This window comes from Actinomyces sp. HMSC075B09 (genome assembly GCF_001812395.1).
Taxonomy (GTDB): domain Bacteria; phylum Actinomycetota; class Actinomycetes; order Actinomycetales; family Actinomycetaceae; genus Gleimia; species Gleimia europaea.
In genome coordinates this window covers 53,807-111,477 of the sequence record NZ_KV808743.1, presented here as the reverse complement: position 1 = coordinate 111,477, position 57,671 = coordinate 53,807, and the positions used below count along the sequence as shown (strand labels likewise).

At 56.8% G+C, this 57,671-nt stretch carries 50 protein-coding genes and 3 tRNA genes (1 of these 53 cut by a window edge); 40 read left to right on the top strand and 13 right to left on the bottom strand.

Translation table 11 applies throughout. The features are described 5' to 3' along the window. From moaA to HMPREF2854_RS08015, 3 genes are all read right to left on the bottom strand, one after another. Window positions 1–79: the 5' portion of a GTP 3',8-cyclase MoaA gene (gene moaA / locus HMPREF2854_RS08025; protein WP_070621241.1), read on the bottom strand. Its footprint begins 956 nt before the window's first position; 79 of the gene's 1,035 nt are visible here — the first part of the coding sequence; its start codon is at window positions 77–79; the stop codon falls past the left edge of the window. Window positions 80–121: 42 nt separating this feature from the next. After that, on the bottom strand, window positions 122–703 hold the full coding sequence (locus HMPREF2854_RS08020) for a GDSL-type esterase/lipase family protein (protein WP_070621240.1): 582 nt from the start codon (window positions 701–703) through the stop codon (window positions 122–124). 81 nt (window positions 704–784) lie between these two features. Next, window positions 785–4,429, bottom strand: a complete 3,645-nt coding sequence (locus tag HMPREF2854_RS08015) for a multifunctional oxoglutarate decarboxylase/oxoglutarate dehydrogenase thiamine pyrophosphate-binding subunit/dihydrolipoyllysine-residue succinyltransferase subunit (protein ID WP_070621163.1) — start codon at window positions 4,427–4,429, stop codon at window positions 785–787. Between the two features lie 340 nt (window positions 4,430–4,769). Between HMPREF2854_RS08015 and HMPREF2854_RS08010 the strand changes: the two genes are divergently transcribed. The 28 genes from HMPREF2854_RS08010 (at window position 4,770) to HMPREF2854_RS07875 (ending at window position 31,140) form a co-directional block, all read left to right on the top strand. After that, entirely contained in the window at window positions 4,770–6,110 is a 1,341-nt protein-coding gene (locus HMPREF2854_RS08010; RefSeq protein WP_261666692.1) for a hemolysin family protein, read from the top strand. Then, window positions 6,107–7,171, top strand: coding sequence for a hemolysin family protein (locus HMPREF2854_RS08005; RefSeq protein ID WP_070621161.1), 1,065 nt, complete (start codon window positions 6,107–6,109; stop codon window positions 7,169–7,171). The genes HMPREF2854_RS08010 and HMPREF2854_RS08005 overlap by 4 nt, the downstream gene beginning before the upstream one ends. A gap of 186 nt (window positions 7,172–7,357) precedes the next feature. Then, the gene (locus tag HMPREF2854_RS08000; RefSeq protein WP_052038714.1) at window positions 7,358–8,197 is read left to right on the top strand and encodes a M23 family metallopeptidase; all 840 of its coding nucleotides are present in this window, start codon (window positions 7,358–7,360) and stop codon (window positions 8,195–8,197) included. Window positions 8,198–8,200: 3 nt separating this feature from the next. Then, on the top strand, window positions 8,201–8,971 hold the full coding sequence (locus HMPREF2854_RS07995) for a glycerophosphodiester phosphodiesterase family protein (protein WP_034506299.1): 771 nt from the start codon (window positions 8,201–8,203) through the stop codon (window positions 8,969–8,971). Between the two features lie 67 nt (window positions 8,972–9,038). Then, window positions 9,039–9,111: transfer RNA gene (locus tag HMPREF2854_RS07990), tRNA-Arg, on the top strand. 119 nt (window positions 9,112–9,230) lie between these two features. Continuing rightward, entirely contained in the window at window positions 9,231–9,680 is a 450-nt protein-coding gene (locus HMPREF2854_RS07985) for a ribose-5-phosphate isomerase (RefSeq protein WP_034506292.1), read from the top strand. 128 nt (window positions 9,681–9,808) lie between these two features. After that, window positions 9,809–11,488: an arginine--tRNA ligase gene (argS, locus tag HMPREF2854_RS07980; RefSeq protein ID WP_070621239.1), complete on the top strand. Its 1,680-nt coding sequence runs from the start codon at window positions 9,809–9,811 to the stop codon at window positions 11,486–11,488. A gap of 11 nt (window positions 11,489–11,499) precedes the next feature. Next, entirely contained in the window at window positions 11,500–12,915 is a 1,416-nt protein-coding gene (lysA, locus tag HMPREF2854_RS07975) for a diaminopimelate decarboxylase (protein WP_070621160.1), read from the top strand. Beyond that, entirely contained in the window at window positions 12,912–14,210 is a 1,299-nt protein-coding gene (locus HMPREF2854_RS07970) for a homoserine dehydrogenase (RefSeq protein WP_070621159.1), read from the top strand. Before lysA ends, HMPREF2854_RS07970 begins: the two co-directional genes overlap by 4 nt. Then, window positions 14,210–15,139: a homoserine kinase gene (gene thrB / locus HMPREF2854_RS07965; RefSeq protein ID WP_070621158.1), complete on the top strand. Its 930-nt coding sequence runs from the start codon at window positions 14,210–14,212 to the stop codon at window positions 15,137–15,139. The genes HMPREF2854_RS07970 and thrB overlap by 1 nt, the downstream gene beginning before the upstream one ends. A gap of 235 nt (window positions 15,140–15,374) precedes the next feature. Beyond that, window positions 15,375–17,108 (top strand): transcription termination factor Rho, encoded by a 1,734-nt coding sequence (gene rho, locus HMPREF2854_RS07960; protein ID WP_261666691.1) that lies wholly within the window; start codon window positions 15,375–15,377, stop codon window positions 17,106–17,108. A 146-nt stretch (window positions 17,109–17,254) separates the two neighbouring features. Further along, window positions 17,255–17,467 carry a 50S ribosomal protein L31 gene (rpmE, locus tag HMPREF2854_RS07955; protein WP_070621157.1) on the top strand — a complete coding sequence of 71 codons (213 nt, stop codon included), beginning with the start codon at window positions 17,255–17,257 and terminating at the stop codon, window positions 17,465–17,467. Between the two features lie 106 nt (window positions 17,468–17,573). Beyond that, window positions 17,574–18,683 carry a peptide chain release factor 1 gene (prfA, locus tag HMPREF2854_RS07950; protein ID WP_261666690.1) on the top strand — a complete coding sequence of 370 codons (1,110 nt, stop codon included), beginning with the start codon at window positions 17,574–17,576 and terminating at the stop codon, window positions 18,681–18,683. A gap of 2 nt (window positions 18,684–18,685) precedes the next feature. After that, the gene (gene prmC, locus HMPREF2854_RS07945; RefSeq protein ID WP_083309466.1) at window positions 18,686–19,522 is read left to right on the top strand and encodes a peptide chain release factor N(5)-glutamine methyltransferase; all 837 of its coding nucleotides are present in this window, start codon (window positions 18,686–18,688) and stop codon (window positions 19,520–19,522) included. Then, window positions 19,522–20,172, top strand: a complete 651-nt coding sequence (locus HMPREF2854_RS07940; protein ID WP_070621155.1) for an L-threonylcarbamoyladenylate synthase — start codon at window positions 19,522–19,524, stop codon at window positions 20,170–20,172. Before prmC ends, HMPREF2854_RS07940 begins: the two co-directional genes overlap by 1 nt. Further along, complete coding sequence (locus HMPREF2854_RS07935; RefSeq protein ID WP_070621154.1) at window positions 20,169–21,272, top strand: MraY family glycosyltransferase; 1,104 nt, start codon at window positions 20,169–20,171, stop codon at window positions 21,270–21,272. The genes HMPREF2854_RS07940 and HMPREF2854_RS07935 overlap by 4 nt, the downstream gene beginning before the upstream one ends. A 5-nt stretch (window positions 21,273–21,277) precedes the next feature. Beyond that, window positions 21,278–21,715 (top strand): Cg1360 family ATP-synthase-associated protein, encoded by a 438-nt coding sequence (locus HMPREF2854_RS07930; protein ID WP_034506269.1) that lies wholly within the window; start codon window positions 21,278–21,280, stop codon window positions 21,713–21,715. Window positions 21,716–21,914: 199 nt separating this feature from the next. Continuing rightward, window positions 21,915–22,667: a F0F1 ATP synthase subunit A gene (atpB, locus tag HMPREF2854_RS07925; protein WP_083309465.1), complete on the top strand. Its 753-nt coding sequence runs from the start codon at window positions 21,915–21,917 to the stop codon at window positions 22,665–22,667. A 66-nt stretch (window positions 22,668–22,733) separates the two neighbouring features. Further along, window positions 22,734–22,937, top strand: a complete 204-nt coding sequence (atpE, locus tag HMPREF2854_RS07920) for an ATP synthase F0 subunit C (RefSeq protein WP_016443864.1) — start codon at window positions 22,734–22,736, stop codon at window positions 22,935–22,937. Window position 22,938: 1 nt separating this feature from the next. Next, window positions 22,939–23,490, top strand: coding sequence for a F0F1 ATP synthase subunit B (locus HMPREF2854_RS07915; RefSeq protein ID WP_034506265.1), 552 nt, complete (start codon window positions 22,939–22,941; stop codon window positions 23,488–23,490). Beyond that, the gene (locus HMPREF2854_RS07910) at window positions 23,491–24,306 is read left to right on the top strand and encodes a F0F1 ATP synthase subunit delta (protein WP_070621153.1); all 816 of its coding nucleotides are present in this window, start codon (window positions 23,491–23,493) and stop codon (window positions 24,304–24,306) included. It abuts the gene before it with no gap. 42 nt (window positions 24,307–24,348) lie between these two features. Next, complete coding sequence (atpA, locus tag HMPREF2854_RS07905; RefSeq protein WP_070621152.1) at window positions 24,349–25,977, top strand: F0F1 ATP synthase subunit alpha; 1,629 nt, start codon at window positions 24,349–24,351, stop codon at window positions 25,975–25,977. Window positions 25,978–25,980: 3 nt separating this feature from the next. Then, entirely contained in the window at window positions 25,981–26,907 is a 927-nt protein-coding gene (locus tag HMPREF2854_RS07900; protein ID WP_070621151.1) for a F0F1 ATP synthase subunit gamma, read from the top strand. Between the two features lie 20 nt (window positions 26,908–26,927). Next, window positions 26,928–28,376, top strand: coding sequence for a F0F1 ATP synthase subunit beta (gene atpD / locus HMPREF2854_RS07895; protein WP_070621150.1), 1,449 nt, complete (start codon window positions 26,928–26,930; stop codon window positions 28,374–28,376). A gap of 4 nt (window positions 28,377–28,380) precedes the next feature. Further along, window positions 28,381–28,653 (top strand): F0F1 ATP synthase subunit epsilon, encoded by a 273-nt coding sequence (locus tag HMPREF2854_RS07890; protein ID WP_070621149.1) that lies wholly within the window; start codon window positions 28,381–28,383, stop codon window positions 28,651–28,653. A gap of 26 nt (window positions 28,654–28,679) precedes the next feature. After that, the gene (locus HMPREF2854_RS07885; RefSeq protein WP_070621148.1) at window positions 28,680–29,090 is read left to right on the top strand and encodes a DUF2550 family protein; all 411 of its coding nucleotides are present in this window, start codon (window positions 28,680–28,682) and stop codon (window positions 29,088–29,090) included. 71 nt (window positions 29,091–29,161) lie between these two features. After that, window positions 29,162–29,857, top strand: a complete 696-nt coding sequence (gene nucS, locus HMPREF2854_RS07880) for an endonuclease NucS (protein ID WP_034506233.1) — start codon at window positions 29,162–29,164, stop codon at window positions 29,855–29,857. 86 nt (window positions 29,858–29,943) lie between these two features. Continuing rightward, the gene (locus HMPREF2854_RS07875; protein WP_070621147.1) at window positions 29,944–31,140 is read left to right on the top strand and encodes an N-acetylglucosamine-6-phosphate deacetylase; all 1,197 of its coding nucleotides are present in this window, start codon (window positions 29,944–29,946) and stop codon (window positions 31,138–31,140) included. A 444-nt stretch (window positions 31,141–31,584) separates the two neighbouring features. Here the strand turns inward: HMPREF2854_RS07875 and HMPREF2854_RS07870 are convergent, their stop codons facing one another. After that, complete coding sequence (locus tag HMPREF2854_RS07870) at window positions 31,585–32,889, bottom strand: coiled-coil domain-containing protein (protein WP_070621146.1); 1,305 nt, start codon at window positions 32,887–32,889, stop codon at window positions 31,585–31,587. Between the two features lie 202 nt (window positions 32,890–33,091). On the opposite strand from HMPREF2854_RS07870, the gene HMPREF2854_RS07865 reads away from it, so the two are divergent. From HMPREF2854_RS07865 to HMPREF2854_RS07855, 3 genes are read left to right on the top strand one after another with little or no spacing between them, the layout of a single operon-like run. Then, complete coding sequence (locus HMPREF2854_RS07865; RefSeq protein WP_148130932.1) at window positions 33,092–34,147, top strand: hypothetical protein; 1,056 nt, start codon at window positions 33,092–33,094, stop codon at window positions 34,145–34,147. Beyond that, window positions 34,144–35,130: a hypothetical protein gene (locus HMPREF2854_RS07860; RefSeq protein ID WP_070621144.1), complete on the top strand. Its 987-nt coding sequence runs from the start codon at window positions 34,144–34,146 to the stop codon at window positions 35,128–35,130. The genes HMPREF2854_RS07865 and HMPREF2854_RS07860 overlap by 4 nt, the downstream gene beginning before the upstream one ends. A gap of 39 nt (window positions 35,131–35,169) precedes the next feature. Next, a complete protein-coding gene (locus tag HMPREF2854_RS07855; RefSeq protein WP_083309474.1) occupies window positions 35,170–36,030 on the top strand; it encodes a tetratricopeptide repeat protein in 861 nt (286 codons plus the stop codon). Between the two features lie 76 nt (window positions 36,031–36,106). Here the strand turns inward: HMPREF2854_RS07855 and glgB are convergent, their stop codons facing one another. The 6 genes from glgB to glgX form a co-directional block, all read right to left on the bottom strand. Continuing rightward, window positions 36,107–38,290 carry a 1,4-alpha-glucan branching protein GlgB gene (glgB, locus tag HMPREF2854_RS07850; RefSeq protein ID WP_070621142.1) on the bottom strand — a complete coding sequence of 728 codons (2,184 nt, stop codon included), beginning with the start codon at window positions 38,288–38,290 and terminating at the stop codon, window positions 36,107–36,109. Window positions 38,291–38,341: 51 nt separating this feature from the next. Then, complete coding sequence (locus HMPREF2854_RS07845) at window positions 38,342–39,670, bottom strand: phosphotransferase (RefSeq protein WP_070621141.1); 1,329 nt, start codon at window positions 39,668–39,670, stop codon at window positions 38,342–38,344. A gap of 2 nt (window positions 39,671–39,672) precedes the next feature. Further along, on the bottom strand, window positions 39,673–41,457 hold the full coding sequence (gene treS / locus HMPREF2854_RS07840; protein ID WP_070621140.1) for a maltose alpha-D-glucosyltransferase: 1,785 nt from the start codon (window positions 41,455–41,457) through the stop codon (window positions 39,673–39,675). Between the two features lie 59 nt (window positions 41,458–41,516). Next, window positions 41,517–43,574 (bottom strand): alpha-1,4-glucan--maltose-1-phosphate maltosyltransferase, encoded by a 2,058-nt coding sequence (locus tag HMPREF2854_RS07835; protein ID WP_070621236.1) that lies wholly within the window; start codon window positions 43,572–43,574, stop codon window positions 41,517–41,519. A gap of 78 nt (window positions 43,575–43,652) precedes the next feature. Beyond that, entirely contained in the window at window positions 43,653–44,768 is a 1,116-nt protein-coding gene (gene trpS, locus HMPREF2854_RS07830; protein ID WP_034506208.1) for a tryptophan--tRNA ligase, read from the bottom strand. 9 nt (window positions 44,769–44,777) lie between these two features. Beyond that, window positions 44,778–47,057, bottom strand: a complete 2,280-nt coding sequence (gene glgX, locus HMPREF2854_RS07825) for a glycogen debranching protein GlgX (protein ID WP_083309463.1) — start codon at window positions 47,055–47,057, stop codon at window positions 44,778–44,780. Between the two features lie 182 nt (window positions 47,058–47,239). On the opposite strand from glgX, the gene HMPREF2854_RS07820 reads away from it, so the two are divergent. The 6 genes from HMPREF2854_RS07820 (at window position 47,240) to HMPREF2854_RS07795 (ending at window position 51,600) form a co-directional block, all read left to right on the top strand. Continuing rightward, entirely contained in the window at window positions 47,240–48,028 is a 789-nt protein-coding gene (locus tag HMPREF2854_RS07820) for an electron transfer flavoprotein subunit beta/FixA family protein (protein WP_070621139.1), read from the top strand. Further along, window positions 48,028–49,020, top strand: coding sequence for an electron transfer flavoprotein subunit alpha/FixB family protein (locus tag HMPREF2854_RS07815; protein WP_070621138.1), 993 nt, complete (start codon window positions 48,028–48,030; stop codon window positions 49,018–49,020). Before HMPREF2854_RS07820 ends, HMPREF2854_RS07815 begins: the two co-directional genes overlap by 1 nt. Window positions 49,021–49,026: 6 nt before the next feature. Further along, the gene (gene mnmA, locus HMPREF2854_RS07810; protein WP_070621137.1) at window positions 49,027–50,172 is read left to right on the top strand and encodes a tRNA 2-thiouridine(34) synthase MnmA; all 1,146 of its coding nucleotides are present in this window, start codon (window positions 49,027–49,029) and stop codon (window positions 50,170–50,172) included. A 127-nt stretch (window positions 50,173–50,299) separates the two neighbouring features. Beyond that, window positions 50,300–50,382 (top strand) — tRNA-Leu (locus HMPREF2854_RS07805). Between the two features lie 115 nt (window positions 50,383–50,497). Then, window positions 50,498–51,070 carry a flavin reductase family protein gene (locus tag HMPREF2854_RS07800; protein WP_083309462.1) on the top strand — a complete coding sequence of 191 codons (573 nt, stop codon included), beginning with the start codon at window positions 50,498–50,500 and terminating at the stop codon, window positions 51,068–51,070. Window positions 51,071–51,126: 56 nt separating this feature from the next. Beyond that, the gene (locus HMPREF2854_RS07795) at window positions 51,127–51,600 is read left to right on the top strand and encodes a peroxiredoxin (protein WP_070621136.1); all 474 of its coding nucleotides are present in this window, start codon (window positions 51,127–51,129) and stop codon (window positions 51,598–51,600) included. Window positions 51,601–51,625: 25 nt separating this feature from the next. Here HMPREF2854_RS07795 and HMPREF2854_RS07790 read toward each other — a convergent pair whose 3' ends face one another. Both HMPREF2854_RS07790 and HMPREF2854_RS07785 read right to left on the bottom strand, forming a co-directional pair. Further along, complete coding sequence (locus HMPREF2854_RS07790) at window positions 51,626–52,129, bottom strand: hypothetical protein (RefSeq protein ID WP_052038866.1); 504 nt, start codon at window positions 52,127–52,129, stop codon at window positions 51,626–51,628. Window positions 52,130–52,175: 46 nt separating this feature from the next. Continuing rightward, window positions 52,176–52,248 (bottom strand) — tRNA-Lys (locus tag HMPREF2854_RS07785). A 260-nt stretch (window positions 52,249–52,508) separates the two neighbouring features. Between HMPREF2854_RS07785 and HMPREF2854_RS07780 the strand changes: the two genes are divergently transcribed. Then, window positions 52,509–53,498, top strand: coding sequence for a DMT family transporter (locus HMPREF2854_RS07780; RefSeq protein ID WP_083309461.1), 990 nt, complete (start codon window positions 52,509–52,511; stop codon window positions 53,496–53,498). A gap of 66 nt (window positions 53,499–53,564) precedes the next feature. Here HMPREF2854_RS07780 and HMPREF2854_RS07775 read toward each other — a convergent pair whose 3' ends face one another. Then, window positions 53,565–54,266, bottom strand: a complete 702-nt coding sequence (locus tag HMPREF2854_RS07775; RefSeq protein ID WP_070621135.1) for a GntR family transcriptional regulator — start codon at window positions 54,264–54,266, stop codon at window positions 53,565–53,567. Between the two features lie 109 nt (window positions 54,267–54,375). Between HMPREF2854_RS07775 and HMPREF2854_RS07770 the strand changes: the two genes are divergently transcribed. Both HMPREF2854_RS07770 and HMPREF2854_RS07765 read left to right on the top strand, forming a co-directional pair. Further along, complete coding sequence (locus HMPREF2854_RS07770) at window positions 54,376–56,106, top strand: alpha/beta fold hydrolase (protein ID WP_070621134.1); 1,731 nt, start codon at window positions 54,376–54,378, stop codon at window positions 56,104–56,106. Between the two features lie 11 nt (window positions 56,107–56,117). Beyond that, complete coding sequence (locus HMPREF2854_RS07765; RefSeq protein WP_070621133.1) at window positions 56,118–57,518, top strand: sugar porter family MFS transporter; 1,401 nt, start codon at window positions 56,118–56,120, stop codon at window positions 57,516–57,518. Window positions 57,519–57,671: the final 153 nt, after the last annotated feature.

Genomic DNA, 57,671 nt, shown 5'->3' with positions numbered 1-57,671 from the left:
CTGTCAAAGAGACGCGCAGATCGCGAGCAACACGACCAAACCTGTCAGTTAGAACCCCTAACTGCGTATTTGACTGCATATCACTCACAAATCTTCATAAGGAAAACTGGACTAACCGATTCTATGCACGAGGAGGCAAGCCTATCCACTCGAACCAGTTGTTGTGTAGCACGATCCATGCCAGCAGCCCATAGCCCGCTTGGTTTGGTAGGCCGGTCTGTGACATCGCGATATCGTCATGCCACTGGTCGTGTGTTAAGAGGGGCGAGAACGTGTCCACAAATGGGATAGACCTGCGCTCGGCAACCTCGCGGCAAGCACGTACCACCTCGGATAGTTGGCGTGAATCGGAAGTTTGAAGTGGGGGAGGTCCAACAATCATTACTTTGATACCAAGTTGGGCTGAAACATCCACCATGTTTGCCAGATTGAGGCGGGTTCGCGGTGTTGAAAGCCCGGTCTCCACATCTTGTTTACCGACGGCGATGATAAGTCGGTTGTCTGCCCCATCCTTGAATCGCGGCATGCACTCGTTTTCCCAGCGCTGTGACATTTCGGTGGTGGATTCTCCCGGCATGGCAAGGGGAAACACGTTCATGGTCTCTGGGACGTTGGTGCGTGCAAGCACTCTTCCAATCCAACCGAGGGCACGAGGATCACCCGTTCCCGCTACGAGTTCGTCCCCAATCACGCAAAGCCTGATTTCGTTCACAATCGTCTCCTTCAGCCCTTCACAATACACGCAAAGCGGGGCCGGCTAACGCCAGCCCCGCCTCGTGGTGTTTTAGCGTTCGAACGCGCCGTCCATCAAAATCTCGTGCTGGTACTTATGTAGGGCCATGGTGCCAGCTGCCGGAGATGCGGCCGCCGGGCGAGACACTACCTTAACCTTGCGGTCGATCTGCGGGAACAGGTTCAGTGCCAGGAACGGCCAAGCGCCCTGGTTTTGCGGTTCATCCTGCACCCATACCAGTTCGGCGTCGCCAAACGGCGCAATCGCTGCTTTCAGCTCATCTAGCGGAAGCGGGTAGTACTGCTCTACTCGCACGATCGCTGTCCTGTTGTCACCGCGACGCTGGCGTTCCTTCACGAGGTCGTAGTAGACGCGGCCCGAACACATGATCACTCGATTAACTGCCTGCGCGCCCGCGGTGATCGCCTGGTCGGCTTCACCGACTACGGGCTGGAAGTGGCCGGAGGTGAAATCCTCAACTGCGGAAGAAGCGGCAGAGAGGCGGAGCAACTGCTTGGGCGTAAACACGATGAGCGGCTTACGCGGACGCTTGTACGCCTGCGTGCGTAGCAGATGGAAGTAGTTTGCCGGAGTGGACGGCTGGACAATCCACATGTTTTCTTCCGCAGCCAGCTGCAGGTAACGCTCGATGCGTGCCGAGGAATGATCCGGCCCCTGGCCTTCGTAACCGTGGGGCAGTAGTAGCGTCACAGAGGAGCGCTGATCCCACTTTTGTTCCGCGGATGAAATGAACTCGTCAACGACGGTCTGCGCGCCGTTGGCAAAGTCACCGAACTGGGCTTCCCAAAGAACTAGAGCTTCGGGGCGCTCCAGCGAGTAGCCGTATTCGAACGCCATTGGTGCGTATTCAGAAAGTGTTGAGTCGTGAATGTCGAGCTTAGGCTGCTTATCCACCAGGAAGTTCAGTGGCGTCCACTCGCGGCCGTCGTTGTGATCGTGGAGGACGGCGTGGCGCTGTACGAAGGTAGCGCGGCGCGCGTCCTGGCCGGACATGCGAACCGGGGTGCCTTCCATCAGTAGCGAACCAAAAGCGATCAGTTCACCGAAGCCCCAGTCGATCTTGCCCTCGCGCGACATCTTGTGACGCTTTTCGAGTAGTTTTGCAAGCTTCGGATGTGGCGTAAACCCTTCTGGGATGGCCAGGTGCGCGTCGCCAATGCGTTCAATAACCTCGCGGGTTACTGGCGATTCCCAACCAATCATCATGCCTTCGCCCGCGCGTTGTGCTTCGGGACGCTCCAGGCCGGCAACGGCTTCGCCCGATACCTCGGCCTTGTCCGCGCTCCTCGTTTCTTCGAGGATCTCGTCCAGTAGCGCGTTGTATTCGGCTAGTGCCTTGTCGGCCTCGTCCTCGGTAATATCGCCGCGGCCGATGAGGTCCTTTGTGTAGCGATCACGTGTGGTGAGCGTACGGTCAATCAGGGAGTACATGACTGGCTGGGTCATCGACGGGTCGTCACCCTCGTTGTGTCCGCGGCGGCGGTAGGTGACCAGGTCAATGATGACGTCCTTGTTGAACTTCTGGCGGAACGCGAAGGCAAGTTTTGCAACGCGCACAACCATTTCCGGATCATCGCCATTCACGTGGAAGATTGGAATCTGCAGGCTCTTAGCCATGTCGGTTGCGTACTTCGTGGAGCGCGCTACCGTGTTCGGCGTGGTAAAGCCAATCTGGTTGTTGATGATCACATGCAGTGTGCCACCGTTGCGGTAGGCGGGCACCTGGCTCATATTCAGGGTCTCGTAAACAACGCCCTGGCCGGCAAAAGCGGCGTCACCATGGATGAGGATTGGCAGAATCGGCCAGCCGGGCTCGTTCAGTTTGTCGTGCTTTGCACGCGCAACGCCCTGCAAGACGCCGTCGGCAGCCTCAAGGTGGGACGGGTTAGCGGCAAGGTATACCTTCGTTGCCGCGCCGTCATCTGCAGTGAAAATACCTTCGGTACCAAGGTGGTACTTGACGTCACCTGATCCAAGGACAGAGCGAGGATCTTGATTGCCTTCAAATTCAGAGAAGATCTGGCCGTAAGATTTGCCGGCAATGTTGGCCAGCACGTTCAGGCGGCCACGGTGTGCCATTGCGATGGCAACCTCAGCGATCCCATCGTGGGCGGCCACCCAAAGTACGCGGTCCAGAAGTGGAATCAGTGACTCAGAGCCCTCCAGGGAGAATCGCTTTTGGCCGATGTACTTGGTTTGCAAGAAATGCTCAAAAGCCTCTGCCTTATTCAGCATCGTCATGATGTGACGCTGGGTTTCAAGTGTGGGCTTCTCCCAAGGCTTTTCAACGCGCTCTTGGATCCACTCGCGCTGGGCCGGGTCAACCATGTGCATGTATTCGATGCCGGTGGAGCGGGTGTAGGTGTCGCGAAGCTGCTCGAGGATTTCGCGTAGCGTCATGTGGTCGCGGCCGCCAAAGCCGCCGGTTGGGAACGAGCGGTCCAAGTCCCAAACGTTTAGCCCGTACGTCGACAGGTTCAAGTCGGGGTGGCGGCGAACCTTGTAGTCGAGCGGGTCGGTGTTAGCAGCGAGGTGACCGGCAACGCGGTAGGCGTGGATTAGCTCCACAATGCGTGCGGGCTTACCCTTCTCGCGTTCCTCGTTGTATTCCTTGTCGCGTTCCCAGCGGTAAGGAACGTACGGAACCTGCATGGAGTCAAACACGCGGTCGTAGAATCCGTCTTGACCGGCAAGCTTGCGTGACACCATTCGCAGAAGTTCTCCAGAAGCTGCGCCCTGGATGATGCGGTGATCGTAGGTGGACGTCATCGTCATGATTTTGCCAACGCCCATTTTTGCCAGGCGCTGCGGTGAGGCTCCCGCCCACTCGGCAGGGTAGTCCGTTGCACCTACGCCAATGATCGATCCCTGCCCCTTCATTAGGCGGGGAACGGAGTGCGTAGTTCCGATCGTTCCCGGGTTCGTAAGGGTAACGGTACCGCCTTGGAAGTCGCCCGCACCCAGCTTGCCTTCGCGCGCCCGCTTGACGATGTCCTCGTAGGCAGCAACGAACTCGGCGAACGTCAGCGTGTCGGCTTCTTTGATGACGGGCACCATGAGCATGCGGTTCCCATCTTTCAAAGGAATGTCGATTGCGAGGCCGAAGCCAACGTGCGCGAGGTGTTCAACGGCGGGCTTGCCCTTATCGTCGAACGTGTATCGCACGTTCATTGAAGGCATCTCTACCAGGGCTTCAACAAGCGCGTAGCCGATGAGGTGGGTGAAAGAAACTTTGCCGCCGCGAGTGCGGGCGAGGTGGCCGTTAATAACGGCACGGTTTTCAATCAAGAGTTTGGCGGGAATCTGACGGGCCGAGGTTGCAGTGGGCACCTCGAGGGAGCTTTCCATGTTCTTCGCAACGGCACGGAACGCTCCCTTTAGGGTTTCGGTCTCATCCTCTGAGCGTGCCTCGCTGTTGAGTATTGACGCGGCACGAGCTTTTGCAAGGCGGGTGTATGGCGACGTTGCCTCAGCGACCTTGGATTTAGGAATGGGAGGGAGGTCTGCGCGGGTTTCGTCGATAGCGTTCGGGTTAAAACGTGACGCGGACGCGGCGATTGGAGCAGAGGCTTCTACGGGAGCGGAGTCTGCGGAAATCCTCGACGGATCATGAGGGGCAGGCGGGGCCGGAGGGCGGGGTGCTGCTTGAATCGGGCCGGGTGTGTATTCTGTCATCGCTCCTGTTTCCTTGGGCTCGCGATATTGTCAACGATTCCAGTTGATCGCTTCGATGGTGATCGGGCGTTGCAACTTCAATCAGTTTAGGACGAATAATCCCCGTTTTCTCTTGATATAGAGAGATTTTACAGTTATTTGCTCAACTGATAATCACCTATGGCTTGGACCTTAAAAGTTGAAGGGGATTAGAGGCTTTGGAAAAGACTTAATCGGGCGCAGAAAAGCCAGCGTAAATGAGGTAATCAACACCTATTGCACGCGTGTATCGAAATACGGTTAAGCTGGGATAGATGCATAAAGATGAACCTCCTCGAAGTCTCAGGCCGGTGATGAGCCGGTGATATATGACGTCCTAATGCTCCTATTCGGAGTTGTTCTCACGCTGGGCACCGCTGTTTTTGTTGCCGCAGAGTTTTCATATGTGGCCCTCGATGTTGCGTCGGTGGAACGGCGGGCAAATGAAGGCGACAAAAAAGCGAAGCAGGTTGTTAAAGCACTGCGTATCCTGTCCACCCAGCTTTCGGGTGCGCAGGTGGGTATTACGCTAACAACCATTCTGTTGGGTTACACCACGCAAGTGTCTTTGATGAACCTGTTCACGAAGATGTTTACAAGCTTCGGCCTCGCTCTCACCCTTTCAACCACAATCGCCGTGGCGCTGTCCGTCATCTTTATCAACGCGTTCTCGATGCTGTTTGGCGAGCTGGTTCCAAAGAACATGGCTCTAGCTGATCCTTTCCACAGTGCGAGCCTTGTTACGCCGGTACAGGCGGCATTCACAAAGTTGCTGCACCCGCTTATTAAGGTGTTGAACGATACTGCCAACGGGGTGCTGCACGCTATGGGGATCACGCCGATGGAAGAGATTTCGTCGGCGAGGTCCGCGTCAGAGCTTGCCGCGCTTGTGCGCCACTCCGCGCAGGAGGGCACGTTGGATACCTCGACTGCGACGCTACTTACCAAGTCGATTGGTATTGGAGAGCTAACGGCGATCGACGTTATGACGGATCGCGGTCGCATGGTCTATTTGGGTGAGTCTGCCTCAGCGGCTGACGTGGTTGAGCTTGCGCGCACTACGGGCCACTCGCGCTTCCCGATTGTGGGTGATGACTCGGACGACATCGTGGCTTTCGTGTCGCTTCGCCGCGCAATCGCGGTTCCTTGGGATAAGCGAAGCGAAGTGTCCGTGCTTTCCTCCTCGCTCACTTCTGAAGTGCTCCGCGTGCCGGAAACCCTTGCGCTTGCTCCGTTGCTCCTCATGCTTCGCGCGGAAGGTCTTCAAATCGCGGTGGTAGTGGATGAATACGGGGGCACCTCCGGAATCGTCACGTTGGAAGATGTGGTGGAAGAAATTGTTGGTGAAGTTGCTGATGAGCACGACCGTCGCCGCCACGGCATTCGACGCCAAAATGATGGCTCGTGGAAGGTGCCCGGCACTCTTCGTCCCGATGAGCTACTAGAACGTACCGGCATTTTCGTTCCCGAGGATGGTCCGTACGAGACTCTGGGTGGGTTCATGATGCTCAAGCTCGGTCGTATCGGGGAGCCTCATGACAAGGTGCAGGTTGAAAACACGACTTTAGAGATCTTGCGCATGGATGGGCGCCGCATAGATCAGATCCTGGTGCGCGCAGCTGAGCCAGAACCAACGGATGAGGGCAGGGAGGCTACCAAATGAGTATCACCGCTGGCCTTCTAATCACGCTGTTGCTACTACTTTTGAATGCATTTTTTGTGGCCGCTGAGTTCGCCGTTACCTCTTCACGTCGGGCGCAAATAGAGCCGCTCGCAGACGAGGGGAAACGAGGCGCCAAGACGGCCCTGTACGCCATTGAGAACGTTTCGTTGATGCTGTCGATCTCCCAGCTTGGCATCACGATCGCTTCGACTTCGTTGGGTGCGGTTGCAGAGCCCGCCATTGCAAGGCTTGTGGAGCGTCCTTTGCATTCCGTGGGGCTTCCAGCCGCGTCCGCACATGCTGTTGCGTTTATTTTGGCTTTGCTACTGGTGCTGTACCTGCACGTGGTTTTCGGGGAGATGGTACCGAAGAACATGTCGGTGTCGGCCCCAGATAAGGCGCTGTTGATTCTGGCGCCGCCCCTGGTTGCGATTGGGCACGTATTCCGTCCCATCGTTGTGGGTCTTGATCATATTGCGAACTGGTTCGTGCGCTTGTTCGGTTTGGAACCACGCCATGAGGTTGCCGCGTCGTTTACCGCCGAGGAGGTTGCTTCGATCGTCGAGCTATCCCAGCAGGAAGGGACCATTCATGACGAGATCGGTCTGCTGAGCGGAACGCTCGAGTTTTCGGAGGAGCGCGCTGGTGACGTTATGGTGCCGGTAGATGAGCTGGTGAGCGTGCCACGTGACGTGACGCCTGCCCAGCTGGAGCGCGAGGTCGCAAAAACTGGTTTTTCACGCTACCCGGTGGTGGATGAAGAAGGCATGCCGGTCTTTTATATCCACTTGAAGGACATCTTGTTCGCGGGCCCTGATCAGCGGGACTTGCCATTGGATGAGTGGCGTTTTAGGGAGATGCCGGTTGTGCAAGCAGGTGACGAGGTCGAGGATGCGTTGCGCATCATGCAACGCTCGGGTACGCATCTGGCAGAGGTTGTAAAGGATGGTCAGACGGTTGGCGTGCTTTTCTTAGAGGACGTTATTGAAGAGTTGGTTGGCGAGGTTAGAGACTCGCTACAGCGTGAGGATGTTTTCATCGAGCGCAACTTGGATGCGTGAGTCGAACTTGGGTCTGTAGCTCATTGGTGCCGGTTTGAAGTGATGGGCGTGAGTCTGTACACAGCTTTTTCAAACGGGTTGATCCGCGCGGCCCAGCGTTATAAGTTCGTTATGTATTCACCGCGTGAGTTCGTGTGAGTCACCCTGTTATTACATGCTTTCGGGAAGGGAAGAGTTATTTTGCCTGTGAATGATTCTCCAAATGGCTCGCCTTTCCCTACGCGTCGTCAGCTTCGTGAGCAGGCAGAAGCGTCTTCGAAGCGCAAGATCCAAAAACCTAGTTGGTTGAGTCTTTTGAAGGGTGGTCTTGTAGCCGTGGTTGCGGCAGCCACCGTGGCGGTTCCACTAACTGGTTTCGTTGGGCCAGATACTTCAATTGCGCTACCTTCAAAGGTGGTAGCTTCACCGGTCGCACAATCCTCGTGGGCTAAAAGCGCTGATGTCGTTGTTGCAGAGGCAGAGGGATTGCGTGAGGTTGCAGGCGCGGCCTCCAGGGCAAAGCTTCGCACCCCCCTTGAGATTTCGCAGTGCCTACAGGTGATGCCCGCTAACGGTAACCGTTCGGTGTCAGAATCTGCGCCTATTGTTTGGCCGCTACTTGAGGGAACGTTCAACATTGCGTCCCCGTTCGGATATAGGTTCCACCCGGTTCTGGGGTATTCCAAGTTGCATGAGGGGCTGGATATGGCCAGCCCGAATGGAACTCCTATTTTTGCTGCATCAGATGGCGTGGTGCAGGCATCGGAGCCCATGGAGGGCTACGGTTATTGGATTTTGATCAAGCACACTAAGTCCGATGGAGAGGTGTTTTACACCGGTTACGCGCACATGTACGCCGAGGATGTCCTGGTGAAGGCTGGGGATCAGGTAAGCGCGGGACAGCGGATCGCTTCGGTGGGTAATACGGGAACTTCTACCGGCCCGCACCTGCACTTTGAGGTGCATGATAAAGACGATCAGCTGGTGGATCCAATGGTGTGGTTGCAACAAAATAATGCTCGCCAGCCAGGCCAAGGTTGTGACTAGTTTATGTATGACGTTCCTCGTAGAGGAGCCCCGCTGGTTGTAGCGCACCGTGGCGGCGCTAATTTGGCTCCGGAAAACTCGTGGGAAGCATTCGAGAATTGCGATAGGCTCGGTTTTCACTTCGTGGAAACGGACGCTCATTTGACGGCTGATGGCCACGTGGTGTTGATACACGACCCGATTCTGGATCGAGTTTCGGACGGTTTTGGTCTTGTCTCGGCTCACACGTTGGAAGAGTTGCAAAATGTGACGATCAACGGTTCTGCGCGCGGCCCGGTTCTGCTTGCTGAGGTTTTGCAGGCTTTCCCTCATCTAGAGCTAAATATCGATGCGAAAGAAGAGGACGTTTGGCGTCCAATGATTGAGGTTATCCGCGCTCACGGTGCGATGGATAGAGTGTGTTTAGCCTCATTTGATTCGGGCCGCCTGCAGCGTATCCGCGAGGTTGCGCCGGAGATTAGCACTTCCTTGGGACAAGTGGAGGTTGCGCGCCTGTTTCTTGCCGCGCAGACGAACACGAGGCGTCTGGTTACACGACAGAATTGGCCGCGCTTCGGAGTGGTGGCCGCACAAATTCCGTTAAAGATCGGTCCTATCCGGCTGGTGTCTAAACGTTTTGTTAGTTTTGCGCATTCCTTTGGGATTGGGGTGCATGTGTGGACGCTGAATGAGCCAGAAGAGATTGTTCAAGCGCTAGATGCTGGTGTTGATGCGATCATCTCGGACGATCCGGTTTTGGTCCGTGAGATTATTCGCGCCCGCAAATCCTTGTGATCACCGGTCTCATTTAACGGTTTCTTAGCCTCCCTGGTACGATTACAACGGCTTTTCAGATAGCCAGGCCCCGATAGCTCAGCGGATAGAGCGTCTGCCTCCGGAGCAGAAGGTCGCAGGTTCGAGTCCTGTTCGGGGCGCTTTTCGTTTTGTGGCGTGAGCGGGTAAAGGCCCTTTTGATGGGCCATATTTTGCTTTTCAACTATGTTCCGCGGCTTCGTGTAATAATTAGGTAAACAATCTTTCTTTGGAGGTCGCAATGCGCGTACACATCGCAGCTGATCATGCTGGATTTGAGCTTCGGAACTACCTGATTGAAATGTTGAAGGAGGCGGGCCACGACGTCGTTGACCATGGTGCAACGCAGTACGATGCGCTCGACGCATACCCAACGATGTGTATTCCCTGTGGTGAGGCCGTGGCGGCTGAACCGGGTTCACTTGGCATCGTGATCGGTGGTAGTGGCAACGGTGAACAGATGGCCGCGAACCTCGTGAAGGGTGTTCGCGCCGCACTGGTGTGGAATGAGGCCACTGCGGTGTTGGCTCGCGAGCATAATGATGCGAATGTTATTGCAATTGGTGCCCGTCAGCACACCATGGAAGAGGCCGCTCACTTTGTGAATGTGTTTCTTGCAACGGAGTTTTCGGGCGATTCTCGTCACGCTTACCGGATTGGTTTGATGAGCGAGTACGAGAATAAGCACTGATTTATATGCACTCGAGGGCAGGTCCGGTTGCGGGCCTGCCCTTTTTGCATGCCTCGATTTCGGGTGGCTTTGTTCGCTCGGTGGGCTCTGGTTACGCGGGGCGGGGGTTTGCCTTTAAGATTGGGGACGTGACTCCTAAAGATTTAGAAAAGCTTATCCATGAGGTTCTGACCGGCTCTGTGAGCGACGGTGCGATTAGTTTGGACGCCGAGGACATCGAGCAGGATGTAACTGTGGAGCGTCCGCGTAACCGTGAGCACGGTGATTGGGCGACGAATATCGCGATGCGTCTGGCGAAGAAGGCAGGGATGAATCCGCGCGAGTTCGCGCAGATTATTGCGGATCGTTTGGCTTCCGAGGCCGGTATTGCGCAGGCTGAGGTAGCCGGCCCGGGCTTTATTAACGTCCGTTTGGATGCGGCGTCGGCCGGCGAGCTTGCGCGCACTATTTTGGAGGCGGGCGAGGATTACGGCCGTAACGAGTCACAGGTTGGCAAGCATGTGAATCTGGAATATGTGTCGGCTAATCCAACCGGCCCCATTCATCTTGGTGGCGCGCGTTGGGCGGCGGTTGGCGATTCGATGGCCCGCCTGTTGAAGGCAGCTGGCGCGGACGTTACTCGCGAGTACTACTTCAATGATCACGGTGCGCAGATTGATCGTTTTGCCCGTTCGCTGTATGCGCGTGCAAAGGGGCAGCCGGCGCCCGAGGATGGTTACGGCGGTCAGTATATTGAGGACATCGCGAAGCAGGTGATCGCTGACTCGCTTGCGGCCGGTGAGCCAAATCCGCTGGACTTGAGTGAAAGCGAGGCCGTGGAGGCGTTTCGCGCCCGCGGCGTGGAGCTCATGTTCACCGAGATTAAGGTGAAGCTAAAGGAGTTCAGGTCTGAGTTTGACGTGTTCTTCCACGAGGATTCTTTGCATGAGTCCGGCGCAGTGGATGAGGCGATTCGGATTTTGCGCGAGCGCGGCCACATTTTCGAAAAGGATGGCGCACTGTGGCTTCGCACCACCGACTTTGGTGATGATAAGGACCGTGTGCTGGTGAAGTCGGATGGCGACGCCGCTTATTTTGCGGGCGATCTGGCGTACTACTTGGATAAGAGGGCGCGCGGTGCTGATAAGGCCGTGTATCTGCTGGGTGCGGATCACCACGGTTACATCGGCCGAATGATGGCGATGTGCGCGGCGTTTGGCGATGTGCCGCATGAGAACCTGGAGATTCTGATCGGTCAGATGGTTAACCTGGTCCGCTCCGGCAAGCCGGTGCGCATGTCCAAACGTGCGGGCACGATCGTGACGCTGGATGATCTGCTGGATGCGGTCGGTGTGGATGCGGCTCGTTATTCGCTTACTCGCGCGTCAATGGATCAAAACCTCGACATCGATCTTGACCTGCTGTCGCAGAACACGAATGACAACCCGGTTTACTACGTGCAGTACGCGCATGCCCGTACAGCTAACGTGGCGCGCAACGCGGAGGAATACGGCGTTACTCGTAGCGGCGAGTTTGATCCGGCGGCGCTATCGCACCCGGCAGACGGGCAGCTTTTGGGTGTGCTCGCGCAGTACCCAACGGTGGTTGCTCAGGCGGCGGAGTTTTTGGAGCCGCATCGCGTGGCGCGTTACCTCGAAACCCTTGCTGGCGCTTACCACACTTGGTACGCGCAGTGTCGCGTGACGCCGCGTGCGGACGAAGAGGTTGATGCTGGTCACGTGGCTCGTCGCTGGTTGAACGATGCGGTGGCGCAGGTTCTGCGTAACGGTTTGGACCTACTCGGGGTGTCCGCCCCAGAGCGCATGTAGGGACTATCGGGATGAGCCACGACCTCAATAATCTTTTGGCGCCGCGGCCAAGCGAGCGGCCCGATCTGTGGCCGTGGAGTGCAAGGCATGATGGAACTGAGCTTTCGCTCGGTAAAGTCAGCGCTACGCAACTGGTGCAGTCGTACGGTTCGCCGCTGTACGTGCTGGACGAAGCCGACCTGCATGGCCGCGCGAACGTGTGGGCAACGGTTATGGCCGAGGAGTTCTGGGACGGCTATGGCATGGGCGGGGGCTCGGCGAACTACGCGGCTAAGGCCCTGATGAGCGGGCGCGTGATTGAACTGGTCACTAGCGCCGGCATGGGCGTGGATACGGCGAGCTTGGGTGAACTGACGCTCGCGCTTCGTGCGGGCGCGGATCCTGATCTGGTGGGGTTGCACGGCAACAACAAGTCGGATGAAGAACTACGTTTGGCGATCAGCGCTGGAACCCGTGGCATTGCACGAATTGTGGTTGATTCAATAGGCGAGGTGGAGCGGGTTGCTCGCATTGCCAGTGAGTTGGGCCGCCGCGCCCGAGTGATGATTCGTGTAACTACGGGTGTTCATGCTGGTGGGCATGAGTTCATTGCAACCGCGCATGAAGACCAGAAGTTCGGCTTGTCGTTGGCGTCGGGTACGGCTCTGGAGGCTGCCCGCAAAATTGCGGCACATGATTCGCTTGAGTTCATGGGATTGCACGCCCATATTGGCTCCCAGATTCGTGACCTCGAGGCGTTTGCCGAGTCCGCCTCGCGCCTGTTGTCTTTGGCAAAGCAGTTGGCTGATGAGGGCGTGGTTTGCCACGAACTTGATTTGGGTGGCGGCTACGCGATCACGTACACGGGTGCGGACCCTCAGCCCCTCGCGCCCAAGGATATTGCTCGCACGCTCGCGGGCGCTGCGCGAGAGGCGTGCGAGAAGTTTGATCTTAAAGTGCCGCATGTGTCAGTGGAGCCGGGGCGGTCGGTAATCGGCCCGGCTGTGGTGACGCTGTACCGGGTGGGCACGGTTAAAGATGTGCCGATTGAGGGAGGCTCACGCCTGTACGTGTCGGTTGATGGGGGTATGTCGGATAACATCCGTCCCGCTCTTTATGAAGCGAGGTACACGGCGCTGCTGGCTAACAGGGTTTCGGATGCGCCGCTGCGCTTGGCTCGCGTGGTGGGTAAGCACTGCGAGTCCGGTGACATAGTGGTTTCTGATGTGGCATTGCCTGGTGATATTCACGAGGGTGATGTGCTTGCTGTGCCCGCAACGGGCGCGTACGGGCATTCGATGTCGTCGAACTACAACATGCTGACTCGTCCGGGCACGCTCGGCGTGGGCATGGGGGAGCCGCATTGGCTGATTTATCCGGAAAAGCTCGAGGATTTGTTTGCGCGTGACGCCGCGCTAAACACCGCTGAACTTGTGGAGGAAAAGTGAGTAGTGTTCAAAAGATTGCCGTTTTAGGTGCGGGCACGGTTGGTTCGCAGGTGATTCGTCTGATTGAGGAGCACCAGGCGGATCTGGCCGCGCGGGCCGGGGCTCGTTTGCAGGTTCAGTCGGTGCTGGTGCGCGATGTGAACGCGAAGCGTGATTTTGAGGTTCATCCTGCTCTGCTCACTACGGATGCGAATGAGGCGATCGACGGGGCCGACATTGTGATCGAGCTGATCGGCGGTATTGAGCCTGCGTTCACGTATGTGAAGCGTGCCCTCGGTAATGGTTCAACGGTGATTACTGGCAATAAGGCTCTGCTGGCCCAGCACGGCGCGGAGCTCTATGAGCTTGCGGAACAAAACGACACTGATCTTTATTACGAGGCCGCCGTGGCCGGTGCGATTCCGATTGTGTACGGATTGCGTGAGTCGATCGCGGGTGACCGGGTGAATCGCCTGGTTGGAATCGTGAATGGCACTACTAACTTCATCCTTGATCAGATGACCACAACGGGGGCAACGTACGAGGATGCGCTGGCAAGGGCGCAGGAGCTTGGTTTTGCCGAGGCTGACCCCACGGCTGATGTTGAGGGACTTGATGCCGCTGCGAAGTGCTCAATTATGGCTTCGCTCGCATTCCACACGCGCGTTTCGATGGCAGATGTTAAGGCGCAGGGGATTAGTAGCATTACTGCTCAGGACATCGCGCAGGCTGCGAAGTCGGACATGGTAATTAAGCTGATCGCGGTGGCGGAGCGTTCTAGCGCGACTGGTGAAGAAGGCATTACTGCGGCGGTCTATCCCGCTTTGATCCCGGTTTCACACCCTCTGGCCACGGTTTCTGGTGCATTTAACGCGATCTTATTGGACAACGAGTCTGCTGGCCGTCTTATGTTCTATGGTCAGGGTGCGGGAGGCGCGCCCACGGCCTCGGCGGTACTGTCTGACCTGGTGGCGGGCGCTTCACACCGGGTTTTGGGTGGCCATGCGCCGCGCGAGTCGCGGTACGCGAAGCTACCGATTTTGAGTCCGGGTATGGCGTCTTCTCGCTTCCAGGTTTCTTTGCTGGTTGCAGATAGGCCGGGCGTGCTTGCCGAAGTTGCGGGCGTGTTTGGGCAAAGCGGCATTTCGCTGATCACTGTCTCGCAAGAGATGACTAAGCCGGGGGAGGCCACGCGGGTAACCCTGTCTACCAGCGCTACGTCGGGAAAGAGCATGGATGGAGTCCTCGCTGAGCTACGCGATTTGCCCGTAGTGGTTGAGGTCGCATCGGTGTTCCGAATTGAGGGTGAGGCATAATGCGCCTCACAAATGATTTTGTTCGGGTGAAGGTGCCGGCAACGTCGGCAAACTTGGGTCCGGGTTTTGACCACGCGGGGTTGGCGCTTGGTATTTTTGACGAGGTCGAGCTACGCGCGGTTGTGGGCGAAACATTCGTGCAGGTGATGGGCCACGGCGCGGGGAAGGTTCCCGAGGGCGAGGACAATCTGATTGTCCGTTCGGTGCGCAAGGGGCTCGAATACTTGGATATGCCGCAGGTCGGCCTGCGGATGGTGGCGCGTAATCGAATTCCCCACGGTGCGGGTATGGGTTCGTCAGCGGCTGCCGCAGTGGCTGGTTTGATGTTGGCACGCGGCCTGGTGGGCGAAGAATCGATGTCGTTGGGCGAGGTGTTCCAGCTGGCTACGCAGATTGAGGGCCACCCGGATAATGCTGCCCCAGCTATTTTTGGCGGAGTAACGTTCTCTTGGATGGGGAAGGAAGCGAAAACGGTTGTGCGGCCGCCGCGCGAAGGCCTTGACGCTTGGGTTTTAACGCCAAAGTTCGAGGTTTCAACCAAGCAGGCCCGGGCAGCGCTCCCAAAGCAGGTTCCGCTCGAAGATGCCACGTTTAATCTCTCGAGGGCGTCGCTTCTTGCTTTGATTCTTTCGGGTCAAGCACCTTTGGAACATCTGATGGATGCGACTGAGGATCGCCTCCACCAGGCACAGCGCGCTAAGGCAATGCCATCAACTTACGATCTGGTGCAGTATTTGCGTGGCGAGGGCCTACCCGCTGTAGTTTCCGGCGCGGGTCCGTCGGTGCTTGTGTTTGGAACGCTTGATCCGCAACTTGTGGACGAGGCGAAGGCTGCCGGCTGGACGGTGAAGAATCCTGGTATTACGGCGGCTGGCGCGTCTATGGAGGCTTCTCGTGAGGGTGGGGAGAGCCCAATTGCGGGCCTGTAGGTCCTCGCGGCTTGTGTATATTTTCAAAACGAGTGTTTTGCTGATAGCATTGGGAGCGGCTCGTTGAGCCACTGCTAACTACTGTTAGCTATCTAAATCTTCCATCTTGCGTTTAGCGCCGGGAAGAATGCATTCTCATCTTTTGTGTCTCTTTCTTCCTGTATCAATGATGGAAACGCTCCTGCTTTAATAGCAGTCTTTCATGGCCTATGGCCGGTAAAAGTAAGGAAATTCGTTGAGCGAAAACCCAACTACTAAAAAGCGCCCACTGTCGCAGATGCGTCTTGCTGAACTGCGTGAAGTTGCCACTGAAATGGGACTTCAGGACACGGCGAAGATGCGTAAAGCTGAACTTCTGGCAGCGATTCGAGGCGCGCAGGGATCGAAACCGCAGTCGGAAGAAAACTCGCAGGCTAAATCTGGGCAGAAGCGCACAGAGAAGAAGCGTGAGGATTCGACTCCTGCCTCCAAGAGTGAGTCAACCGGCAAAGAGGACTCCGCTGAGCCTCGTCGTAGGCGCCGCCGTGCGGAGAGCAATGGGGGAACCCCGGCAGCCATCCAGTTGGATGTGAAGGCGGAGCTGGGGCAGCCTCAAGATTCGCACGACGGAGCTGGCACTACGAACCTGCTTGATGAGATCAAGCTACCTTCGGCAGAAGATTCACATTCCGATGATGGAGCGGATGGCGACCACGGCTCAAACCGCAGGCGAAACAAGCGCAACAACCGCGATAACAACCGCGATGGCAGAGACCGCGATGACCGTGGTCGTAGGCGTCGTGGTCGGGATCGCACGAAGCGTCGTCGCGATGATGAAGAGCCGCAGTTGCAAGAAGATGACGTATTGATTCCGGTTGCAGGCATTTTGGACGTACAGAATAACCACGCGTTTGTTCGTACTTCCGGTTACTTACCTGGGCCGAATGACGTTTACGTAACCCTTGGCAACGTGCGTCGTTGGAACCTGCGTCCGGGTGATGCGATTGTTGGTTCTATCCGTGAGCCGCGTCAGAACGAGCGGCAGCGTCAGAAGTACAACGCCCTTGTTGCGGTTGATTCGATCAATGGCATTTCGGTCGAGCAGGCTGGCGAACGCCCCGAATTTTCGAAGCTAACCCCGCTTTACCCGGATGAGCACCTGCGTCTTGAGACCACGCCGAAGGCAATCACACCGCGCATCATTGATCTCGTGGCCCCAATTGGTAAGGGACAGCGTGGCTTGATCGTTTCGCCGCCTAAGGCAGGTAAGACGATCATCATGCAGCAGATGGCTAATGCGATTTCGCAGAACAATCCGGATGTGCACCTGATGGTTGTTCTCGTGGATGAGCGTCCTGAAGAGGTCACCGATATGCGTCGCACGGTTAAGGGCGAGGTCATTGCCTCGACGTTTGACCGTCCTGCCTCGGACCACACGATCGTTGCAGAGCTCGCAATTGAGCGCGCTAAGCGCCTGGTTGAACTGGGTCACGACGTGGTTGTTCTACTCGATTCGATCACGCGCCTCGGCCGCGCATACAACCTGGCAGCGCCGGCTTCTGGTCGCATCCTGTCCGGTGGTGTGGATGCTTCGGCACTGTACCCGCCCAAGAAGTTCTTTGGTGCTGCGCGTAATGTCGAAGAGGGCGGTTCGCTCACGATTATCGCTTCGGCTCTTGTGGAGACTGGTTCGAAGATGGATGAGGTTATCTTCGAAGAGTTCAAGGGCACGGGCAACATGGAGTTGCGCTTGTCGCGCCAGCTGTCTGAGCGTCGCATTTACCCGGCGGTTGATGTCAATGCTTCGGGTACGAGGCGTGAAGAGATGCTGTTTAAGAAGGAAGAGCTTGCGATCATGTGGCGTCTGCGTCGGGTGCTTGGCCAGCTCGATCAGCAGCAGGCGCTTGAGCTTATGCTTGATAAGTTGAAGGACACGCAAAACAACGCGGAGTTCCTCATGGCGATCGCAAAGACGACGCCAAAAGACTAGCGGGGACCGGCCGTAGATAGTGACCTATTGTACGGCCGGCCACCTGGAAATTAGTGGCCAAACCTGGCAGACTAAACGGCGGTTCCGGTTCACCAGCGAATTAAGCGTCTGGACCCGGCATCCTCGAATTCCTTAAGGAGAAAACCATGAAGCAGGGTGTACACCCCGATTACAAGGCAGTGCACGTGACGTGCACCTGCGGCAATGAGTTTGATACGGCATCGACTTTGGGCGAAGATCAGCTTCGCGTTGATGTTTGCTCGAACTGCCACCCGTTCTACACCGGCAAGCAGAAGATTCTTGATACCGGTGGTCGCGTGGCTCGCTTCGAGGCTCGCTACGGTAAGCGTAAGCGCTAGTTATTTTTCGGCGGCGCCGCGCCCAGGTTTGGGGCGTGGCGCCGCTGCTGTATTTTGGACGTAGGGAGCCGCTAAGCCGGCCAGTTTGATGAAAAGCGAGGACCAAGTGGGTCAAGATTACAGCCACGAATTGCAGGCGGTTGAGCCTTTGCTTCAGGAGTATCGGGAGGTTGAGCTTCAACTTGCTGATCCGCAGGTGCTGGGCGATAGGGCGCGTTCGCGCAAGCTTGCGAAGCGCTTTTCAGAGCTGGGCGCAGTGAAGGCGGTTGCTGATCGGTTCACGCAGGCGCTGGGAGATTTTGAGGCGGCGCAGGAGATGGCGGAGCTCGATGATGAGTTCGCGGCGGAGTTGCCCGGTATGGAGCAGGCTCTGGAGAAAGCTCACGACAAGCTGGTGCGCACGTTGGTCCCGCGTGATCCCTCTGATGCTGATGATGTGATTTTGGAAGTGAAGGCCGGTGAGGGCGGCGAGGAGTCGGCGCTGTTTGCGGCTGATCTTGCCCGCATGTATACGCGTTACGCGGAGACGAAGGGCTGGAAGGTCAAGGAGTTGTCTTCAACGCCTACGGGCCTGGGTGGTTTGAAGGAAATCTCGCTGTCTATTGCTTCGAAAGGTAACGTGGCGCCGGAGGACGGCGTATGGGCGAACTTGAAGTTCGAAGGCGGCGTGCACCGCGTGCAGCGAGTGCCGGTTACGGAGTCGCAGGGACGTGTGCACACTTCCGCTGCGGGCGTGATCGTGGTTCCTGAAGTCGAGGACGACGATGAAGAGATCGAGATTGATCAAAATGATCTGCGCATCGACGTGTATCGTTCGTCAGGTCCGGGTGGGCAGTCGGTGAACACAACGGACTCGGCGGTGCGTATTACGCATATTCCGTCGGGCATTGTGGTGTCGATGCAGAACGAGAAGTCGCAGATTCAAAACCGTGAGGCTGCTATGCGCGTGTTGAAGGCGCGTTTGATTCAAAAGCAGCGTGAGGAGCGCGAGGCGGAGGAAGCTGCGGTGCGCCAGTCGCAGGTACGTTCGATGGACCGTTCGGAGCGTATTCGCACTTACAACTTCCCTGAAAACCGCATTGCTGACCACCGCACGGGGTACAAGGCGTATAACTTGTCGAACGTGCTCGATGGTGACCTGGGTCCGGTGATTGATTCTGCTATCGTCATGGACGAGCAGGAACGCATGGACGCGGCTGGTCAGTCAAAAGAGTAGTAGTGAACCCACTGAGCCTATTTCGCGAGCAGGTGCAAACCCTTGCCCGCGCCGGTGTTGATAGCGCCGAGGCTGATGCGCGTGCGATTTTTGAGACCACACTCAGCGAGCCGATGTATATGTGGCCGCGCGAGATCGAGCCGGATGATGTGCGGGCAATAGAGGTGATGATTGCGCGTCGGGCGTCTCGCGAGCCGCTACAGCACGTGCTCGGGAAAATGTGGTTTTATGGCCTCGAACTTGGGGCTGGCCCCGGCGTGTTTTGTGTGCGGCCCGAAACAGAGGTCCTGGCGAAATGGGCAATTGACGCTATTGGGAGCCAGCCGGCCGCGGTATTGGATCTGTGCACCGGTTCGGGAGCACTTGCGTTAGCAGTTGCGGCAAATACGCGCGGCGCGGATGTGGTTGCATTGGAGAAGTCGCAGGAGGCCTGTGCGGCCGCTCGCGCTAATGCCGAGTCCCTCGGCCTAAAGGTGCCGGTGATTCAAGGCGACGCGCTGATATTCAACCCGCAGTGGGAGGCCAAATTCGATCTAGTGGTATCTAATCCTCCCTACGTGCCGCCCAGGCAGTTGGCGCCGGAGCTCGATTTTGATCCCCCACAGGCCCTGTGGGGTGGGGGCGATGACGGCCTGGACTTTGTGCGCGGTCTAGTTCCGCTGATCTACCGGTATTTGAAACCGGGCGGACGATTCGGCATGGAACATGATGACACACAGGGGGAGGCCATTCGCGAGATTGCGAGAGACGCCGGATTTGCGAACGTCTCCACGATCTCGGATTTGAATGAGCGCCCCCGGTTTGTTGTAGCTCAAAAACCGTTAGGTGAATGTAGATAATGGAAAGCATGAAAGTGGATGCGCGCGAGGGAATTTCGCCGTCTGATGCGCAGGCCGTGAAGAAGATTGTTGAGGCCGGTGGCTTGTTGGTTTTGCCTACCGACACGGTGTATGGCATTGGGGCAGACCCGTATTCAACTAACGCGGTAAATGCAGTGTTAGCTGCGAAGGGGAGGGGGCGGCAGATGCCCCCGCCGGTGCTCATCGCGGATCCGGAGGATGCCGCCAGAGTGAGTTCGCAGCTGAATGAGGTCGCGCATCGCCTGATAGGTGCGTTCTGGCCGGGCGCCCTCACGCTGATCGTGAAAGCAGCGGAGGGGATCCGCTTTGATCTGGGCGATATTAAAGATACGGTTGCGATCCGAATGCCTAACCACGAGGCAACGCTGGGAGTTTTGCGCGCGGTTGGTCCTCTAGCGGTGACTTCTGCGAACCTGACCGGACAACCTGCGGCAACAAGTGTTGAAGAGGCAATAGAATATTTTGGCGAGGGCGTTGACTGCTACATCGATTCGGGGCCAACTCCAGGCCCTGTACCCTCGACAATTATCGACGTTACGGCTGACGTTCCGGTTCTGCTTCGAGCCGGCATGATTTCGGTTGCAGACATCGAGGCGGCCTGCGGTCAGAAAGTGCTTATTAACAAGTGAAGCTCTACATTCTAGTGATGGTGCTAGCGGCGGGAATCACGTTTGTGATGACCGCGATAATGCGACGCCTATCGCTGGAGTGGCGCGTGCTTACGCCAGTTCGAGAAAGGGACGTGCACACCGTGCCAACACCTCGTCTTGGCGGTGTAGGAATGGCAATAGGGTTTATCGTTGCCATGCTGTTCGCGTCTCGGCTCGACTATTTCGATCCCGTGTTTCAAACGGGCACACCCTGGGCAGTGATGATTGGCGTGCTCGCAATCGCATTGCTGGGCCTCGTGGATGATATTTGGGAGCTAGACTGGCTGGCCAAGTTGGCAGGCCAGATTTTGGTTGCTGTGTTCATGGCCTACTTCGGCGTGCAGCTGATTTCGTTTCCGATATTCGGTATTACTATCGGTTCTTCTAATCTGTCACTGTTCGTAACTATCTTCATGTTCGTGGCCATCATGAATGCGGTGAATTTCGTAGACGGGTTGGATGGCCTCGCTGCAGGTGTTGTAGGGATAGGCGCGTTTTCTTTCTTCGTGTATTCCTACATGCTTACCCGCGTTACCGGGGCGCTGACCTACGCTACGACATCGTCTCTGATCGTTGCGGTACTGGTTGGCATTTGCGTTGGATTCTTGCCGCACAACTTTCACCCGGCCTCAATCTTTATGGGAGATTCCGGCGCTCTTACGTTGGGTACGATCGTTGCAGCCGCGGGCATTATCGTTACCGGCCAGATTGATCCGAGTGTGCTGGGCACAGAGCAGGTCATTACCGGTTTGCTCCCTATAGTTTTGCCCCTGCTGGTGATAGTCATTCCGCTGGTAGACATGACTCTGGCTGTTTTCCGGCGTTTACGGGCCGGTAAATCACCGTTCCAAGCTGATCGAATGCACCTTCATCACCGCCTGCTCAACCTGGGGCACAGTCAGGTGGGGGTCGTGATGATCATGTATCTGTGGACCGCTGTGATTACGTTCTCTGCGGTCGCGCTTATCGTGTTCAGCCCCAAGCAGGTAGCCGCCGTGGCGATTCCTGCGGTGATCATTAGTATTGTGTTTACGGTTCGATTCTTGCCGGGCTTGCGGCAGAAGATGCAAAGGAAGTGACGCGAATGTCTACACCGCTAGTACCCACCGATGCGCTTCGCGCCGCGGTTTCAAAAACTGTGAAGAACGTTTTGAAAGTTTCCGTGGTTGTCGCGGTCCTGGCGGGCGCTGTCGCTTATTTCTCCGGAGGCGCCTTGGCGGGTGTTTCTGGTCTTATTGGGGGAGTAGTCGGTATTTTGCTCGCCCTGGTTACTTGGTTCACCATGTCACTGGCGATGAAGAATCTGGATTCGCAGGCTGCTCTGATGGTGGGCGACTACCTATTCAAGGTCGTGGTAGTCATTGCAACCGTGTTGATTGTGAAGAATCTTACGGGGCTCAACCATACGGCGCTGGGCCTCGCCCTCATCCTTTCGGTGATTGCGCAGGCAGCCGTGCAGACGTGGACGTTGGCAAGCTCTAAAGTGCCAACCATAGATCTGCCTAAGGATGAAAAAGAATAGTAAAATGTGCGTTCGGGCGAAAGTGATCCTGATAGCATTATCTAGGTTTTTGCATTAGGCGAGCTCAGACCGTATACAGTATGGGGTATATTCCTCATGTACGGTGTAGGGCCGTAACACTTCTACCAGGGGGTGCATCCTGTTCTCCGCAACAGTGTTGTCCGCTTTGACAATGGCTAGTCAAGGACCAGTTTCAGCAATGCCGGGAATTGGGGACTTCTTCCCTCCAGCGTTTGCCTTTGAGGGCACGATCTTCGAAATGAACCGTTTGGTTCTCGTTCGTCTTATCGCTACGGTGCTTCTGGTGCTCGTATTTTCGATTGGGGCATCGAGGGCGAAGCTGATCCCCACTAAGGGACAGTCGATTCTCGAAGGTTTGATTGTGTTCATTCGCGACAAGGTTGCGATTGAGACTCTCGGAGAGAAGAACGGACGTAAGTACGCGCCGATCCTCACGGTGATCTTCCTTGGCGTGCTGTTCATGAACATTACGGGTGTTATTCCGGGCTTGAACATCGCGGCTTCGTCCGTGGTGGCTGTGCCGCTTGGTTTCGCACTGATTTCGTATGTGGTGTTCGTGGGCGCGGGGATTAAGCACCTGGGCGCTGGGCAGTTCTTTAAGAATCAGCTATTTCCCCCGGGCGTGCCCTGGCCTCTGTACATTTTGTTAACGCCCATTGAGTTCCTGTCAACGTTCATTATTCGTCCGGCAACGCTGACCATCCGTTTGTTGGCAAACATGCTGGCGGGGCACCTGATGCTCGCTCTGACATTTTTTGGAACTCACTTCTTGTTCTTCGAGGCCGCGGGCGCGCTGAAGGGCGTTGCGGTTCTAACGTTCGCAGGCGCGATTGGTATTACCGCGTTTGAGATTTTCGTGGCCGGTTTGCAGGCATTCATTTTCTCGATCCTGACGGCCGTTTACATCAAGACTTCTATTGAGACCCACTAGGCAGTAAGCCAAAAACAGACTCCTTGGCGCAAAAGCGCCTTGGCAACATAGAGAAGGAAAGCAAACATGACTGGTTCGATCGCAGCAGTAGGCTACGGCATCGCAACGCTTGGTCCGGGTATTGGCCTGGGCTACATGATTGGCAAGACGCAGGAAGCTACCGCCCGCCAGCCGGAGGTCGCATCCAAGCTCTCGACGAACATGTACATTGGTCTAGCTCTTATTGAGGCGCTGGGCCTCATCGGCCTTGTTCCGGGATTGATCTTCTAGCATGACGATCCTACCCGCAACAGCTCAGGCGGCAGAAGAGCCCAACATTTTGTTGCCGCCGCTATACGACATCGTATGGCAGCTGATTGTGTTGATCATCATCGGACTTGTTCTTTACAAGTACGCACTTCCTAAGTTCAACGCGATCCTAGATGAGCGTGCACAAAAGATTGAAGAAGGGCTGAACGCAGCTGATCGGGCGAAGGAAGCCGAGGCGCTGGCAAAGCGTGAGGCTGAAGAGCTGATCCAGGTTGCGAATGCTGATGCAGGTCGCATCCGTTCCGACGCTAGTGAAGACGCTAAGTCGATTGTGGCGGCAGCGCGCAAGGAGGCCGAAGCTGAGGCTGAGCGCATCTTGTCGAACGCACAGCGTCAGATTCAGGCGGAGCGCCAGGCGGCTGAAATCTCACTCAAGTCTGAGATTGGGATTCTTGCCACCGAACTTGCAGAGAAGATTGTTGGTGAACACCTGAAGGACAGCGAGCTTACGGCTCGTATTGTTGATAGGTTCCTCGACGATCTCGAATCTGAAACTACAGTACAGGAGTCTTAAATGCGTGCAGCGAGTGAGAACAGCTACCAGGCTGGACTCAAGGTGCTAACTGATGCCTTGCGCTCGGACGCTGATGCAATGGCGGTTGCCGAAAATCTTTACGGAATTTCGGACCTGTTGCGTGAATCAGGGCGCGTGGCTCACGCGCTTACCGATCCGGGCAGAACCGAGGCGGACAAGCGCCAGCTTGCGCATGATCTTCTGGCCAACGGAGTTGAGCCCCAAACTATCGAGATCATGCAGACTCTGGCCAGCAAGCGCTGGTCGAGCTCCCGTGACCTTGAGGTTGCGGCTGAACAGCTCGGCAATGAAGCGGTGTTTAGTGCTGCTGCGCAGGCCGGTCAGCTGAAGCAGGTTGAAGAAGAGCTTTTCGCGGTGCATAACTTCCTTGCGGATAATCGCGAGCTTCGCATTAATCTGTCTGATCTGGGTGTCGGTTCTGCTCATGACCGTGCTCATTTTGCGGCACGTTTCTTCGCAGATGCGCTCACTCCGTTCTCGTCGCGCCTGTTGCGACGTCAGGTTCGCCTCTCAATTCATGGCAGGTTGCTGTCATTGATCCGCGAAATCACGCACCAGGCGGCTTCTCGTCGCGGTCGCTTGTTCGCCACGGTCACATCGGCATCCCCGCTATCTCAAACCCAGGTCGAGCGTCTCCAAAAGATTCTCGAAGCTAGGTATCAAAGCGCCGTTGCAGTTAATACCGAAGTGGATCCGTCGCTCCTTGGCGGTCTTCACATCGAGGTAGATGGTGACGGCATCAATGCAACAGTGAAATCCAACTTGGCTAAAGCTAAACGAGAGTTGGTGCGCTGAACCCCATGTTTTCAACATTTCTAAACGGTAAGGAAAAGCTCAATGGCTGAACTTTCTATCCGGCCCGAACAAATCCGGGCGGCTCTGGACAGCTTCGTAGAATCCTACGAGCCGTCGGAATCCGCTGTGGAGGAAATCGGCCACGTCACCCTAGCTGCTGACGGTATTGCACACGTCGAAGGCCTACCTGGCGTTATGGCCAATGAGCTCCTCCGCTTTGAAGATGGAACTCTCGGACTTGCATCGAACCTCGATATTCGCGAAATCGGCGTCATCATCCTCGGCGATTACACGAACATTGAGGAGGGCCAGCAGGTTCGTCGCACCGGCGAGGTCCTCTCAGTTCCGGTAGGTGATGGCTACCTCGGTCGCGTGGTTGATCCGCTGGGTAACCCGATTGATGGCCTTGGTGAGATCACGGATCTTGAGGGCATGCGCGCACTGGAGTTGCAGGCTCCTGGCGTGATGATGCGTAAGTCGGTGCACGAACCGCTTGAAACTGGCCTTAAGGCTATTGACTCGATGATTCCTATTGGCCGTGGTCAGCGTCAGTTGATCATTGGTGACCGTCAGACGGGTAAGACGCAGATTGCTCTTGACGCGATCATGAATCAGCGCGCCAACTGGGAGTCGGGTGACCCGAAGAAGCAGGTTCGTTGCATTTACGTGGCTATTGGCCAGAAGGGCTCAACGATCGCAGCTGTTCGCGGTGCCCTCGAAGAGGCCGGCGCGATGGAGTACACGACGATCGTGGCCTCCCCAGCATCGGATCCGGCAGGCTTTAAGTACTTGGCTCCGTACACGGGCTCGGCTATTGGCCAGCACTGGATGTACGACGGCAAGCACGTCCTCATTGTTTTTGACGATCTTTCGAAGCAGGCGGAAGCATACCGCGCGGTATCGCTCCTTCTCCGTCGTCCGCCGGGCCGTGAAGCTTACCCCGGTGACGTCTTCTACTTGCACTCGCGCCTCCTTGAACGCTGCGCGAAGCTTTCCGATGAACTCGGTGGTGGCTCCATGACGGGTCTGCCGATCATCGAGACGAAGGCAAACGACGTTTCCGCTTACATCCCAACGAACGTTATTTCGATTACGGACGGCCAGATCTTCCTACAGTCCGACCTCTTTAACGCCAACCAGCGTCCGGCAGTGGATGTTGGTATTTCCGTGTCGCGTGTTGGTGGCGACGCGCAGATTAAGGCCATGAAGAAGGTTTCGGGCACGCTGAAGATCACGCTTGCGCAGTACCGCTCAATGGCAGCTTTCGCGATGTTCGCGTCGGACCTTGATGCGACCACCAGGGCGCAGCTGACCCGCGGTGAACGCCTCATGGAGTTGCTGAAGCAGTCGCAGGCTAACCCGTATCCGATTGAGGATCAGGTTGCTTCGATCTGGATGGGCACCAACGGCTACTTGGATGATATTCCGGTTGCTGACGTTGCTCGTTTTGAAAGGGGCCTGCTTGATTACCTGCGTTCACGCACCGGCGTTCTGACCACCATCAAGGAGACGGGCCTGCTGGAGGATGACACTCTGGAAGCTTTGAAGGAAGGCGTTGAGGCCTACCACAGCTCGTTCGTTTCCGCGGAGGGTCTGGCACCCGAAGCCGCAGACGGCGAGGCAGAAGCGGAGCGCACGCAAGAGCAGATCGTTCGCGGTAAGAAGGCCTGATCAATGGCAGGTCTAAGAGAGATTAAACAGCGTATAGCTTCAACGGAAAAGCTGAAGAAGGTTTTTCATGCGATGGAGCTTATCGCTGCTTCTCGAATTGGCGCGGCGCGCGCTAAGGCAACGCAGGCGGGGCCCTATGAGAAGGCTCTGACGCAGGCTGTTGCTGCTGTAGCGATTCACGGGGGAATGGACCACCCGCTTACGCACCAGCGTGAGGACACGAAACGCGTGGCGGTTCTGGCGGTGACGTCTGACCGCGGTATGGCGGGCGCTTACTCCGCGACGATTCTTCGCGAAACTGAGAAGCTTTTTGAGGAGCTTCGTGAGCAGGGCAAGGAGCCGGTGCTCTACACGGCTGGCAGGCGTGCGGGCGCGTACTTCCGCTTCCGCGGCATTCATGCGGCGAAGACTTGGGAGGGCGAGTCTGATGCTCCGTCTGAGGAGATCATTCACTCCATTGGTAAGGAACTTCTAAGGGCCTTCCTGGAAGAGAATCCAAAGAAGGGTGTTTCGGAGGTATACCTCGTGTTCACCAGGTTTAAGAACATGGTGACGCAGGTTCCCGAGGTGCGCCAGATGCTTCCTCTAACGGTTGTGGATACGCCGCAGGGCGATGAGGAGCGGGAGAGGGAACTCGGGTTTGAGGATCATCCTGAGTTAGCTTTCCCCGAGTACGAGTTTGAGCCGAGTGAGGAAGCGGTGCTGAATGCGCTTCTGCCTCTCTACGTTGAGAACCGTATTCGGAACGCGCTTCTTCAAGCTGCTGCTTCGGAGCTTGCATCTCGCCAGCGCGCGATGCATACCGCTACGGACAATGCGGAAGACCTCATCACAGACTACACTCGCTTGGCGAATTCGGCCCGCCAGGCGGAGATCACGCAAGAAATCAGCGAGATAGTTTCCGGTGCCGACGCTCTATCGAATGGCTGAGGCAGGGACAAGGAATAAACATGACTGCAGAATCTATTAACACTACGGGTGTTGGGCGCATCGCCCGCGTGATTGGCCCGGTTGTGGACGTTGAGTTTCCACCGGATCAGATGCCCGCAATGTACAACGCGCTAGAGGTGGATGTTGACCTGTCCTCGACTGGTGAGGGCGGTCAGAAGTTCACGATGACGCTTGAGGTTGCTCAGTTTATTGGCGACAACCTCATTCGTGCTATCGCTTTGAAGCCCACCGATGGCCTGGTTCGTGGAGCGAAGGTTCGCGACACGGGCAGCCCGATCTCCGTTCCGGTTGGCGACGTGACTCGCGGCAAGGTGTTCAACGTCGTCGGCGAGTGTTTGAACTACCCGGCCGATCAGGTTGAGGTGAAGGAACGCTGGCCGATTCACCGCCAGCCTCCGGCATTTGACCAGCTCGAGCCAAAGACCAAGATGTTCGAGACGGGCATTAAGGTTATTGACCTTCTTACCCCGTACGTGCAGGGTGGCAAGATCGGCCTGTTTGGTGGTGCTGGTGTTGGCAAGACCGTTCTGATCCAGGAAATGATTCAGCGTGTGGCGCAAGACCACGGCGGTGTGTCGGTGTTTGCCGGTGTGGGTGAGCGTACCCGTGAAGGTAACGACCTCATTCATGAGATGGATGAGGCGGGTGTGTTTGACAAGACCGCACTTGTCTTCGGCCAGATGGATGAGCCGCCGGGCACGCGTCTACGCATCGCGCTCACCGGTCTGACGATGGCAGAGTACTTCCGCGACGTGCAGAACCAGGACGTGCTGCTGTTCATTGATAACATCTTCCGCTTTACGCAGGCAGGCTCGGAGGTTTCCACACTTCTTGGCCGTATGCCTTCGGCAGTGGGCTACCAGCCGAACCTCGCCGATGAGATGGGCCAGCTCCAGGAGCGTATTACCTCTGCGGGTGGTAACTCGATTACCTCGTTGCAGGCCATTTACGTTCCTGCGGATGACTACACGGACCCGGCTCCTGCAACCACGTTCGCGCACTTGGATGCAACCACTGAGCTTTCGCGTGACATCGCTTCGCGCGGTCTCTACCCGGCTGTGGATCCGCTGGCTTCCACCTCTCGTATTCTTGACCCGGCCTACGTTGGTCAGGAGCACTACGACGTGGCCACGCAGGTGCAGCAGATTCTGCAGAAGAACAAGGAACTGCAGGACATCATTGCAATCCTTGGCGTGGATGAGCTTTCGGAGCAAGACAAGGTGACGGTTGCCCGTGCACGCCGCATTGAGCAGTTCCTGTCCCAAAACACTTACATGGCTGAGAAGTTCACGGGTGTTGAGGGCTCCACGGTTCCGCTTGATGAAACGATTGAGGCATTCAAGCGCATCGTTGAGGGTAAGTACGACCACATCCCCGAGCAGGCGTTCTTCAACATCGGTGGTATCGATGATCTTGAGCGCGCTTGGGCGAAGCTGCAGAAGGCGTAAGTAGATGGTGAAGTCTAAGATGCTCCAAGTCGAGGTGGTGAGCCGCACGGAAAGGCTATGGCATGGCCTGGCTTCTTCCGTGGTGGTGCCATCTGTTGAAGGTGACCTGGGCGTGTTGGTTGGCCGCGCTCCGCTTCTCGCAGTGCTTCGTCCCGGTTCGGTTGCAATTGAAACTGAGTCCGAAGGACGTAAGATTGTGGAAGTATCGGGCGGCTTCGCCTCGGTTGACTCCGACTTTGTGACGATTGTTGTCGAAGAGGGCAACTTCGCGCAGTAGGATTTGAAAACAGAAGGAGGGCAATCATGAATGTTCTAGGTGGCATCTTGGTTGCCCTCCTTGTTGTTCTTCTAGCGGTCGCTCTAATCGCGCTGTTGGTGCTGTTGATTCGCGTGCGTCGAATTGGGCGGATTGTGGGCACTTTTGAGTGCTGGTACCGGCCGGATGCGTCCGCGGGTTGGATTTCGGGAATGGCTCGTTTTGGCCAGCGAGATTTGCAGTGGTTTCGGCTGGTTGGTTTTCTCGTTGGGCCGCAGTTGCGAATGCCGCGCGAGGGAATGAGTGTATCTGCCCCTATTCACCGTCAGGAGGGCGTGGTTGAGGTTGTGCTCACCTACGGTGACAGTGTTCGACATCTGGCCATGCGTGAAGAGTGGTATAACGGCCTTGTTTCTTGGATTGAGTCGGGCCCGCCTCGGCCTCGGGAAGAGTACTAGCGTACTGATGTAGCGCACCGTAGGGTGCGCTTTTTTGTGCCTGCACCCGGTAGCGCTGTTAGGGTGGGTGGGTGCGAATTGTTATTGCTGAGTGTGCTGTTGATTATTCTGGCCGCCTGGATGCGCATTTGCCGATGGCTAAGCGCGTGCTCATGTTCAAAGGCGATGGCTCTGTATTGGTCCATTCGGATGGCGGCTCGTATAAGCCGCTCAATTGGATGACGGCGCCTTGTAATGTCCGCGTGCAGGAACCAACCGAAACTGAGGCGCAGGCTGGCGTGAGCGAAGTGTGGGTGGTGGAAGCTAAGAAGACGGATGACACGCTGGTGATCCGTGTGGGCGAGGTGTTTTTGGATCACGAGGAGAATCTTGGTGTTGATCCAGGCCTCACGAAGGATGGTGTGGAGGCACACTTGCAGGAGCTACTGGCCGATCAGCCGGAGCTGCTGGGCAAGGGGTGGTGGACCGTTCGCCGCGAGTATCCAACTGCAATCGGTCCGGTAGATATTTTGGTGCGCACAGATGAGGGCGATCCGGTTGCGGTTGAGATCAAGCGCCGCGGCGGTATTGATGGCGTAGAGCAGCTCACCCGCTACCTCGAGCTACTTTCACGTGATCCGCTGTTGAAGGGGATTACAGGTATTTTTGCCGCGCAGGAGATCACCCGCCAGGCTCGCACGCTTGCTGAGGACCGGGGGATTAGGTGCGTGATCCTCGACTATGATGCGATGCGCGGAATGGATGACGCTGATTCGAGACTCTTTTAATCATTAGCTCGTCAGACAAGTGATGTGTTATTAAACTGGAAGTGTCTGGTTTTCTGGTTTGAAGGTATATAAAGGAGCACTTGAGAATGAGCGAGCCTCGGATTTTGCGCGGGCGAGTGGTAACGGAATCGGAAGTGATCTCCGACGGCGCGGTGGTTTTTGACGAAGTTATCCGAAAATGCGGTGTGGTGTCGCAGGTTTTGACTGAGAACGAGGCCGCTCGCGCGGAACGCGTTGACGGCTATATCCTGCCCGGTTTGGTGGATGTCCACTGCCACGGTGGTGGAGGCGAGTCGTTCCCGAATGCGCAGACCGAAGAGCAGGCGATGATTGCGGTGATGGAGCATCGTAGGCATGGCACAACTTCGCTGGTGGCTTCAGGGGTGACGGCAGCTGCGGATGTGCTCCGTTCGCGCGCGGTAACGCTGGCGAACCTGTGCGAGAAAGATGAGCTGGCAGGCATTCATTTTGAGGGCCCATTCGTTTCGGTTGAGCGCAAGGGCGCGCAGGATCCTACTTACATCATTGAGCCGGACGTGGAGCTCACCAAAGAACTGATTGAGCTTTCTAAGGGGTATTGCGTAACGATGACGCTGGCTCCGGAGAAGAAGGGCGCATTCGGTGAGGGGTCGGTAGCCGAAGCGTTGATCGAGGGCGGTGCGCTTCCGTCCTGGGGGCATACGGATGCTGGTCCAGAGTCAGTTCGTAAGGCACTGGAGTACTCGCGGGAAAAGCTCGCCCAGGTTGCCCCTCGTTCACCGAAGGCCACCGCTACGCATTTGTTCAACGGAATGAGGCCAATTCACCATCGTGATCCGGGTCCGGTGCCGGAGTTTATTTCTGATGCGGCGCGCGACGGCGCAATTTTGGAGTTGATTGGTGATGGTGTACACCTGTCTGCGGATATAGTTCGCGCGGTGTATGAGACGCTTGGCCGTGAGTACCTGGTACTGGTAACGGATGCGATGGCTGCCGCCGGTATGCCCGACGGTTCTTACCAGTTGGGCCCGCAAGCTGTGACCGTGAAGGATGGTATTGCCCGTCTTACGGGTGGTGATTCGATCGCGGGAGGTACATCGCACCTACTTGACCAGGTTCGCCTGCTCTACCAGGGCGGTTACGTGCCACTGGTGGATGCGGTTTATATGGCCTCGGTTCAAGGCGCGAAGATCATTGGCGATCAGACAATCGGTTGTTTGCGTGAGGGCATGAAGGCTGATGTTGTGGTTGTCAGTGATAGCCTGGAGCCGGTCACCGTGTATCGTCGCGGTGTGGCAGTTTAACGCGTGGGTAGTGGCGCCCTGGCTTTTGCCGGGGCGCTTCACTTTTTGAGGGAGGTTTAATGGCTCGCCGTAGTGGTAAACGTCCGTATAATCAGCCGCATCGTCCGTTGAATATGGATAGGTTGGCGTCAATGCCGCGCCAGGTGGAGCGCAGTTCGGGCACTTTTAGTGTCCAGCGCCTGTCTCGAGCATCGAAGGAATACACGTGCCCCGGCTGCCATCGGGCTATCACTGTTGGGTCGCCCCACGTGGTTGCGTGGCGTGAGGAGGGTGCGTTCGGCCTTGAAGTCGGGGTTGATGCGCGCCGTCATTGGCATCCACACTGCTGGGATAGTGGGGTCTCAAACTTTTACTAGAGTCAAAATTGGGTTGGTGCCCGGCGCGGAAGTGCTGGGCACCAACCCAATGTAGTGCGTTATTGTTATCGGCTTGCCGCCGATTTGTCTACTTCTTCTCCGGGTCGTCGAAGAGGACGGGGGAGGCAGTGTCCGTGCCTTCTTCTGATTCGGTCAGCCCGGCAATGCTACGGGCGGCGGAGGAACCAAGAAGGCCGCGCATTTCGTCAAGGTATGCGGCAACGGATTCACGCTGGCGAGTTAGCTTTTCAACTGTACGCTGTGCGGCTGCTCGCTCGCTAAGAGCTTCTTGACGCGCGGTTTCGCGTAGCTGGTCGGCTTCGGCTTCGGCAGCAGCAATGATCGCTTCGGCGCTACGGCGAGCATCCTCTTGACGCCTGCGAACAACGGCATCGGTGTCGGTAAGCAGACGTTCCGCACGCTGCAGAGTTTCTGCCAGGTGCTTTTCAGCCTCGCTGACTTGGGTGCGTGCGGCGGTAACCATCGCGGTGGTTTCTTCGCGTGCTTGCTCGTGCGCGGCAGCATCGGCTTCGCGTGCACTGGCGCGCTGGTCGGCGATTTCCTGTTCGGCTTCTTGGCGTGCAACGTTAGCTTTGGCTTTCGCGTCTTCGAGGATGGCGCGTGCCTCTCGCGTGATCTTGTCGGATTCGTCGCGAGCAGCGGCAAGGGAGGATTCAGCAGCGGTTCGTGCAGATTCGAGGGTCTGCTTGGCTTCCGCGTTAGCATTTTCACGTACTGCTTGGGCATCCGCACCGGCGTCGGCACGCATTTGAGCGGCTTCTTGTTCAGAGGCAACGCGCATCTCAACCGTGTCTTTTTGTGCGCGGGCACGCAGGACTTCAACTTCGCGTTCAACGCTTGCGCGTGCGTCGTTTACGTAGGTGTTGGTTTCGGAGCGGAGCGCAGCTGCATCGCGCTGTGCGGACGCAACCATTTCGTCAGCCCGGTGCTGCGCATTGGTAAGGAGGGTTTCCGCTTCGGTCTGGGCGCGGGAGGCGCGTTCGGCGGCTTCGCGGCGTGCTTCGGATAGAAGGGCTTCAGCTTCTGCTTCTGCCCTCGAGGCGAGCCGCTGGGTTTCTGTGCGGGTGCGTTCCATGAGGGCGTCGGATTCTGCCTGCGCCTTCGTGGTGACGGCAATCGCTTGTTCTTCAGCGGAGCGTAGGAGCTGTTCAACGCGTGCGCCAATGCCAGAGAAGGACGCGCGTTCTTGCTCCTCCAAACGGTTACGCGATTCTTCCAGGTCACTTTCGAGGCTCTTGGCCCGGTTTTCCGCAACTTCTGCTCGCCTGCGCGCCTCGGATAGCGCGGTCATGAGAGTCTGCAGTTGTTCATCAACCTGGATGCGATCGTAGCCTCGCATGACAACTGGAAAATCTGTTTGCTCTTCGCTCACGAAATCTCCTCGAAATAAAAGTGCCCCAAAAAATCACACTGTTACTAGTGTAAATCAAACGGGGTACTGAGCGTGAACGCGGGGTAGGGCAAAGCGCTTATAATTCGTGGTTTTGGTCGCTACTTTACGATCTAAATGGTCTGTGGCCGCGATTGCCCCTAATCTGGATGGTAAGTACATCCATTTTTGCGGAGGATTAGTGGTGAACACGCCTACCAAGAGGCAGGGTATCCCGATTGCACTTTCGGCACTCGGCCTAATTATGGTGATTGCCGGTCTGTTGTTTGCAACGGTGTTGCGTCCTGAGTCGACGGTCACCGCACAGGCGGAGCGTCCAGAAACGCCGTATGAGACCACGGTTTCTGGCCTGCTTGGGCTGGTTGACACCAAGGTAACGGTACATGCGGAAGCGCCCGGCCAGCCGATCGTTTTGGCGCTCGGCCGTGATGCTGATGCACAGGCGTGGATCGGCGAGCTTCCTAATACGCAGCTTACGGGCTTGTCGTCGTGGCAGGTCATTGCTTCCACCAAGCACGATGGGGAAAAGCCCGAGGTTAATGCAGACGAGTTCGCCGCAGACGAGTTTGACAAGGCTCTGGCGCAGTCGGATATGTGGCTGGATGTGAAAACCGGCAAGGATTCGCTCTCGTGGGATATTACGATGGATGGTTCCGGATTGGTCATTTTAGCGGCCACAAATGGAGTGGATCCGGCGCCGAAGATTTCTTTGACTTGGCAGCGTGATGCTTCTAGCGCGTGGATCATCGCTCTTACGGTTATCGGCTTAATCTTGCTACTGCTTGGCCTCGTGCCATTCCTAGCACTTCAACGCACTCGTAAGGAACATGCGCGCACTGAAGAAGCTCGCGAGCGCAGACAGCGCGCTTTGCACAAGTTCAGTGATTTGAAGTCCTCCTTCAGCAAGGACGCGGCGTCGAAATCCGCGCGTGATAGCGAGAAGAGCGGGGAGAACTCCAAACCGTCTGCTCAAAACAGTGTGAAGGCAGAGGAAGACCACCAGCGGCGAGTTTCGCTGCTTGAGCGTCAGGCACGCCCTGTAGCTGAGGAGCGCACAGAGATCACCACCACCATTGGCGGAAAGACGCACGTGCTCCCGTCCAGGCGCGCAATTCGTGAGGCTCGCGCTCGCGGCGAGGCCGAGGTATCAATGGGCGGCCAGAGCTTCGCTACGGGCCTCATCCCGGTTATTCCGCGGTCAGACGATGCAGAATCGGATAAGAAGGGGGAGGACGAATGAGGAAAACGATACCTTCAGCGCTACTGATTTTGGCGTTGTCCACCACGGGGCTGGCCGCGTGTTCAAGCGAGGTTCCCCAGCTTCCTTCAACAGAGACGAATACCAATGAATCAGAGCAACCGAACCTGGACGAAGTGCAGGTTACGACGCTGATTTCCGAGGTTGAGTCCGCGTTGGCCGCAGGGGACGAGGCCCTGGATGAAAGCCTGCTTGGGCCGCGGGTGAAGGATCCGGCTCTCGCTATGCGGGCAGCGATGTATAGGCTTGCGAAGGCGCGTGAAGAGGCGGTTGCGAGTCTTGATTTGGATGAGACGGCAGCCACGGTGACTCAGTCGCATACTTGGCCGCGCGCCATTATTGCGCCCACAAAAACCACCGAAGGTGAGTTGCCACAGATTGGCTTCATCACGCAGGAAAACGCCCGTGATGATTACAAGCTAACCAGTTGGGTGCGTATGTTCCCGGGTGAATCGCTTCAAACTATTGCGGTTTCCGAAGGGTCCCCAGTGGTGGCTGCTGATGCGGATAGTTTTGTGTTGTCTCCGCAGGAGGCTCTGACCGAGTGGACGGCGCGGCTTGACGATAAGGCGAATCAGCCTGACCTGTTTGCTGATGATGATTTCACCAAGGCGTATAAGGATCAGCTAAAGCTGAATGATTCATTGGGCGAGAACGGTAAAGTAACGATTGCCGCAACTCCTGCAGAAAAACCGCTAACAGCTGTGGCTTTGGTTGATGGTTCGGCGCTTGTAGCGGGAAATATTTCGTTCACGGTCACGTATGAGCGCGCTAAAGAGAATGCGAAGATCAAGCTTGGCGGCGCCATTGCGGATCTGATGGAAGATCCCGAGGTTCATGACAAGCCCGTGGAGGTCACGTACCTGGCTTCAGTTGCGCTGATTGTTCCTCCCAAGGGCTCTAGCGAGTTGATTCATGCGATTGGCGCGGAGCGCATTCTCGGTTCGTATCGCGTTGTTGAGTAGTTTGGTAATTGAAAGAGGTTTTTGATGTCTGGCGAGTCTATGCCTGCTGATACCTTTGGTGCGGTTTCGTTGGAAGGTGTGGACGCAGATTCCGCCCCGGCTGCGGCTACGCAGGCTTCTGCTGAAGCAGGCCTTACTGGGCCGATTATTCGTGACGTGGACGAGGCGGGTTTGCAAGAGCTTGTTGAGCTTTCGCAAACCCTGCCGGTTGTGATCGACTTTTGGGCTGATTGGTGTCAGCCGTGTAAGCAGCTAACTCCGATTTTGGAGGACGTGATCCGCGAACTCGATGGTCGCGTGGTGCTTGCGAAGATCGATACGGAGGCCAACCAGCAGCTGTCGCAAATGTTCGGGGTGCAGTCCATCCCTACGGTTGTTGCTTTGGTTGGTGGCCGTCCGGTGCCGCTGTTCCAGGGAGCGCAGCCGAAGGACCAGATAGTTGCCGTGTTCAATGAGCTGCTCAAAGTTGCTGCCAACGCTGGTTTGACGGGGCGCATGGTTGACGTCCCGGCTGGTCCAAAAACGAATCCGTTGCATGAGGCTGCGTTGGCCGCTGAGGATGCGGGTGACTTGGAAGGCGCTATCGAGCAATGGGCAAAGGTTTTGGCCCAGGCGCCTAAAGACCAGGTGGCTAAGGAGTCTATCGCGCGTTTGCAACTGGCGAAGCGCGTGCGTGACGACTCTGATGGTTCGGAGCTCTCGCTCGCGGATGCGGCGTTTGTTGAGGGCAATGTAGAGGCCGCATTTGATACGTTGCTCGATGTCATTGCCCGCTCGAAGGGCAGTGATGATGCGGCATTCGAGGCCGCACGTGAGCGTTTGCTTGAGATGTTCACGGTTTTGGGGGTTGACCCGCGGGTGAAGGCGGCTCGCGCGCGTCTTTCAAGCTTGCTGTTCTAACGGCAGGGCCGCTAAGAACAAAAGTGGCGGTGGGATCGGTTCAAAACGATCCCACCGCCACTTTATTGTTTTGCGTTTAGTCGCGTACTGGACGGAGCCAAACAGCGCCTAGTGGTGGCACGCGTAGCTCAACAGAGGCAGGGCGCCCGTTCCAGGGAACATCCTCGGCAATGATCGGGCCCATGTTGCAAACACCAGAACCGCCAAAGATTTCAGCGTCGGTATTGAGAACTTCTTCCCACTTGCCTAAGAACGGCAGGCCTACACGGTAGCCCTCGTGAGGGTTACCAGCGAAGTTGGAGATGCATACCAAAATGTCGGTGTCGCCTGCCTCGTCCTTGCCCTTGCGGATGAAGGAGATGACGTTGTGGTCGGCGTCGCCAGCTTCAATCCACTCGTATCCCGTGTAGTTGTCATCCCACAGGGCAGGGGAGTTCTTGTAGATGTTGTTCAAGCTGGCAACAAGGCGGTTTACGCCACGGTGGCCGGGGTCATCCATGAGCCACCAGTCAAGCGAGTACGCCTCGGACCATTCGGATTCTTGACCGAAGTCTTGGCCCATGAACAGTAGCTGCTTGCCCGGGTGTGACCACTGGTAGGCCAGTAGCGAGCGCAGGCCGGCGAGGCGGCGCCACTTGTCGCCGGGCATCTTCGAAATGAGGGAGCCTTTGCCGTGCACAACTTCGTCGTGTGAGAGCGGCAGGACGTAGTTCTCAGAGAACGCGTATACGAGGGAGAACGTGAGCTCACCGTGGTGCCAGCGTCGGTTTACCGGGTCTTCCTGCATGTAGCGCAGGGTGTCGTTCATCCAGCCCATGTTCCATTTGAGGCCAAAGCCTAGGCCTCCACCGGAGGTGGGGGCGGTAACGCCGGGCCATGCCGTGGATTCTTCGGCGATCATAACAATGCCGGGGTTGCGCCGGTAGGCGGTGGCGTTGGCTTCTTGAATGAACTCGATGGCTTCGAGGTGCTCGCGGCCACCGTACTGGTTGGGACGCCATTCGCCGTCGTTTCGCGAGTAGTCCAGGTAGAGCATGGACGCTACGGCGTCGACGCGCAGTCCGTCGATGTGGAACTCTTCGAGCCAGTACAGGGCGTTGGCCACCAGGAAGTTGCGCACTTCGCGGCGTCCAAAGTTGAACACAAGCGTGCCCCAGTCTGGATGTTCGCCGCGCATTGGGTCCGGGTCCTCGTACAGGGCGGTGCCGTCAAACCTGGCAAGTGCCCAGCTGTCCTTGGGGAAGTGAGCGGGCACCCAGTCGAGGATGACGCCGATGCCGGCCTGGTGTAGCTTGTCTACCAGGTAGCGGAAGTCATCCGGCGTGCCAAATCGGGAGGTCGGCGCGTAGTAGGACGTCACCTGGTAGCCCCATGAACCACCGAATGGGTGTTCTGCGACGGGCATGAACTCAACGTGCGTGTATCCCATGCGCTTGAGGTAGGGGACCAGCTCGTCGGCCAGGGTGCGGTATCCCAGTCCTTGGCGCCATGATCCAATGTGTACCTCGTAGACGGACATGGGGCTGGTGTGCGGGTCTTTGGCGGCCCTAGCTTCCATCCACTCGTGGTCGGACCACTCGTGGAACTTGTCGGTAACAACAGAGGCGGTTGCGGGCGGAATCTCGGTGGCGCGAGCCATGGGATCCGCTTTTTGCATCCAGTTGCCGTCCGGCCCGCAGATTTCGAACTTGTAGCGGGCACCAACCTCAACGCCCGGAACGAACAGCTCCCACACACCCGAGGCACCCAGAGTGCGCATGGCGCTACCGGTGCCGTCCCAGTAGTTGAAGTCACCAACTACACGGACCGCGCGAGCGTTGGGAGCCCAGACGGTGAACGACACTCCGTGTACTTCACCCAGTTCGCTATCGAAGGTGCGAACGTGTGCGCCCAGGGCTTCCCAGAGGTTCTCGTGGCGCCCTTCTCCGATGAGATAGAGGTCCATTTCGCCGATGGTGGGCAAGAAGCGGTAGGGGTCGTCCGAGTCAACGATTTGATCCCCGTAGGTGACGCGCAGGCGGTAGTCGGGAACGGTTTCGTAGGGCAGAACTGCTGTCCAGATGCCGTCTTGCTCGTGGGTGGCTTTATACTCACCGGTTTTGGTGACAATGGTGACGGAATCTGCCAGGTGCCTGACCGTGCGGATGGTTACCGCACCGTCGTGGATGTGGCCACCGAGCACCGAGTGAGGTGAATGATGGGTTGCGTTAGCAACAGCTGAAAGGGTTGCTGAATCTACGGGGTATGGTGTCGCGTTCATAGTTGCAATTCTTCCATGTATGAGCCCAGTTTTTGCGCTTATGAGAGTGTCTTATTTTGCAAGTCGAGTAAGCGCGTTTTCTGGAATCCAGATCCAGTCGGGCCGCATCCGGTATTCGTAGACGGCTTCGTAGGCCGCTTTTTCGATTTCGAGAACGGCGCTGAGCTCGCTCTCAGTTTTGCCAAGGCCTCCGCCACCGGTGTAGCCGTCGATGAAGGCTTCGCGCGCTGCATGTAGCCAGGCCTGGTTTGCGCCTCCCTTGGCAGCGGCGTAGTCAAAAGACCTGAGCATGCCGGCAACGTCGCGCAGTGCGAAGTCAGGTTCGCGGCGTTCTTCCAGTGGACGTAGTGGTTCGCCTTCGAAATCAAGGATTACCCACCCGTCCTCACCCAGGAGGGTTTGGCCTAGGTGGTAATCGCCGTGAATGCGAATCATGGGCGGCAAATTTTCGATATTCCCGATGCCTTCGATTTTGGCTTCGAGGGGTTCGATGAGGTCACTTTCGCGGAGCCTAGGAACTTCAGCTGCGGCCGCAGCGAGGTTGACACGCAGGCGGTCCTTGAGCTGCTCAGCTTGTGCGGGTGCAGACTCGCCGAAGGCTTTTGCCATGTGTTCGTGTAGGCCCGCGGTTACAGTCCCGAGGTCGCGGGCAAGCGGTGCGGGATCCTCGTTCTTACCTGCGATTTCAACGAAGAGTTCAAAGCCATCGCGGCCGTTGTTAACCAGTGATCCGGCAAAGCCAAGTACCACGTTGCCACGCAGCCCTTCCAGCTGGAACTCTTCTTCCAAGTAGGCGATGGGCTTTGGCACATGCGTCCAACCCAGTTTTGCAAGCTCTAGGGTCACTTCCACTTCGGGGTGTAGACCGGGGTGAAGTACGCGAAGCAGTTTCAACACGCAGGCAAATGGGCCACCAAAGCGCACGGAGGTGTTGGATTGCTCTCCGGTAAGCACAAACGCCCTCGACGCTTCTGCAAGTAGGCTCGCTAGTGCTTCATCACCTCGCTGCGGCTCGATGGGGCTGAGCGTGCCGTTTTCGTGAGCTTTGCGTAGCCATGCCCTAAGGAATGCGGGGGAGTACGCTCCGTCGATCAGGTAAGCGCCCTGAAGTTCGGTAATAAGGCCGAAGTCGGGTTTGGTCTCGGTGTATGCAAGCGGTATGGAAATGAAGGTTTCGCCCACTTGAATGATGGAGATCCAGACCGGCTCGAGCGCGTCCTCGCTTTCACCGCAGGCTGGGTCAGCTGAGTAGCTTGAGAGGTCAACGTTGGCAACCAGGCGAACCGATTCGCCGGTGCTTCCGGGGAACCAGCGTTGTTTGTACAGCCAGGTGTCGATTTGGTCTAGTAGGTTTACGTCTGCTGGCCATGAAGCGCCCATGGTTACTCCTCTTCGTCTTCTTCGTTTAGGAATGTGGCTTCGAGCCAGTAGAAGCCGTGGCGTCCAAGCGTGATGTCGATAGTTTCGTCTTCGCGAACGTCAGGGAATCGATTGCCAGAGGCGGTGTCATACAGGTGCCAGCCGCCCATGCCGGGTAGCTGGATGGTGGCTGAGCGAGAAGTGGTAGACAGGTTGTTTACGCACAGCACGGTTTGACGTTCGTCGCGACGCAGATAGGCGAGGACGGCATCGTCTGACGTGGACAGTAGCGTGAGCGATCCGATGCCGAACACGGGGTAGCGTTTGCGTACTTCCAACATGCCGCGTAGCCAGTTGAGCATTGAGGTGGGCCGGGATCGGTGTTCTGCCACGTTGACAGCGGCCGGTGCGTACGGTCCGTCTTCGATTAGGGGCAGGTAGAACGTCTCGGGGTCGCCCTTAGAGAAGCCAGCGCCGGGAGTTGAATCCCACTGCATGGGTGTGCGCACCCCATCGCGGTCTTTGAGCCAAATGTTGTCTCCCATTCCGATCTCGTCACCGTAGTAGAGGAACGGGGATCCGGGGAATGAAAGGAGCATGGCATGCGCCAGTTCAACTTCGCGTCTGGAGCCGCGCAATAGTGGGGCGAGGCGGCGTCGGATACCCACGTTGGCCCGCATGCGCGGTTCGGGTGCGTACCAGCCGTACATGGCTTGGCGCTCCTCGTCGGTGACCATTTCGAGGGTGAGTTCGTCATGATTACGCAAGAAAGTACCCCACTGTCCGCCCTTGGGAAGGGGCGGGGTTGCGGCAAAAGCTTCGCGCACTCCCTTGGAGGTTTCTTCGCGTAGCGCTGCGAAGATCTTGGGCATGATTGGGAAGTGGAAGCATACGTGGCATTCGGGCCTGGAATCGGATCCGAAGTATGCAACCACTTCGTGTGGGGGCTGGTTTGCTTCTGCAATCAGAAGGGTGCCGGGGTATTCCTCGTCGACCATGTCGCGTAGTTCGGCAATGAAGTCGTGGGTGCGCGGCAGGTTCTCGCAGTTGGTGCCGTCTTCCTCGTAGAGGTAGGGGATGGCGTCTAGGCGGAATCCATCCACGCCCGTGTCAGCCCAAAAGCGGATTGTGTTCTTGATAGCTTCACGCACGGCCGGGTTCTCGAAGTTGAGGTCGGGCTGATGGCTGAAGAAGCGGTGCCAGAAATACTGGCCGCGAACTTCGTCGTAAGTCCAGTTGGAATCTTCGGTGTCGATGAAGATGATGCGCGCGTCCAGGTACTCGGCGGGGCGGTCTCGCCATACGTAGAAGTCTCCGTACGGACCGGCTGGATCCTGTCGCGATGCTTGGAACCAGGGATGGGCACAGGAAGTGTGGTTCATGACCATGTCGATTACCACGCGGATGCGGCGCTTGTGAGCCTCCTCCATAAGCGTGCGGAAGTCATCCATCGTGCCGTAGCGAGGATCCACGTTGGTGTAATCCGAGATATCGTATCCGCCGTCGCCCATGGGGGACGGGTAGAACGGGGGAATCCAGATCGCGTCGATGCCCAGCCACGCCAGATAATCGAGCTTTTCCGTGAGACCCTTGAAGTCGCCCGTTCCGTCGTTGTTGGAGTCAAAGAATGAGTGGGTGAGCACTTCGTAAAACACGGCGGTGCGGTACCACTGCGGATCTTCGGCTGGCGTAGGCAACGTGGCTACCACGCGTTCTTCGGGAACTTCGCGGGTGGTGGCATCGTCGCCACCCCGAGGAATCAAGGGGATAGCACCGGTTGGGGCACTGTCTCGCGGCGATAGGGTCATGGTTGTCCTTAAGAAGTCTTTATGCGACGGGGGCGCGGAACGCCGCGCCCCCGCGGTGTTTAGTTGCTCGCAGGGCGCACTGCGAGGACGTGTGCGGTACGGATTGATGGCTCAAGGCGAACGTAGTTGTGCTCGCCCCACTGGTATTCAACGCCATCGAGCTCGTCTACAACGTTCAGCACGGGACCGTTCGGCCCGTAGTTGATAGTGGCACCGAGTTTTGACAGGTCGATGTCGACAGAACCTTCAACCGCGTTGTGCGGATCGAGGTTTACAACAACGATGACGGTGTCTTCTTCACCGTTGGGGCTGAACTTTGCGGGCACGTGCTTTGAGAAGCACAGCAGCCGGTCATCCGAGGTCTCATGCACCTGGATGCGGTGCAACTGCTGGAGGGCCGGGTGGCGGCCTCGTGCGGTGTTTAGCAAAGTGAGTAGGTTTTCGATGCCGTACTTGTTTGCATCTTCCCAGTCGCGGGGGCGGTATTCGTACTTCTCGTTGTCGATTTGCTCTTCAAACCCGGGCCGCTGCACGTTCTCTACGAACTCGTATCCGGAGTAGATGCCCCACGAGGGGGATGCTGTGGCTGCAAGAACTGCGCGTAGGGCGAAGATTGCGGCGCCTCCGGTGGTCATCTGCGGGGTGAGAATGTCGTGCGTGGTGGGCCAGAAGTTCGGGCGCATCACGTGGGCGGTGTCCTTGGAAACCTCTTCAAAGTATTCCAGCAACTCCTTCTTGGTGGTTCTCCAAGTGAAGTATGTGTAGGACTGGTGGTAGCCGAGGGCTCCAAGCGTGCGCATCATGGCAGGCCGCGTGAAGGCTTCGGCAAGGAAGATCACCTCGGGGTGCTTTTCGTTAAATTCGGCTAGGAAACGTTGCCAGAAGCTCAGTGGCTTGGTGTGGGGGTTGTCTACGCGGAACAGGGTTACTCCGTGATCGATCCACTTTTGAACAACGTCGCGAACCGCCCGGTAGATACCTTCTGGATCGTTGTCGAAGTTCAGTGGGTAAATGTCCTGGTACTTCTTGGGCGGGTTTTCCGCGTAGGCAATAGAGCCATCTGCACGTTCGCTAAACCATTCGGGGTGTTCCTTAACCCACGGATGGTCAGGCGAGCATTGCAGAGCAAGGTCAAGCGCTACCTCCATACCGTGTTCGCGCGCTTTGGCAACAAATTTGTCGAAGTCTTCAAACGTGCCAAGGTCGGGATGGATAGCATCATGTCCGCCTTCTGGAGCACCAATTCCGTATGGCGATCCCGGGTCCATCGGACCGGCTTCGAGGGTGTTGTTGCGTCCCTTCCTAAAGGTGGTGCCGATGGGGTGGATAGGGGTCAGGTAGATTACGCTGAAGCCCATGTTCGCAATGCGGGGAATCTGCTGGGCTGCTCCTGCTAGCGTGCCGGACACCCAGTCGCCATTCTCGTCGCGGTGTGCGCCGTAGGAGCGAGGGAAGATCTCATACCAGGAGGAAAACAGCGCGGCCTTGCGGTCTACCTTCAGCGGGTAGGTGCGTGTGCGCGTCCACAGCTCCCGCAGTGGGAAGTGGCGGAACACGTTACGCACTCTCGACGATAGGCCTGCGGATAGCCGCGTTTGGGGCGAGGCGCTTTCGTCGCGTAGTAATTTGGCTGCCTCTAGTAGCACTGCCTTGCCGGCCTTGTCCGGTCCCTTTTGTTTGCGACTTCCCTTGGGGCGGGGGCGTCCGTCGGCGGCGCGTTCCATAAGGCGGGCGCCTTCTTCAAGCATGAGCTCAACGTCCGTGTCGGCCGCTACTTTGATGGCGGCGTCATGTGCCCAGGAGGTGTATGGGTCGGACCAGGTGTCGATGCGGAACTGCCACGCGCCGGGGCGGTCAGGCATGAGCCACGCCTCATAGCGGTCGAGGCCCGGAGCGATGTCATGCATGTAGGCACGCATGTGCTCGTTGCCTTCCGGGTCTATCAGAACGGCTTCTACACCGAGCGCGTCGTGTCCTTCACGGAACACGGTTGCGCGCACGGGGAAGGATTCACCTTCCGTTGCTTTTGCCGGCCAAAGTCCCTGCTCGATTACCGGGAACACCTCGGTTGCAGGGATGCGCGTTATCCGCGCTCGAGGGGGAACTGGATTCTTCATGGTCGAAGTGGTGTTCTTCGCTTTGGCTACTGGCATCGGTCCGGCTCCTTAGACTCGTCGAAAGCTTTGTGAATTGTTTTAGTAGTACTTCATATTCATAGCGGTTAGAACGTCACTTAGTGTCTCGTTTGCAACTTCGTTTGCACGTTCGTTGCCTTTTCTTAGGACTTCAAGCAGGTAGTCCTCGTTTTCAGAAAGCTCAGCGCGACGCGCCCTGATGGGGGCGAGCATGGTATTGAGGTCTTCGGTTACGCGGGCCTTGAGGGCGCCACCACCGCCGTCTCCGATCTGATCGGCAATGGCTTCGGGACTTTCCCCGCAGGCCATGGATGCCATCAGCAGAAGGTTGGAAACTTCGGGACGGTTTTCCGGGTCATAGGTGATGACACGATCGGCATCCGTTTTTGCCTTCTTGAGACGTTTTGCGGTTTCGTCGGCGCTCATTCGTAGCTCAATGGTGTTGCCGCGAGACTTTGACATTTTTTCGCCGTCGAGGCCGAGGACGTGCGAAGCATTGGACAGTAGAGCTTCGGGACGCCTAAAGACCGGCTTATTCTTGTCTGCACGGCCGTAACGACGGTCAAAGCGGTTCGCAATGACGCGCGCTTGTTCGAGGTGTGGCAACTGGTCTTGCCCAACGGGAACGATGTTTGCGCGGCAGAAGAGGATGTCGGCCGCCTGGTGAACCGGGTAGGTGAGGAGGAGCCCGGACATTGCTCGTCCGTCAGTGGCGTCAAGCTCAGCTTTGACAGTGGGGTTGCGGTGTAGTTCGGACTCGGTTACCAGGGATAGGAATGGGAGCATTAGCTGGTTCAAGGCGGGTACGGCGGAGTGCGTGAAGATAGTTGCGCGCTCGGGGTCCATTCCAGCTGCAATGTAGTCGGTAAGTAGCGACAGCACGCGTTCGCGTAGCGGGCCAACGCCGTCGCGGTCAGTGATCACCTGGTAGTCAGCAATCAGCTGCCAGGTTTCAATGCCACGCTGCTGCTGCTCAATACGGTTCTTAATGGTCCCAAAGTAGTGGCCTAGGTGCAGGTGGCCGGTTGGACGGTCACCGGTTAGCATGCGGAATCGGCTTGGGTCCTTGTCGATCTCTTTGTTGAGTTCGGCGGAACGCTCCACAGCGCGGGCCAAAGACGCGGAATCTGTACTCTTACTTAAGGTTTCTTCAGCTTTGTTGCTCACGCGCCTCATCCTATCGCACTACTCGGACAGATAAATCTGCAGGGATTGTGGCTCTATGTGCACCATGGACCCGGGCTTTGCAATATCGCAACCGCTGTGGTCAGAAGCGCTGATAACCCCGCCTTCGCTCGGGTTTGTCCAAGACGAATCAAAAACAAGGCGGTAGTTGCGCCCCCGTCCCTTGGCAAGCATGACTGTTTTTGAGTTCAGTGTCGCGTTGAAAACCACAAGCATGTCGGAATCGTTACAGGGCGCACCTGTGCGCAGCATTTGGAGCGTACGGTGTTTAACCTTGTGCCAGTCTTCCGGCTTGAATCTGCGGTCGTTAGCCGTGTACCAAGACAGGTCGGCGATTTCGTCGCCACACCTCGTGCCCCCGGAGGCAAACGAGTTTGGTCGCATAACCGGGTGGTTAGCGCGCAGGGCAATCAGGTAGCGCACTGATTCAAGGAGGTCGTGCTGCCAAGAATCCATGTCCCAGTTGACCCACGAGATGGCGTTGTCCTGGCAGTAGGCGTTGTTGTTGCCCTGCTGGGTGCGTCCAATCTCGTCTCCGGCCGTGATCATGGGCGTGCCGGCTGAGATAAGGAGCGTAGCCATGAGGTTACGCATGGAGCGCTCGCGGGCGTAGAACACGGAATCCAGCATCCCCAGGGGAGTGTCTTGTTCCGCGTCAGAGGGACGCGGAATACGGTTCATGTGGCCTTCCACCCCGTGGTTCCACGAGAGGTTTTGGGACGTGCCGTCCATGTTGCCTTCGAGGTTGTCGAAGTTGTTCTTGTGGTTGTATGCGGTGAGGTCAGCCAGGGTGAAACCGTCGTGCGCGGTAATGAAGTTTACGGAGGAGCGAACGGGGCGCAGCCTGCCGAGCGTTTCGCCAAACAGGTCGGCCGAACCGGAGATGCGGGTTGCAAGCTCGTTGGGGCCTTGGCTTTGGCGGCCGGCTTCAAGGTTTGCAAAGTCGGCTAGCCAGAATGAGCGGATGGTGTCGCGGTAGCGGTCGTTCCATTCGGACCAGGGCAGGGGGAAGTTGCCGGTTTGCCAGCCTCCCGGGCCAATGTCCCACGGTTCGGCAATAATCTTTTGCTTATTGAGGACGGGGTCAGCTGCAAGGGCCATGAAGAACGGGTGATTGGATGCAAATCCGTGCGCGTGGCGGCCGAGCGTTGGAGCAAGATCGAAGCGGAACCCGTCAACTCCTACTTCTTCGGACCAGTATCGCAGGGAGTCGAGAGTGTGTTGGATGACGAGGGATTCGTCGAAGTTCACGGTGTTGCCACAACCCGTGTCATCAATCATCTGCGCGGGGCGTTCGTTGGTGTGACGGTAGTACAGTTGCTGGCCGAACCCGCGCCAGGAGATCATCTGACCGGGAAGCCCGCCCTCGCAGGTGTGGTTGTAGACCACGTCTAGGAGCACTTCGATGCCGTGTTCATGCAGGATTGAGACCATGCCGCGCACTTCATCTAGTACGGCTTGGGCGCCAAGCTGACGCGCTTGTTTGGTGGCGTAGCGAGGTTCGGGGGAGAAGTAGGAAAGAGTGGAGTATCCCCAGTAGTTGGAAAGCCCCTTGCCTTGGAGGAAGGGCTCGTTCCAGGAAGCGTGGATGGGAAGTAGTTCAACTGCGGTGACACCGAGCGCTTTGAGGTGCGCAATGGCGGCGGGATGGGCAAGGCCTGCGTAGGTGCCGCGAAGTTCGGCGGGGACGGCCTGCATTTGCTTAGTGAAGCCTTTGACGTGCAGCTCGTAGATAACGGATTCGTTCCACGGTGTGCGCGGCTTTGCAGATACCGCGAACTCGTTGGTTTGCACCACTATAGAACGCGCCATGTAGGCGGCAGAGTCGGTTTGAGACTGCTTGTAGGGAGTAGAGGACGGAAACATGTTGTCGTCTACTTCGTGCGCATGTATGGCGGGGCTCAGCACCACTTCGCCTTCGATGCCTTTGCCGTAGGGGTCCAGCAAAAGCTTGTTGGGGTTGAAAGTAGAGCCGCTTTCTGGATCCCACTTGCCGTCAACGCGGTATCCGTACACAGTGCCAACGCCGGCGCCCGGTAGGTGCGCGGACCAGATGCCACCTTCGTGGGGCGTCATGTCGTAGCGGGTTTCTTTGCTGTGGCGGGAGGCGTCAGCAAAAATGCATAGCTCAACGTTCTTCGCATCGGGAGCGGCTACGGCAAAATCGACGCCGCCTGCCACGGGTGTGGCTCCGAGGTTGGTGGGGTGCTGAATTGAGGGGGCGAGATCGCCCCTGCGCCCACAGTTTTCTCGGGCTGCGTGCGTTTGTTGCTGCGCCATTGTGATCCAACGTCTCCTTGTGAGTGGCTCTTAGCTTAGTTGCCACCTATTTCATATACCGCAAAGATGATACCCGCTCGCGGATAAACCTGCTCTTTCGTAGTGTTTGCACGCCCTTAAGGTTGGTCACAAGTGCATTTTGGATACGGCAACGTAGGGAAAATTGTGGCACTGTATTGGGTATGAGAGTTTTGGTCAGTATTAAGCATGTCCCCGATGTCATGTCTGAGCGCCGAATTGAAAATGGGCGTCTGGTTCGTGGCGAGGACGACACTCTAAATGAGCTTGATGAAAATGCGATCGAGGCGGCCGTAGCTGCTGTAGAAGAGCTTGGTGGCGAGGTCATTGCTGTGACTATGGGGCCAGAGGACGCCGAGGATTCGGCGATGCTCGCACTGCAAAAAGGTGCGGATCGCGCGATTGTTGTAACTGATGATCGTTTGGCTGGTTCTGATGCGATTGGTACCGCACAGGTTCTTGCGGCTGTGGCCCGCAAGCTCGCACAGGAGGAACCGATTGACCTCTTTATTACGGGTATGGCTAGCTTGGACGGTATGACGTCGATGGTTCCAGCGGCTGTGGCTGCTGGTTTAGGTTGGCCCTATATTTCGCTTGCGTCTGAGCTTTCTATTGAAGAGGGCGCCGTGCAGGCTGTTCGCCACGCGGATGGTTTCACGGACACGTTGCGCTGTGGTTTGCCTGCTGTGGTTTCGGTGACGGACCAGGTAAATGAGCCGCGTTTCCCGAATTTCAAGGACATGCGCGCGGCGCGGAAGAAGCCGTTGGACGTGTGGTCGCTTGATGATATTGACGATGTAGCTGATCCGGATGCCATGGTGATCGGCAAGCAGGGTGCGGGCACGATGGTGCTGGAGGCTAGTGAACAGTCAGAGCGCGCGGCCGGCGAGGTTGTGTCTGGCGTAGGTGGCGGCCTAAAGCTGGCTGAGTACATTGAGAAGGTGTTGAAGTAGTGGAGAAGATTTCAGCTCCGATCCTGGTGATCACGGATCATACGGGGAACATTGATGAAGGTTTTGTACTGACGGAACCGTCTAAGCAGTTGCTTACGTTGGCGGGTTCGCTCACTTCTGGTCGTATTGACGCGATTGCGCTCAATCCTGCTCCGCAGGTCTCTGAGCTTGGTAAGTATGGCGTGGCGCGCGTCTTTACCCCTGATTTGGAGGGCTTTTCGCCGCGCGTAGCAGCAGTTGTGACGGATGCAGCGTTTGAGGTGGCGCGCCAGGAGGCCCAGTACGCTGCGGTGCTTAACGTTTCGAATTATCGCGGCCGGGAAGTAGCGGCAGCTCTAGCGGTTCGCTTGGGATCGGGCGCGGTTGTAGACGTGACATCTTGCGGCATTGTGGATGGTCAGATTGAGGCGCAAAAGAGCGTCCTGGCCGGCACGTGGTCTACGAAGTTCAAGGTTACGCGAGGCACTCCTGTTATCGGTTTGCGCCCGTCCGCGGTGGAGGCCCAGGAAGTTGGCACTGCCACTGAACCTGAAATTGTTCCTATCAAGGTCGCGTACTCACAGCCTGCTGTTGGCGTTAAGGTCGTGGATTCGATTGAGGAGGGCGGCCAGGGCCGCGTGTCTTTGACAGAGGCCCCGATTGTGGTTTGTGGCGGTCGCGGCACAGACGGCGATTTCTCGCTGGTGAATGAGCTTGCGGATGCACTTGACGCGGCGGTGGGTTCCACCCGCGTGGCGGCGGATGAAGGGTGGATCGATCGCTCCACGCAGATTGGTCAAACAGGCGTGAGCGTTGCTCCTAACTTGTACATCGGCCTCGGCGTTTCCGGAGCGGTGCACCACGCGTGCGGTATCCAGGCATCCCGTCATATCGTGGCGGTCTGTGATGATCCGGATGCCCCGATTTTCGAGATTGCCGATTTCGGTGTTGTGGGTGACATTAATGAGGTTGTGCCCGAGGCGCTTGCTGCGCTGAGGCAGAAGGGTTTGTAGGCGCGTATGAAGGTTATTGCAGCGCTTTCTGGCGGTGTTGATTCGGCTGTTGCTGCCGCGCGTGCGGTAGAAGCGGGCTATGACGTCACCGGCGTGCATATGGCTTTGAAAACCGAGGGGGATAGCTGCGCTGGCTCGCGTGGTTGCGCTAACCCGCAAGATCGTGCGGATGCGGCAAGGACGTGCGAGTTGCTGGGGATCCCGTTCGAGGTTTGGGACCTGGCCGACGAGTTTGAAGAGAACGTGATTTCAGATTTCGTAGAGCAATACCGCATTGGCCGCACACCTAACCCGTGCGTGCGTTGCAACGAGTTTGTGAAGTTCCGTGAGCTCACGGTCCGCGCCCGCGAGCGGGGTTACGACGCGGTTGTGACGGGCCACTATGCGCGTGCGGAGAAGCACGGAGATCACTATGAATTGTTGCGAGCGCGGGACGTGTCAAAGGATCAGTCTTACGTTCTTGCAGTGATGGGAGAAGAAGAGATCTCGCGCGTCATCTTTCCCTTGGGGGAGATGCCTTCCAAGGCGGCAGTGAGGGCGGAAGCGCAGGCACGCGGCCTGGAAGTGTCTAATAAGCCGGACTCGTTTGATATTTGTTTCATTCCCGATGGTGATACGCAGGGATTTTTGCGCCGTCGCCTTGGTGAATCTGCGGGCGAGATTGTGGATACGGACGGGAATGTGCTCGGTGAGCACCGTGGCTACTTTGAGTACACGGTTGGCCAGCGTAAGGGGCTTGGTATTGATCGGCCGGCTGTGGATGGACGTCCCCGTTACGTTTTGGGAACGCGTCCGGACGTGAATCAGGTTGTGGTGGGCCCGTCGGAGTTGCTGAGTGTAGACGTTGTTATCACTACCGATTTGACCTGGGATGCTAGCGACGATGAGGGTGACGTGCGCACAACTCAAGCGCAGCCCCTCGGTACGGATGATGACGAGTGTCTTTACGCACAGATGCGCGCGCATGGCAGGCCTGCTCCAATTCAGAGGTTGGAGCGTTTCGAAGACGGGTTGCGGGTGACGCTCGCGGAGTCTGTGCGCGGTATTGCGCCGGGACAGACGCTGGTGCTCTATCGCGGTAATCGGGTGCTTGCGCAGTCGATTATTGATGGAACGCAGCGCCTGGATAGACCCGCTGTGGCAGCGGGTTAACGCGGACTTCGCGCGGCTGAAATGCCGCGCTTTGAACGACGCGGCGGGAAGAGCAAGCTGCGGGGTGTAGATCACGTTGGCTTGATTTGACGAGTCTGGCCTCACGCCTGGTATGCTTTTTCCTGTTGCCCGAGTGGCGGAATTGGTAGACGCGCCAGATTTAGGTTCTGGTGTCCTAGCGACGTGGGGGTTCAAGTCCCTTCTCGGGCACGTTTCAGCTCCGGCTTATGTCCGGGGCTTTTCTTTTCCCCGCCACCTTGTAACCGGGTGGCTACCCAACCATGTAGCCTGTGTGGGTAGGAGCTGCTACGGATGGGGGAGTTACGTGGAACGCGTCGTTTTTAAGCCGGAAGATGAAGCGCCGGTTGATGGCTATAAGCTTGCAATGAGTTTAGTTGTTCCGCGCCCTATCACGTGGGTGGCAACGTTTAACGAGGATGGGTCTGCAAACCTCGCCCCGTATGCTCTATTTTCTGTGGTTTGTACGGATCCTTTGATGTTCCAGTTCACTTCGCGCGCTCCGAATGATTCCTATCGCAACGCCAAGCGCGAGGGGGCTTTCACGGTGCATATTGCGAGTGTGGATCACAAGCCACAGGTTGCGATGACGTCCAAGGAGTTGCCCGCCGGGGTATCTGAGGCAGACGCGGTGGGTATGACGTGGAAGAAGGCTCCGAACGTGAACGCGCCAATGCTGGATGACGCGCGCGTTGCAGTTGAGTGCGAGGTCCACTCATTCGTAGAGGTAGAAACGGCGATTCTTACCGTTGGCAAGGTGAAGGCGATTCATACGGACAGTCAAATTATGGCCGAGGACGGCATGGTTGCTTTCGCGAAGTTGAACCCGCTGTCTAAGCTGGGCCGGGCCCAGTGGGGACGTACTGAGGATTTCGTATAGCGGCCAGATCTGGCTTTCAACGCGCTCGTTGCGCTGGCTTTGTGCACAATGGAGGCATGACACGTTTTGAGGTGGGCCAGGTGGCCCCAGATTTTGAACTTGATTCGACCGAAGGCACAATCAGCCTGTACGACCAGCTTGAAAAGGCCGCAAAGGGCGTAGTCGTCTACTTTTATCCGCGCGCTTCCACGCCGGGCTGTACCACGCAGGCCTGCGATTTTCGCGATAGCCTGTCTTCTTTGAAGTCTTGTGGTTACACGGTGATTGGCGTGAGCCCGGATAAGATGCCGGCCCTGGAGAAGTTCCGCGATAAGCAAGGATTGAACTTCCCGTTGGCGTCGGACCCTGACAAGAGCGTCATGGAGCCGTGGGGTGCATTTGGAGAGAAGAAGAACTACGGCAAGCTAGTGCGCGGCGTTATCCGTTCCACCGTGGTGATTGGCAAGGATAAGAAGGTTACTCACGCGATGTATAACGTTCGCGCGAAGGGTCACGTGGCTCGTCTGCGCAGCGAACTTGGCTGTGAGTAGTTTGCTGTAGGAGTTGCCGGGCTACCTAGCGGTGCTTGCGGGCGAGGAGTTCGGCAACTCGTACGGCGCTTCGTACCTCGCGCCCCTGCTGCAACCATTTGGCGGGGGAGAGCCCCTCTAGCTCGGGGTGTGCGGATATGAACCAGCGGCCGATCTCAACGGTGCTGATGGCTCCATCAAGGCGGCCCAGAACCTCGGGTAGGCCGTTTACGATTTGGAAGTTAGACGTGAGTTGCCAGGTGGGGTACATCCACGAGCCGTTGCCCTCGCGGACACCAAAAATGCGGCACTCTTTAACGGCTTTGTTTACGGCTTGACGCGAAATGCCCATCCAATCAACGAGGTCTGCCGTGGAGCACACGGGGCCAACCGCGTCGGTGATCGATTTGCGGGGGCCGGTGAGAGATTTTACGAGGCGGGTTACTTGCTCGATAACCTCGTCGTTAATCTGGGTTTTCTTTCGCGAGGCTAGTTGCGCACGAACAGCATTAATCAGGCGCTCTTCATCGGATGTTAAACGACGCACCATAGATTGCTCTCAGTGAAGACGGAAATGCTGATGGGGATATGTAAAGTGCGCCGTGAGGGAATCGAACCCCCAACCCGCTGGTTAAGAGCCAGCTGCTCTGCCAATTGAGCTAACGGCGCATGTTGCCAAGAACGCTCTTGAATGCAACTTGAAAATCATAACACTGGCGAAGTTGAAAATACAAACGCGCAAAGTGCGATCTTGGGAACACCGCCAAACGAAAAACTGCGCAAAATAACTCAAAATATGAACTGGAGAAGTTTGAAGTGTAAGACGAAGTCGCGCGGCTTGGCTACTTTGAAGGGGTTATTTTATGCCCGCTAAGTTGGATATAATCACTTAGTCGTTAGTGTTTTCTGCGATGAGTTGAAGGGAAGCTGTGTTGAGGCAGGGTGAAAACAGGTTAGAAACAGCAACTACAACTTTTATGGGACTTAACTGGGATTCCGGTGAAAAGTTCTGGTGGCGAGGATTCGATTCAGAAAAGATTGCCACTGTGCTTGCTGTCTTGGCCTTTGTTTTTATTACTGCCGTGTGGGGCTCTACTTTCTTCCTGATTAAGGATCTTGTGAGCGCTGTTCCGCCGCTGGATTTTCTGGGAACGCGTTTCGCTATTGCCGCAGTTGTGGTATTGGCGGTGCGCTATCGTGCTCTGAAAAAGGTCTCGAAGGATCTTTGGGGCAAGGGAATGTTGCTTGGAGCGATCTTCATGCTTGGCCAGTTGTTCCAGGTGGTTGGTCTGCAGTACACGGACGCCTCTGTGTCTGGATTTATTACCGGCATGTATGTGGTTCTTACTCCCGTCGTTTTGATGCTCATGTTTGGGGTGCAGATCCCTCGGGCAACGTGGGGGTGCATTGCGATCGCCACGGGTGGTTTGATGGTGCTGACGTTGGATGGTCTGGCGGTTGGCTTTGGCGAGCTTTTGACGTTGCTCGGCGCTCTCATGTTCACCCTCCACATCGTGGTGTTAGGACACTGGACCAGTAAGGAGAACGCACTCGACCTGACGGTGATTCAGCTGATTAGTATGGGCGCCCTCGGGTTCCTATTTGCTTTGCCCGGTGGTGTTACGTTGCCTTCTACTGCGGGACAGTGGGCCTCACTGCTTTATATGGCGTTTGTGGCAAGCTTGCTTGCGTTGTTCTTGCAAACTTGGGCGCAGGCGCATATTAATCCAACCTCAACCGCGATTATCTTCACGTTGGAACCGTTGTTCGCCGCAGCCTTCGCGGTGGCGTTCGGCGGCGAAAGCCTGACCTTCCGGTTGATCTTGGGCGGGACCTTGATTGTTGCGGCTATGGCTGGAGCTGAACTTTTGCCGCTACGCATCCAGCGCAGACGCGAGGCTGCGCTGGTAGAGGCTTAACCGGTTAAGGACGGAAGTGTAGGTTCACTGCGCCGGCGATAACTTTGGCCAGCGTCTACGTAACTTCTAGAGGGTGATTTCGATGTGCTCGCCCAGGAACTTGCTTGTGATCTCCGCGCACGTTTTCCCTGCTTCGTCGAGAAAAGAGGTCTCAAGAGCTAGCAGGGGCGCTGGTTCGGCGATATGTAGTTGTTCGGCTTCAAGTTTGTTAGACATGGTTGCACGAATGGTCTGCGACGTTGTTATCTCTCGTTTAGGTTCCCAATGGTCGCCTAAAAGAAGCTCGCTGAGGTTTTGAGATAAATCAAGTCCGAGTATGCCTGGGAAGACGTCGCCGCTAACAATTCCAACCTCTATGCCCACGAGTTTTGTATGGTTCTCGTCAAGGTAGTGAGAGCGCTGGATGCGCGCAATAAAAGGTTCTTCAGTGGTATTCAAGAGCTTCCGTTCAGTGTCGTCCGCCTTCTGTAGTAGTGCGGAGACAAGTCTGGGATAAGTGAGGAGTGTAGCTGAAGCATTCCAACTGTTCTCCGCGGCCAGAGGAGACGTGTTGGGCGTTGATTTGGGGTCTGTTACGAAGGTGCCCCGTCCGGGAATACCAACTGTTAGACCGTCTTGATTAAGCAGCATGAGCGCGCGACGGACGGTCATTGGGGAAACGTTGAATGAAGAGGCGAGTTTGACTTCGCTGTCCAATCGCTCGCCAGGGTTCATCTTTGCGATGCGCTCCAATAGAGCGTCGTAGACCTTCGCGTATTTTGGTTCCATTAGGAGGCCTCCGATAAATCAGTGCTTGACAGCCAGTATACAGCGCCCTAGGGTGGTTTGTATCACCCTAGGGCGCTGGTGCCCTTGTTTCTCGATTAAGGAAATCTTGATGGCTAATCACGGAATATCGTATTCGGTATCGGGCCGCGAGGTTAAGGGCGTTATCGTCGCTTTGCATGGCGTGACCGATAACGCCGCGTCTTTGTCCGACATTTCTCAGCATTGGAAAGACGAGTGGAAAATATACCTGCTTGACACCCTTGGACATGGTTTATCGCGACATTTCTTCGATGCCGAACTGGCTGATCCTTTTAAGGCCATCGTCGCTGAAATTCGTTCAGTTGTAGTGGAGGCAGCCAGGCAGAGCACAAGTCGCAAGGTCGTGCTCATGGGGCACTCTCTAGGCGGGGCGGTTGCTTCCGTGATCGCTCGTGATGTTCCAGAAATAGTCCAGGCGCTAGTGCTCGAGGATCCCGCGCTTCTAACGGACGAGCAGTGGGAGCTGTACCGTAAGGCAGCAGATGGGTTGGTTAAACGTCAAGAATTGGTCACGGAGCACGTCGGTGAGGCCATCACTGAACTCATGAAGGTGTATACGGCGTGGCCGGCGTCAGAATATGGTGCGTGGGCTCAAGGGAAGACACAGGTGGATCGCCGTTTTGCCGCCACCGGTGTCGTTGGAATGCGCGGTCGCGACGTGCTTAAGGAACTCAAGGTTCCCACGCTTTTGGTTACGGGAGATAAAGATGATGTGCTCTTCGGCAAAGAGGGGCTTTCAGAGCTTGAGAACCTGGGAAGCTCTCAGATCAGCTCGGTGCTGATTTCCGACGCTTCACATACTGTTCGTAGGGATCAACCTGAAGAGTTTTATCGCCTTGTGGGCTCATTCCTCGATCGCTACGCAAAGTCCGGGCCTCTGCCTGAGCCCTACATTGCGCTGGAACTGAAAGATGTTATTGAAGCGACCCCGAAGCAAAATACTGATGACTATCTGACCATGCGTCAACGCGGCGAAGAGCTTTTGTCTGACGTGTCTCCTGCGGAAGGTGTTGAAGTCGATGAGGTTGTGCTCGACAGTGGGGAGCAGACAGATAATGACAGTTTCGTGTTGCGATGTCTGAGACGTGCGGGTAATCCGCGATCTGTTGTTCTCTCAATTCATGGCGGTGGGTACATAGCTGGGGCTGCCCGTTACGATGATGCTCGCAATAGTGAGCTGATTGATGTATTTGATGGTGCGGTTGTCGCTAGCCCGGACTATCGCTTGGCGCCAGAGCACCCATGGCCGGCTGCGGCTCTAGATTGCCTCAGTTCTTTGCGCTATCTTGCGCAAACCTATCCGAAAATACCGCTCTATGTTTACGGCGATTCGGCCGGCGCAGGTTTGGCGCAGCAGGCTCTAGCACTGGGGGCAGAACAGGGGATGGTCGCGAATGTCGATCGAATTGTTTTGCTAGAGCCGTGCCTCGAACCGGGTATGGTTACGAAGTCTTTCGACACCTATCAGGATGGTCCAATCTGGACACGCGCTGCTTCAACGTCAGCATGGCGTCATTATCTGGGTGATCCGACCACCGTCCCGCCTTATGTGCCTTCGCGGGAAGTAGCAGCGAAGATGCCTCCGGCTCTCATCGTTGTCAATCCTGCCGATCCTCTTCGGGACGAAGGCGTGCGTTTCGCCCAGGATTTAGCCGATGCGGGCATTCCCGTGGAGTTGCATATGTTCCCGGGTACTTTTCATGGTGCGCTCTCCGTGCCAAACACCGTTACGTGGACGCGGGTTAAGGAAACAATACGTTCTTTTCTTGCCACACCAATTAGCTCACACTCAAGCCTTTGAAAGGAACTCTTATGAGCAAGAACAATAGACTCCTGCAGATTGCTGGAGCGGCCGCGCTCGGCGGCTTCTTATTCGGCTTTGACGTAGCCGTTATTAATGGGGCGATAGGATCCGTTTCGGGAGCCGACACCGGGTTCTCTCTAGCGTCGTGGCAGACGGGCTTAGTTGTCTCAATCGTGAGCTTGGGCGCTGCCGTTGGTGCTGCTATCGCGGGCGGAATTGCGAACCGCATCGGGCGTGTCAAAGTCATGGTTACCGCAGCGGTTCTGTTCGCTATCTCTGCTCTAATGAGTGGTTTGTCGTTCAGCTTCGAAGCATTGACGTGGTGGCGCCTATTGGGTGGCCTGGGTGTGGGTATCTCGGCGGTAATCGCTCCTGCGTACATTGCTGAAATCGCACCTGCGGATAAGCGTGGAAGGCTTGGAACATTACAGCAGCTGGCAATCGCTTTCGGTATCTTCGGTGCTTTTATTACGAATTTCATTTTGGTTAAAGTGACCGGTTCGGCCGACGCAGTTGCTTGGTTTGGGCTACATACTTGGAGATGGATGTTCATCAGTGAGCTAATTCCTGCTTTGCTGTATGGCTTCTTCGTTCTTTCGTTGCCGGAATCTCCGCGTTATCTCGTCTCAATCGGAGAAGAAGACCACGCCGAAAAGATAATCGCTTCGGTTGGTTCAGATTCGGACCCCAAGGGGCGCATCGCTGAGATTCGTGCTTCGCTTTCGGGTCACCGGCCGAGGTTTGCTGACCTACGTGACGACAAATATGGCCTGCGCCCCGTGGTTTGGATCGCACTCGCTTTTGCGTTCCTAATTCAGATGGCTGGAATCAATAACGTTTTGCTCTATGCAACAGACCTGTGGACGACTGTAGGGTTCACTGGAAATCTATCTGTCTTTATTCCTGTCCTGACCTCAGTCATTGGCATCATTATGACCTTGATTGGCATGGCGGTGATTGACAGGATCGGACGTCGTCCGCTTTTGCTCTGGGGAGCGGTTGGCATGTTCGTTTCCATGCTCGTAGCTGCTATCACCTTCACTCAGGGAACCACCACCGACACGGGCGCACTCAACCTGACGGGAGCTTGGGCATTCGTCGCCCTTGTTAGTGTTCATCTCGTTTACATCATTTTCTGTGGTACCTGGGGCGTGGTCCTCTGGGTGTTCCTCGGAGAGATCTTCCCGAACCAGATTCGAACCGCTGGCTTGGGACTGGCAACCGCAGGAAACTGGATTGGTGGAACACTAATCACCTTCCTGTTCCCGGTCACCAAGGAATACATCGGCCTATCCGGTACTTACTTCTCGTATGCGGTCGTGGGCGCGATCTTGATCTGGCTGGTTGTTAAACATATTCCAGAAACGAAGGGTGTCGAACTCGAAGACATGACCTACAACTTGAAGTAGCTAATGGCTCTCGAGTGTTGAGCTACTATCTGGGCCGGTCTTGGCGTTTTACGAAGACCGGCCCAGATAAGTTTCGACAGCGGGCAGTAAAAAACCCCGACCGGAGTCGGGGAAATTTGGTGCGCCGTGAGGGAATCGAACCCCCAACCCGCT

What these genes read in the sequence shown, in the direction of transcription:
- HMPREF2854_RS08015 (WP_070621163.1), bottom strand. Translation starts at nt 4,429, where the DNA reads ATGACAGAATACACACCCGGCCCGATTCAAGCAGCACCCCGCCCTCCG.
- HMPREF2854_RS08005 (WP_070621161.1), top strand. Translation starts at nt 6,107, where the DNA reads ATGAGTATCACCGCTGGCCTTCTAATCACGCTGTTGCTACTACTTTTG.
- HMPREF2854_RS07995 (WP_034506299.1), top strand. Translation starts at nt 8,201, where the DNA reads ATGTATGACGTTCCTCGTAGAGGAGCCCCGCTGGTTGTAGCGCACCGT.
- HMPREF2854_RS07985 (WP_034506292.1), top strand. Translation starts at nt 9,231, where the DNA reads ATGCGCGTACACATCGCAGCTGATCATGCTGGATTTGAGCTTCGGAAC.
- lysA (WP_070621160.1), top strand. Translation starts at nt 11,500, where the DNA reads ATGAGCCACGACCTCAATAATCTTTTGGCGCCGCGGCCAAGCGAGCGG.
- thrB (WP_070621158.1), top strand. Translation starts at nt 14,210, where the DNA reads ATGCGCCTCACAAATGATTTTGTTCGGGTGAAGGTGCCGGCAACGTCG.
- rpmE (WP_070621157.1), top strand. Translation starts at nt 17,255, where the DNA reads ATGAAGCAGGGTGTACACCCCGATTACAAGGCAGTGCACGTGACGTGC.
- HMPREF2854_RS07940 (WP_070621155.1), top strand. Translation starts at nt 19,522, where the DNA reads ATGGAAAGCATGAAAGTGGATGCGCGCGAGGGAATTTCGCCGTCTGAT.
- HMPREF2854_RS07930 (WP_034506269.1), top strand. Translation starts at nt 21,278, where the DNA reads ATGTCTACACCGCTAGTACCCACCGATGCGCTTCGCGCCGCGGTTTCA.
- atpB (WP_083309465.1), top strand. Translation starts at nt 21,915, where the DNA reads ATGCCGGGAATTGGGGACTTCTTCCCTCCAGCGTTTGCCTTTGAGGGC.
- atpE (WP_016443864.1), top strand. Translation starts at nt 22,734, where the DNA reads ATGACTGGTTCGATCGCAGCAGTAGGCTACGGCATCGCAACGCTTGGT.
- HMPREF2854_RS07915 (WP_034506265.1), top strand. Translation starts at nt 22,939, where the DNA reads ATGACGATCCTACCCGCAACAGCTCAGGCGGCAGAAGAGCCCAACATT.
- HMPREF2854_RS07910 (WP_070621153.1), top strand. Translation starts at nt 23,491, where the DNA reads ATGCGTGCAGCGAGTGAGAACAGCTACCAGGCTGGACTCAAGGTGCTA.
- atpA (WP_070621152.1), top strand. Translation starts at nt 24,349, where the DNA reads ATGGCTGAACTTTCTATCCGGCCCGAACAAATCCGGGCGGCTCTGGAC.
- HMPREF2854_RS07900 (WP_070621151.1), top strand. Translation starts at nt 25,981, where the DNA reads ATGGCAGGTCTAAGAGAGATTAAACAGCGTATAGCTTCAACGGAAAAG.
- atpD (WP_070621150.1), top strand. Translation starts at nt 26,928, where the DNA reads ATGACTGCAGAATCTATTAACACTACGGGTGTTGGGCGCATCGCCCGC.
- HMPREF2854_RS07890 (WP_070621149.1), top strand. Translation starts at nt 28,381, where the DNA reads ATGGTGAAGTCTAAGATGCTCCAAGTCGAGGTGGTGAGCCGCACGGAA.
- HMPREF2854_RS07885 (WP_070621148.1), top strand. Translation starts at nt 28,680, where the DNA reads ATGAATGTTCTAGGTGGCATCTTGGTTGCCCTCCTTGTTGTTCTTCTA.
- HMPREF2854_RS07875 (WP_070621147.1), top strand. Translation starts at nt 29,944, where the DNA reads ATGAGCGAGCCTCGGATTTTGCGCGGGCGAGTGGTAACGGAATCGGAA.
- HMPREF2854_RS07860 (WP_070621144.1), top strand. Translation starts at nt 34,144, where the DNA reads ATGAGGAAAACGATACCTTCAGCGCTACTGATTTTGGCGTTGTCCACC.
- HMPREF2854_RS07855 (WP_083309474.1), top strand. Translation starts at nt 35,170, where the DNA reads ATGCCTGCTGATACCTTTGGTGCGGTTTCGTTGGAAGGTGTGGACGCA.
- glgB (WP_070621142.1), bottom strand. Translation starts at nt 38,290, where the DNA reads ATGAACGCGACACCATACCCCGTAGATTCAGCAACCCTTTCAGCTGTT.
- HMPREF2854_RS07845 (WP_070621141.1), bottom strand. Translation starts at nt 39,670, where the DNA reads ATGGGCGCTTCATGGCCAGCAGACGTAAACCTACTAGACCAAATCGAC.
- treS (WP_070621140.1), bottom strand. Translation starts at nt 41,457, where the DNA reads ATGACCCTATCGCCGCGAGACAGTGCCCCAACCGGTGCTATCCCCTTG.
- HMPREF2854_RS07835 (WP_070621236.1), bottom strand. Translation starts at nt 43,574, where the DNA reads ATGAAGAATCCAGTTCCCCCTCGAGCGCGGATAACGCGCATCCCTGCA.
- trpS (WP_034506208.1), bottom strand. Translation starts at nt 44,768, where the DNA reads ATGAGGCGCGTGAGCAACAAAGCTGAAGAAACCTTAAGTAAGAGTACA.
- glgX (WP_083309463.1), bottom strand. Translation starts at nt 47,057, where the DNA reads ATGGCGCAGCAACAAACGCACGCAGCCCGAGAAAACTGTGGGCGCAGG.
- HMPREF2854_RS07820 (WP_070621139.1), top strand. Translation starts at nt 47,240, where the DNA reads ATGAGAGTTTTGGTCAGTATTAAGCATGTCCCCGATGTCATGTCTGAG.
- mnmA (WP_070621137.1), top strand. Translation starts at nt 49,027, where the DNA reads ATGAAGGTTATTGCAGCGCTTTCTGGCGGTGTTGATTCGGCTGTTGCT.
- HMPREF2854_RS07795 (WP_070621136.1), top strand. Translation starts at nt 51,127, where the DNA reads ATGACACGTTTTGAGGTGGGCCAGGTGGCCCCAGATTTTGAACTTGAT.
- HMPREF2854_RS07790 (WP_052038866.1), bottom strand. Translation starts at nt 52,129, where the DNA reads ATGGTGCGTCGTTTAACATCCGATGAAGAGCGCCTGATTAATGCTGTT.
- HMPREF2854_RS07775 (WP_070621135.1), bottom strand. Translation starts at nt 54,266, where the DNA reads ATGGAACCAAAATACGCGAAGGTCTACGACGCTCTATTGGAGCGCATC.
- HMPREF2854_RS07770 (WP_070621134.1), top strand. Translation starts at nt 54,376, where the DNA reads ATGGCTAATCACGGAATATCGTATTCGGTATCGGGCCGCGAGGTTAAG.
- HMPREF2854_RS07765 (WP_070621133.1), top strand. Translation starts at nt 56,118, where the DNA reads ATGAGCAAGAACAATAGACTCCTGCAGATTGCTGGAGCGGCCGCGCTC.